At 47.1% G+C, this 57,671-nt stretch carries 54 protein-coding genes and 1 tRNA gene (2 of these 55 cut by a window edge); 25 read left to right on the forward strand and 30 right to left on the reverse strand.

From position 1 onward, the window contains the following. The 4 genes from amrA to ARB69_RS05155 form a co-directional block, all read right to left on the reverse strand. Positions 1-110, reverse strand: the 5' portion of a protein-coding gene (gene amrA, locus ARB69_RS05140) for an AmmeMemoRadiSam system protein A (protein ID WP_055151600.1). 1,276 nt of this gene lie to the left of the window's left edge; the window shows 110 of its 1,386 coding nt (coding positions 1-110); the start codon lies at positions 108-110; its stop codon lies off the left edge, out of view. A gap of 95 nt (positions 111-205) precedes the next feature. After that, complete coding sequence (locus ARB69_RS05145) at positions 206-1,516, reverse strand: amidohydrolase (RefSeq protein ID WP_050639431.1); 1,311 nt, start codon at positions 1,514-1,516, stop codon at positions 206-208. Between the two features lie 210 nt (positions 1,517-1,726). Beyond that, positions 1,727-1,906 (reverse strand): hypothetical protein, encoded by a 180-nt coding sequence (locus ARB69_RS05150; protein ID WP_055151603.1) that lies wholly within the window; start codon positions 1,904-1,906, stop codon positions 1,727-1,729. 75 nt (positions 1,907-1,981) lie between these two features. Beyond that, positions 1,982-3,868 (reverse strand): AAA family ATPase, encoded by a 1,887-nt coding sequence (locus tag ARB69_RS05155; RefSeq protein WP_055151606.1) that lies wholly within the window; start codon positions 3,866-3,868, stop codon positions 1,982-1,984. 75 nt (positions 3,869-3,943) lie between these two features. On the opposite strand from ARB69_RS05155, the gene ARB69_RS28230 reads away from it, so the two are divergent. The 7 genes from ARB69_RS28230 (at position 3,944) to ARB69_RS05185 (ending at position 10,068) form a co-directional block, all read left to right on the forward strand. Beyond that, a complete protein-coding gene (locus ARB69_RS28230; RefSeq protein WP_334291933.1) occupies positions 3,944-4,132 on the forward strand; it encodes a Fic family protein in 189 nt (62 codons plus the stop codon). A gap of 392 nt (positions 4,133-4,524) precedes the next feature. Further along, a complete protein-coding gene (locus ARB69_RS05160) occupies positions 4,525-6,189 on the forward strand; it encodes a propanediol/glycerol family dehydratase large subunit (RefSeq protein WP_050639428.1) in 1,665 nt (554 codons plus the stop codon). A gap of 11 nt (positions 6,190-6,200) precedes the next feature. Next, positions 6,201-6,872, forward strand: coding sequence for a propanediol/glycerol family dehydratase medium subunit (locus ARB69_RS05165; protein WP_050639427.1), 672 nt, complete (start codon positions 6,201-6,203; stop codon positions 6,870-6,872). After that, positions 6,873-7,265, forward strand: a complete 393-nt coding sequence (locus ARB69_RS05170) for a diol dehydratase small subunit (RefSeq protein ID WP_025654177.1) — start codon at positions 6,873-6,875, stop codon at positions 7,263-7,265. Continuing rightward, positions 7,262-9,079 carry a diol dehydratase reactivase subunit alpha gene (locus tag ARB69_RS05175; protein ID WP_055151611.1) on the forward strand — a complete coding sequence of 606 codons (1,818 nt, stop codon included), beginning with the start codon at positions 7,262-7,264 and terminating at the stop codon, positions 9,077-9,079. The genes ARB69_RS05170 and ARB69_RS05175 overlap by 4 nt, the downstream gene beginning before the upstream one ends. After that, entirely contained in the window at positions 9,076-9,405 is a 330-nt protein-coding gene (locus tag ARB69_RS05180; RefSeq protein WP_055151614.1) for a glycerol dehydratase reactivase beta/small subunit family protein, read from the forward strand. Before ARB69_RS05175 ends, ARB69_RS05180 begins: the two co-directional genes overlap by 4 nt. A 96-nt stretch (positions 9,406-9,501) precedes the next feature. After that, positions 9,502-10,068 (forward strand): cob(I)yrinic acid a,c-diamide adenosyltransferase, encoded by a 567-nt coding sequence (locus ARB69_RS05185; RefSeq protein WP_055151617.1) that lies wholly within the window; start codon positions 9,502-9,504, stop codon positions 10,066-10,068. Between the two features lie 112 nt (positions 10,069-10,180). Here the strand turns inward: ARB69_RS05185 and ARB69_RS05190 are convergent, their stop codons facing one another. Continuing rightward, positions 10,181-11,308 (reverse strand): PD-(D/E)XK nuclease family transposase, encoded by a 1,128-nt coding sequence (locus tag ARB69_RS05190; protein ID WP_055151620.1) that lies wholly within the window; start codon positions 11,306-11,308, stop codon positions 10,181-10,183. Positions 11,309-11,732: 424 nt separating this feature from the next. Between ARB69_RS05190 and ARB69_RS05195 the strand changes: the two genes are divergently transcribed. Further along, complete coding sequence (locus ARB69_RS05195) at positions 11,733-12,611, forward strand: LysR family transcriptional regulator (RefSeq protein WP_055151622.1); 879 nt, start codon at positions 11,733-11,735, stop codon at positions 12,609-12,611. A gap of 225 nt (positions 12,612-12,836) precedes the next feature. Here the strand turns inward: ARB69_RS05195 and ARB69_RS05200 are convergent, their stop codons facing one another. Continuing rightward, positions 12,837-13,841 carry a carbon-nitrogen hydrolase family protein gene (locus ARB69_RS05200; protein WP_055151625.1) on the reverse strand — a complete coding sequence of 335 codons (1,005 nt, stop codon included), beginning with the start codon at positions 13,839-13,841 and terminating at the stop codon, positions 12,837-12,839. Between the two features lie 349 nt (positions 13,842-14,190). On the opposite strand from ARB69_RS05200, the gene ARB69_RS05205 reads away from it, so the two are divergent. Further along, complete coding sequence (locus tag ARB69_RS05205; protein WP_055151628.1) at positions 14,191-15,189, forward strand: hypothetical protein; 999 nt, start codon at positions 14,191-14,193, stop codon at positions 15,187-15,189. Positions 15,190-15,362: 173 nt separating this feature from the next. Here ARB69_RS05205 and ARB69_RS05210 read toward each other — a convergent pair whose 3' ends face one another. Beyond that, positions 15,363-17,375, reverse strand: coding sequence for a hypothetical protein (locus tag ARB69_RS05210; protein WP_055151631.1), 2,013 nt, complete (start codon positions 17,373-17,375; stop codon positions 15,363-15,365). Positions 17,376-17,555: 180 nt separating this feature from the next. Between ARB69_RS05210 and ARB69_RS05215 the strand changes: the two genes are divergently transcribed. Both ARB69_RS05215 and ARB69_RS05220 read left to right on the forward strand, forming a co-directional pair. Continuing rightward, positions 17,556-18,227, forward strand: coding sequence for a response regulator transcription factor (locus tag ARB69_RS05215; RefSeq protein WP_055151634.1), 672 nt, complete (start codon positions 17,556-17,558; stop codon positions 18,225-18,227). 3 nt (positions 18,228-18,230) lie between these two features. Continuing rightward, on the forward strand, positions 18,231-20,261 hold the full coding sequence (locus tag ARB69_RS05220) for a sensor histidine kinase (RefSeq protein WP_055151637.1): 2,031 nt from the start codon (positions 18,231-18,233) through the stop codon (positions 20,259-20,261). 137 nt (positions 20,262-20,398) lie between these two features. Here ARB69_RS05220 and pcp read toward each other — a convergent pair whose 3' ends face one another. The 6 genes from pcp to ARB69_RS05250 form a co-directional block, all read right to left on the reverse strand. Further along, positions 20,399-21,043 carry a pyroglutamyl-peptidase I gene (gene pcp, locus ARB69_RS05225; protein ID WP_050639416.1) on the reverse strand — a complete coding sequence of 215 codons (645 nt, stop codon included), beginning with the start codon at positions 21,041-21,043 and terminating at the stop codon, positions 20,399-20,401. A gap of 25 nt (positions 21,044-21,068) precedes the next feature. Continuing rightward, complete coding sequence (locus tag ARB69_RS05230; RefSeq protein ID WP_242857537.1) at positions 21,069-22,064, reverse strand: peptidase; 996 nt, start codon at positions 22,062-22,064, stop codon at positions 21,069-21,071. Positions 22,065-22,126: 62 nt separating this feature from the next. Continuing rightward, a complete protein-coding gene (locus ARB69_RS05235; protein ID WP_055151639.1) occupies positions 22,127-23,074 on the reverse strand; it encodes a DUF979 domain-containing protein in 948 nt (315 codons plus the stop codon). Between the two features lie 15 nt (positions 23,075-23,089). Then, complete coding sequence (locus ARB69_RS05240; RefSeq protein WP_055151643.1) at positions 23,090-23,770, reverse strand: DUF969 domain-containing protein; 681 nt, start codon at positions 23,768-23,770, stop codon at positions 23,090-23,092. 364 nt (positions 23,771-24,134) lie between these two features. Next, a complete protein-coding gene (locus ARB69_RS05245; RefSeq protein ID WP_055151646.1) occupies positions 24,135-24,728 on the reverse strand; it encodes a VanZ family protein in 594 nt (197 codons plus the stop codon). Positions 24,729-24,864: 136 nt separating this feature from the next. Next, on the reverse strand, positions 24,865-25,698 hold the full coding sequence (locus ARB69_RS05250; protein WP_055151649.1) for a MerR family transcriptional regulator: 834 nt from the start codon (positions 25,696-25,698) through the stop codon (positions 24,865-24,867). A gap of 138 nt (positions 25,699-25,836) precedes the next feature. On the opposite strand from ARB69_RS05250, the gene ARB69_RS05255 reads away from it, so the two are divergent. After that, positions 25,837-27,201: an MATE family efflux transporter gene (locus ARB69_RS05255; RefSeq protein ID WP_050639411.1), complete on the forward strand. Its 1,365-nt coding sequence runs from the start codon at positions 25,837-25,839 to the stop codon at positions 27,199-27,201. 27 nt (positions 27,202-27,228) lie between these two features. On the opposite strand, the gene ARB69_RS05260 is transcribed toward ARB69_RS05255, so the two are convergent. From ARB69_RS05260 to ARB69_RS05275, 4 genes are all read right to left on the reverse strand, one after another. After that, a complete protein-coding gene (locus tag ARB69_RS05260; RefSeq protein ID WP_055151652.1) occupies positions 27,229-27,462 on the reverse strand; it encodes a diguanylate cyclase domain-containing protein in 234 nt (77 codons plus the stop codon). 49 nt (positions 27,463-27,511) lie between these two features. Further along, positions 27,512-27,910, reverse strand: coding sequence for a hypothetical protein (locus ARB69_RS05265; RefSeq protein ID WP_055151655.1), 399 nt, complete (start codon positions 27,908-27,910; stop codon positions 27,512-27,514). 199 nt (positions 27,911-28,109) lie between these two features. Then, positions 28,110-30,263: a ferrous iron transport protein B gene (feoB, locus tag ARB69_RS05270; RefSeq protein WP_207643111.1), complete on the reverse strand. Its 2,154-nt coding sequence runs from the start codon at positions 30,261-30,263 to the stop codon at positions 28,110-28,112. A gap of 1 nt (position 30,264) precedes the next feature. Next, positions 30,265-30,510, reverse strand: a complete 246-nt coding sequence (locus tag ARB69_RS05275; RefSeq protein ID WP_055151662.1) for a FeoA family protein — start codon at positions 30,508-30,510, stop codon at positions 30,265-30,267. A 147-nt stretch (positions 30,511-30,657) separates the two neighbouring features. Between ARB69_RS05275 and ARB69_RS05280 the strand changes: the two genes are divergently transcribed. Beyond that, the gene (locus ARB69_RS05280; protein ID WP_082202781.1) at positions 30,658-31,098 is read left to right on the forward strand and encodes a metal-dependent transcriptional regulator; all 441 of its coding nucleotides are present in this window, start codon (positions 30,658-30,660) and stop codon (positions 31,096-31,098) included. On the opposite strand, the gene ARB69_RS05285 is transcribed toward ARB69_RS05280, so the two are convergent. The 7 genes from ARB69_RS05285 to ARB69_RS05315 form a co-directional block, all read right to left on the reverse strand. Next, entirely contained in the window at positions 31,050-32,099 is a 1,050-nt protein-coding gene (locus ARB69_RS05285; RefSeq protein ID WP_050639405.1) for an aromatic acid exporter family protein, read from the reverse strand. The genes ARB69_RS05280 and ARB69_RS05285 overlap by 49 nt on opposite strands. Before the next feature lie 160 nt (positions 32,100-32,259). Beyond that, positions 32,260-33,504, reverse strand: coding sequence for a sensor histidine kinase (locus tag ARB69_RS05290; RefSeq protein WP_055151665.1), 1,245 nt, complete (start codon positions 33,502-33,504; stop codon positions 32,260-32,262). Beyond that, positions 33,501-34,175, reverse strand: coding sequence for a response regulator transcription factor (locus tag ARB69_RS05295; protein ID WP_055151668.1), 675 nt, complete (start codon positions 34,173-34,175; stop codon positions 33,501-33,503). Before ARB69_RS05295 ends, ARB69_RS05290 begins: the two co-directional genes overlap by 4 nt. A gap of 207 nt (positions 34,176-34,382) precedes the next feature. Further along, positions 34,383-34,973, reverse strand: coding sequence for an HD domain-containing protein (locus ARB69_RS05300; RefSeq protein WP_050639402.1), 591 nt, complete (start codon positions 34,971-34,973; stop codon positions 34,383-34,385). Positions 34,974-35,002: 29 nt separating this feature from the next. Continuing rightward, positions 35,003-35,992: a diguanylate cyclase domain-containing protein gene (locus ARB69_RS05305; RefSeq protein WP_050639401.1), complete on the reverse strand. Its 990-nt coding sequence runs from the start codon at positions 35,990-35,992 to the stop codon at positions 35,003-35,005. 122 nt (positions 35,993-36,114) lie between these two features. Then, positions 36,115-37,470 carry a family 43 glycosylhydrolase gene (locus ARB69_RS05310; RefSeq protein ID WP_055151671.1) on the reverse strand — a complete coding sequence of 452 codons (1,356 nt, stop codon included), beginning with the start codon at positions 37,468-37,470 and terminating at the stop codon, positions 36,115-36,117. A 142-nt stretch (positions 37,471-37,612) separates the two neighbouring features. After that, entirely contained in the window at positions 37,613-38,140 is a 528-nt protein-coding gene (locus ARB69_RS05315; RefSeq protein WP_055151674.1) for a hypothetical protein, read from the reverse strand. 193 nt (positions 38,141-38,333) lie between these two features. Here ARB69_RS05315 and ARB69_RS05320 point away from each other — a divergent pair, with 193 nt between their 5' ends. From ARB69_RS05320 to ARB69_RS05330, 3 genes are all read left to right on the forward strand, one after another. After that, positions 38,334-38,636: a helix-turn-helix domain-containing protein gene (locus tag ARB69_RS05320; RefSeq protein WP_050639398.1), complete on the forward strand. Its 303-nt coding sequence runs from the start codon at positions 38,334-38,336 to the stop codon at positions 38,634-38,636. Positions 38,637-38,823: 187 nt separating this feature from the next. Next, the gene (locus ARB69_RS05325) at positions 38,824-39,654 is read left to right on the forward strand and encodes a MerR family transcriptional regulator (protein WP_055151677.1); all 831 of its coding nucleotides are present in this window, start codon (positions 38,824-38,826) and stop codon (positions 39,652-39,654) included. Between the two features lie 151 nt (positions 39,655-39,805). Further along, a complete protein-coding gene (locus ARB69_RS05330; RefSeq protein WP_050639396.1) occupies positions 39,806-40,282 on the forward strand; it encodes an SAM-dependent methyltransferase in 477 nt (158 codons plus the stop codon). A gap of 128 nt (positions 40,283-40,410) precedes the next feature. Here ARB69_RS05330 and ARB69_RS05335 read toward each other — a convergent pair whose 3' ends face one another. The 5 genes from ARB69_RS05335 to trmB all read right to left on the reverse strand — a co-directional run bounded on the left by ARB69_RS05335 (position 40,411) and on the right by trmB (position 47,686). Next, positions 40,411-44,517, reverse strand: a complete 4,107-nt coding sequence (locus tag ARB69_RS05335) for a LamG-like jellyroll fold domain-containing protein (RefSeq protein ID WP_055151680.1) — start codon at positions 44,515-44,517, stop codon at positions 40,411-40,413. A 146-nt stretch (positions 44,518-44,663) separates the two neighbouring features. Next, a complete protein-coding gene (locus ARB69_RS05340) occupies positions 44,664-45,857 on the reverse strand; it encodes a YibE/F family protein (protein WP_050639394.1) in 1,194 nt (397 codons plus the stop codon). A gap of 203 nt (positions 45,858-46,060) precedes the next feature. Continuing rightward, positions 46,061-46,133: transfer RNA gene (locus ARB69_RS05345), tRNA-Lys, on the reverse strand. 297 nt (positions 46,134-46,430) lie between these two features. Continuing rightward, positions 46,431-46,742, reverse strand: coding sequence for a thioredoxin family protein (locus tag ARB69_RS05350; RefSeq protein ID WP_050639392.1), 312 nt, complete (start codon positions 46,740-46,742; stop codon positions 46,431-46,433). Between the two features lie 293 nt (positions 46,743-47,035). Next, positions 47,036-47,686, reverse strand: a complete 651-nt coding sequence (gene trmB / locus ARB69_RS05360) for a tRNA (guanosine(46)-N7)-methyltransferase TrmB (protein WP_050639391.1) — start codon at positions 47,684-47,686, stop codon at positions 47,036-47,038. A 342-nt stretch (positions 47,687-48,028) separates the two neighbouring features. On the opposite strand from trmB, the gene ARB69_RS05365 reads away from it, so the two are divergent. From ARB69_RS05365 to ARB69_RS05405, 9 genes are all read left to right on the forward strand, one after another. Then, positions 48,029-48,340: a hypothetical protein gene (locus tag ARB69_RS05365; protein WP_050639390.1), complete on the forward strand. Its 312-nt coding sequence runs from the start codon at positions 48,029-48,031 to the stop codon at positions 48,338-48,340. Positions 48,341-48,343: 3 nt separating this feature from the next. Continuing rightward, positions 48,344-49,390, forward strand: coding sequence for a V0D/AC39 family V-type ATPase subunit (locus ARB69_RS05370; protein ID WP_050639389.1), 1,047 nt, complete (start codon positions 48,344-48,346; stop codon positions 49,388-49,390). After that, positions 49,387-51,333: a V-type ATP synthase subunit I gene (locus tag ARB69_RS05375; protein WP_050639388.1), complete on the forward strand. Its 1,947-nt coding sequence runs from the start codon at positions 49,387-49,389 to the stop codon at positions 51,331-51,333. The genes ARB69_RS05370 and ARB69_RS05375 overlap by 4 nt, the downstream gene beginning before the upstream one ends. Positions 51,334-51,347: 14 nt before the next feature. After that, positions 51,348-51,779, forward strand: a complete 432-nt coding sequence (locus tag ARB69_RS05380; protein ID WP_050639387.1) for an ATP synthase subunit C — start codon at positions 51,348-51,350, stop codon at positions 51,777-51,779. 1 nt (position 51,780) lies between these two features. Then, on the forward strand, positions 51,781-52,089 hold the full coding sequence (locus ARB69_RS05385; protein WP_025654113.1) for a V-type ATP synthase subunit F: 309 nt from the start codon (positions 51,781-51,783) through the stop codon (positions 52,087-52,089). 49 nt (positions 52,090-52,138) lie between these two features. Beyond that, positions 52,139-52,726: a V-type ATP synthase subunit E gene (locus tag ARB69_RS05390; protein ID WP_242843802.1), complete on the forward strand. Its 588-nt coding sequence runs from the start codon at positions 52,139-52,141 to the stop codon at positions 52,724-52,726. After that, complete coding sequence (locus ARB69_RS05395; RefSeq protein WP_050639386.1) at positions 52,719-54,485, forward strand: V-type ATP synthase subunit A; 1,767 nt, start codon at positions 52,719-52,721, stop codon at positions 54,483-54,485. Before ARB69_RS05390 ends, ARB69_RS05395 begins: the two co-directional genes overlap by 8 nt. Positions 54,486-54,501: 16 nt before the next feature. Beyond that, complete coding sequence (locus tag ARB69_RS05400) at positions 54,502-55,869, forward strand: V-type ATP synthase subunit B (RefSeq protein ID WP_055151686.1); 1,368 nt, start codon at positions 54,502-54,504, stop codon at positions 55,867-55,869. A 68-nt stretch (positions 55,870-55,937) separates the two neighbouring features. Next, a complete protein-coding gene (locus ARB69_RS05405; RefSeq protein WP_025654109.1) occupies positions 55,938-56,564 on the forward strand; it encodes a V-type ATP synthase subunit D in 627 nt (208 codons plus the stop codon). Between the two features lie 116 nt (positions 56,565-56,680). On the opposite strand, the gene ARB69_RS05410 is transcribed toward ARB69_RS05405, so the two are convergent. Continuing rightward, on the reverse strand, positions 56,681-57,671 hold the 3' end of the coding sequence (locus tag ARB69_RS05410) for a glycosyl hydrolase family 95 catalytic domain-containing protein (protein WP_055151690.1). Its footprint extends 4,130 nt past the window's final position; only the last 991 of its 5,121 coding nucleotides appear in the window; its start codon lies off the right edge, out of view — the gene reads right to left on this strand; it ends in the stop codon at positions 56,681-56,683.

Raw genomic sequence — 57,671 nt, forward strand, 5'->3', positions numbered from 1 at the left:
ACCTTCTCATATGCATCCACCGTGCTTTGAATCTTATGCTCCTCACCTCTGCCGATGTCCGGTACGATCAGCGGCGGATGCGGAACCATAAATGCCGCCATAATTCCCATAGCGCTCCCTCCTTCTGATTTGTCGAAACAGTTCAGGCGGGCCTGAACCGTTTCCATTTGTCTGCTTTCTCTTTTTTCCGTTACGATATTCCTATTTATTCCCCGGCCTTATCATCCGAAAAATCCCTCCATACCTGTTCCAGCCGCCCGGGTTCTCTCATCAGCATCCAGCCGCCAAGCGCCATGCACTCTGCCACGTACAGCATCCCTTTCTGCCCGATACTCATCCCCGCCTGGGCCGTTGTGGTCCAATGGTGAAGCGGCGTACCTTTACACATCACCGCCGCACTGAGCATCACCGTGGGCACGGTGTGGCTCACATCCGATACGTCAGTTCCGATGTTCAGAAGTACCGGTTCCTCCTCCAGAGGCTCCAGCTCTGTAAAATAAACGCCGTCGTTTTTTAGTCCTGCCGCTTCGCTTATGTTACGGGCAAACTCCAGCTCTTCCTCCGTATGCTCCGGAAGGGGAATCTGTTCCATGGCCTCGTAAAACAGTTCTGCCAGCGCCCGGTTCACCTTCATCTCCCTGTTGGAGGTCACAAGCTCAATCTCGACTCTCGTCCCTGTCATCAGAGCCGCCCCGCGTGCGCAGTCATCCACCCTGCGGGAAGCATCCTCCGTCCGGTCCCTGCGGCCGGAACGGATAAAATAATTGGTGGATGCATAGTCAGGCACAATATTTGCCGGACCGTCAGTATTTGTGTAAGTATAATGCATCCGCACATCATCCGCCACATGCTCCCTCAGATAATTGACCCCCACATTCATCAGCTCCGCGGCGTCCAGGGCAGAGCGCCCCAGTTCGGGATGTTTGGCGGCATGGGCTGCCGTACCGTAAAACGCATAGTTCTTCACGTCCTGGGCCTGCCAGATATCGTAGCTTACCCGGTTTCTGTCAAAAGGGTGCCATGTGACAGCAGCGGACAGATCGTCAAAGACACCCGCCTCATTCATTTTGATTTTCCCGATGACAATCTCTTCTGCAGGGCAGCCGTATACCCGGATCGTCCCTTCCACGCCCGCAGCTTCCATCTGCGCCTTCAGTGCACAGGCTGCTGCCGCACAGGCCGTTCCCAGAAGATTATGCCCGCATCCATGCCCCGGACCGCCGTCGGTGCGGCACTCCGAAACCGGTTCCTGTCCAAGCCCCGGCAGGGCATCGTACTCCGCCAGATATCCGATGACCGGCTTATTGCTACCCCACTGTGCTATAAAAGCGGTTTCAAATCCTGCGATCTTCCACTGAATGGAAAATCCCTGTTTTTCCAGAAAAGCGGCCAGCCGCCCTGAAGAATAGACCTCCTGCCCGGACAGTTCCGGATGGCGGAAAATATCATCCGCTGTCTGTATCATTTCCTCTTTATTCTGTTCAAACCATACTTCCCATGCTTCTGCGCTTTTCATTCTGCCTCCCTTGAGTGTGTCATAAAACTGCTTGCTGCAAGATGTTGTCCCAGTTTACGTGGTATTTACTCGTAACAGTTCAGGCAAGCCCGAACTGTTACGCATCCAGCCCATTTAAATTCGCCTGCGGCGAGGGGCTGGATGCCTGCAGCCACTATGTTTTCGTACGATCTGCGCAGTAAATGCGCAGACCTCTTTGAACTGTTACATTTACTCCGCAATGCTGTACTGCAGATATTCGTACAGCAGCCGGCTCCCTTCCCGAATCTCCGGCGGGAGAAGTGCCCTGGCCACCATCTTTGGCTCCGCCGCCGGGTCTGTCTCGTCAATTCTTCTAAGCATTGCATAATCTCCGTCGATTTTCTCTACGATATAAAAACATGTCAGCATCGTTTCCTCCTCCTGTTGTACGTTTCCCTTTGAGTATATTTGAGCTACTGCAGGAACTTAACGTGATTTTTTGTTTCAAACACGGTTCGCCCCCACAGGGCCCTGTAAATTTTTCTTTCTGCTCTCAAAATAGATAAACCGGTCAATGGCGTCCAGGATATCCCGGAAGTCCTCTCTTGGGGCCAGCTCGATATATCTGGTCAGCAGCTCCTGTTCCTGCTCCCGGTATCTACCGTAAAAAATGTCATACAGATTGTGGCCCCGCATGTATACACGGATTTCTTCCATATGGTTTTTCACATCATCCACACAGGCTATCTCTCTTCCCAGTACCTCCGTGAGTTTCCTCCCGCTCCGGATTCTGTAGAGATATTCTTTCCATTTTTCCAGAAATATCTCATAGAATGCCTCTTCTGATTCTATGACGCCAAGTTTTGCCATGATCTTTGGATTCAGAAAATAATTTTCAAATGAATAGTAGTGCAGAATCAGTACATTCCGCGGGGTAACCCGGGGGAGCTTATCCGCGTCCTCCGTATTTCTCTCTTCATAGTAGCGGCAGAGCTGCCGTTTCAGCTTTTCCGGATCCTGGCCGTCCCCGTCCCGGATCATCAGAAACTGATCTTTCAGATAGATTTGGTTCATATACTTCAGGTTCGCATAGGTCTTGATGTTCGTACAGCTGTTCGTTGTGATAATGGCGATTCTGGAGAGATTTCCTTCCTCGTCGTATGTCTCTGAATAATATTTTTTAATCAGCAGGGGCAGCCGGCTTTTGTCCTGTTTGCCCTCCACGATAAATACAAAGTTCACATTCATCAGGTCATTGGCCGTATAGCCCAGATCGTCCAGTATTGCGCTGATATCGGTCTTCTCCCTGATTGCTGAACAGCCGTCTTCCCCCAGCACTATCTGCCGAATCTGCCTGCTGCTGAAGTTCGGAAGCAGATTCGGGGAGTGGGTGGAGAACATCACCTGATTTTTCCGGGACAGTCTGTACAGGATCTCACCCGATACCTTTTGCAGCTTCGGATGCAGGAAAATCTCCGGCTCCTCCACCATCACAATGCTGGGAACCCGGTCCGCCCCTTCCGCATAAGTTTCCAGAAGAGACAGCATATAGACGCTGCGCATGCCCTTCCCCATCTGCGATACCGGCCGGTTCGCTCTCTTCTCCCTGCCCCGGATCTCTGCGGTCACCAGAAGCATCCTTTCTACGTCCCTGTTCATAGAATAGATAATCTCATCCTGCCCGCCGTTTTTCCGGAAGTTCTCATTCACCTTCCCCGCGAAATCATTCAGATTCAGCTGATAAAGTTTGTAATCCAGCAGCTTTGCCGCCTCAAAGGCATCCAGCTCTTCCGGTTTTTTCTGGTTAATCAGACCGATGCACGCAAAACAGTGGCTGCAGAGCTTTGCCTGGTCGAAAATGCAGCAGCCCGACCGCATTCTTTTCAAAAGCGCATCCTCCTGCAGCATCAGCAGGTCCCCCTGAAGCTGATTCAGGTCTCTCTGTGTGTCCATGTAATATATCTGTGGAAATACTTCCTTTATATATGGGTTGTTCTTTTTTACGCCGTCACTGTAGCGGATACGCCCGTCTTTATTGGCCACAAACTCAAAGGTCAGGATGCCCTTATCATCGAAGGAAGGCAGCTTCCTCCTAAAATCCGCCTCCCATGCTCCGAAGCGCCTGTACTGGCTGACCACCCCATTTTTCTGCAGGCGGATCAGATCTTCTTCCAGAAATTCCAGAGAGACAAACACTTCGATATTCGAGTTGTTCTCCTGAAAATCTTCCGGCTGGATCCGGTAGGAGCCTCCCACCGCGCGGACAGCATCCAGCACGGCTGTCTTCCCGGTATTATTCTGCCCCACCAGAATCAGGGCATTGTCAATATTCTCGATGTACATGTTGCGGATGGATTTAAAATTTCTGATCCGCAGACTGGTAATCCGCATTTCAGGCACCTCCCTTCCACAATTTATTATATATATGCTACTAATATGTGCTTAAGTTTTCTGCAATTTATATGATTGTATTTTAGCACATTCATTCCTATAAATCTACTTACCTTCTTAGGGCCTGCGCATTCAACGGGATCGATTCAGCAGAAAGCTGCACGCCTCGGCTTTGACCTTGTAAAAAATCACGCTTTCGTTGATGGAAATAAACGAATTGGCGCACATGCCATGCTCGTGTTCCTTGCCCTCAACCGAATTTAGCTGGAGTACACGCAGGGAGAGCTGTCCGATACGATTTTGAAAATTGCTTCAAGCGAACTATCCTTTGAAGGATTATTAAAATGGATACTGGATCACCAGCTTTAATAAAATAGCCACTCGTAAGAGTGGCTATTTTTATGCCCTTGGACACGCTCTGGACATGAAGCCTTGCATAGCACTCCCTGCTCAAAGTAACGAAGTTACTCCCGTCATGAGTTCCACCTACTAAATATCATAACTTAGCCATCTCCTTGTTGATTCTTGTGGTTTTCATTGTTTTTTTGTGGCTTTTCATGGATTTTTCTCAATATTTCATTGCTAATTCCCTGTGATTGTTGTATAATAAAGGCACTGTAGACTATCTGGAATCTAATTCCTTAGGAGAAGAGAAAATGAAGAGATCAAAACGTATTGAAACACTGGACCGCCGTCCGGTTAATATGGACGGTTATATTAACGAATGGCCGGAGATGGGTTTTGCAGCGATGAACAGCCCGTATGATCCCAAGCCTTCCATTAAGATTGAAAATGGCAGAATTATAGAACTGGACGGAAAGAAAAGAGAAGATTTCGATTTTATAGACCAGTTTATTGCGGATTATGCCATCAGCATCCAGAGAGCCGAGATGTCTATGACTATCCCGTCCCTGGATATCGCCAGAATGATTGTGGACATCCATGTATCCAGAAAAGAGATTCTGGAGATTGTAAGCGGCATCACCCCCGCCAAGATGGTCGAGGTGCTGAACTGCCTCAACGTTGTAGAGCTGATGATGGGTATGCAGAAGATGCGCGCGCGCAGAACTCCCGGCAATCAGGCCCATATTACCAATCTGAAGGACGACCCGGTTCAGATCGCAGCGGACGCCGCAGAAGGAGCCCTGAGAGGATTTGCAGAGGAAGAGACCACCATGGGTGTTGCCAGATATGCACCCTTAAGCGCTATGGCGCTCCTGATCGGATCCCAGGCCGGACGCCCCGGTGTTCTGACGCAGTGCTCCGCCGAGGAAGCCACCGAACTGGAACTTGGTATCAGAGGACTGACTACATATGCGGAGACACTTTCTGTGTATGGGACAGAAAAAGTATTTATTGACGGGGACGACACTCCTTACTCCAAAGCATTTTTGAACTCGGCATACGCTTCCCGCGGTCTGAAAGTACGCTTTACTTCCGGCTCCGGCTCCGAGGTGCTGATGGGTAACAGTGAGAAAAAATCCATGTTGTATCTGGAATGCCGCTGTCTTTACGCCACAAAAGGTGCTGGCAGTCAGGGGATCCAGAATGGTTCTGTCAGCTGTATCGGGGTACCCGGAGCTGTTCCGGGAGGAATCCGGGAGGTGATGAGCGAGAACCTGGTTGCTGCACTGCTGGGCCTGGAATGTGCATCTTCCAATGACCAGAGCTTTTCCAATTCGGATATGCGCAGAACCGCAAGAACTATGCTCCAGTTCCTGCCGGGAACCGATTTTATATTTTCCGGCTATGCAGCAGAGCCCAACTACGACAATATGTTTGCGGGTTCTAACTTTGATGCAGAGGATTTTGATGACTATAACGTTTTGCAGAGAGATATGCAGGTTGACGGCGGACTCCGCCCGGTCACGGAGGAAGAAGTCATCCAGGTCAGACGCAAAGCCGGAAAGGCCGTACAGGCCGTGTTCAAACAGCTGGGGCTTACGCCTGTCTCCGACGAACAGGTGGAGGCGGTCACCTATGCCCACGGAAGTAAAGACACGCTCCCCCGGGACGTAACGGCAGACCTGATGTCCGCCGAGGACGTACTCAAGCGCGGCATTACCGGCGTAGATGTGGTAAAGGCCCTTGCAGAATCCGGCTATCGGGATCTTGCGGAGAGCGTCCTGAATATGCTGAAACAGCGCGTTGCGGGCGACTATATGCAGACCGCTGCGATCCTGGACAGAGATTTCCATGTGCTCTCCGGCGTTAATACACCGAATGACTACATGGGCCCCGGTACAGGCTACCGTGTCGAGGGCAAACGCTGGGAGGAAATCAAAAAGATTCCTCATATTATCAATCCGCAGGATATATAGGAGGAAAGAGCATGCAGATGAATGAAGATTTAGTAAAACAGATAACAGATGCTGTCCTCGCTGAGATAAAGCAGAAAAAGGACGCCGCGCCTGCACCGGCTGCCGTGCCCTCTATGGCAGGACGCGAAAGAATCAATGAAATAAAGACATCCTATGCGTCTTACCCAAGGGCCGCAAAGGGGTCAGACCCCAAGGAAGTCGTCATCGGGGTCGGCGCTGCATTTCAAAAAGAAATTTTGAAGACGATCTGCGGCATCCCGCTGGACGATGTATTGAAGAACGTGAAGGCAGGGATTGAAGAGGAAGGCATGGTGCCAAGGGTAGTAAAGATCCTGGACACCTCGGATGTATGTTTCATGGCCCTGGAGGCCGCAAAACTGTCCGGCTCCGGCATTGGCATCGGTATCCAGTCAAAAGGAACCACCGTCATCCACCAGAAGGATTTGTACCCGCTCTCCAATCTGGAGCTTTTCCCCCAGGCGCCTCTGATGGATCTGGACACTTACAGAAAGATCGGTAAAAATGCCGCCAAATATGTAAAAGGGGAACAGGTTGTTCCCATCCCCTGCACCAACGATCCAATGTCCCGTCCTAAATACCAGGTCAAGGCTGCCCTGATGCACATAGCCGAGACGGAACAGCTGGACCCTGAAGTCGGAATAATCGAATGGGAGGTAAAGTAGATGCAATACCCATTAGGAGAACACGAAAAAGAAAAGATTACATCCAGGACCGGTAAAAAGCTGACTGATATTACGCTGGATGAAGTGATGAAAAACCGCGTTTCCGCCGATGACATCAAGATATCAAAAGAGGTGCTAAAAGCACAGGGACAGGTTGCTCGGGAGGCCGGCAATGATCCCATGGAAAAGAATTTTGAGCGCGCAGCCGAACTGGTCGATGTACCGGATGATGTGATTTTGAAAATGTATGATAAGCTGCGCCCCAACCGTTCTACAAAGTTAGAACTGGTTCTGATGGCACAGGAGCTTCTTGAAAAATATAACGCAAGAAACTGTGCGCGCCTCGTTATGGAGGCCGCAGAAGTTTATGAGAAAAGAGGGATTCTGCTTTGAGTTATATCGCTGGAGTTGACATTGGGAATTCTACAACTGAAGTCTGCGTCGGGGAAAGTGCGTCCGACGGCACAATTCACTTTCTGACGAGCGCCTCCTGCCCGACCACCGGGACGAAGGGAACTGTCGCGAATACCCATGCCATCAAAGCGGCTTTAAAGCAGGCCATGGGCAGGATCGGAAGGGAGATCGGCGACATTTCTTTGATCCGGCTGAACGAGGCAGCGCCCGTGATCGGTGATACTGCGATGGAGACTTTGACAGAGACCATCATAACGGATTCCTCCATGATCGGGCATAATCCTTCCACTCCTGCTGGGGCCGGACAGGCAGTGGGGGAGATTCTCCTGATTGAGAACCTGTCCCGTGGTATCCCCGGTACACAATATATAGTCGCGGCTCCCCAATCCTTTTCTTATGAGGAGGTTGCCGCAATTCTGAATCAGGCGGCCGATACGCTCGATATTGTGGGAGTGATCCTGCAGGCAGACGAAGCTGTTCTGGTAGAGAACCGGCTGCGCAAAAAGCTGCCGATCATTGATGAAGTTGCACGTATCGACAAACTCCCGGACAAGGTTATGGCTGCAATCGAGGTGGCACTTCCCGGACAGACTGTTCGGATGCTGTCCAATCCCTATGGTATTGCCACTCTTCTGAAGCTGAATGCAGAGGAAACCCGCACTGTCACACCGATCGCCAAGAGCCTGATCGGAAAGCGCAGTGCAGTGGTACTGAAGACTCCGGGCGGAAATGTGCGTGAAAATGTACTCCCTGCCGGAGAGATTTATCTGGATGGGGAGCACAGCACCTCCGTGAATCTGGATGAAGGAGCAGCGAAGATCATGCAGGCGGTGTCTGAGGCAGGCAGTATCCGTGATATCAGCGGACAGCCGGACACCAATGTGGGGAATATGTTTGCCCGTATCAGGCAGGGCATGGGGAATTTAGATCATACCCCCGAAGCGGATATCCATATTACGGATGTACTGGCAGTTGACACTCTGGCCCCGGTTCTGATCTCCGGCGCCCTGGCAGGGGAGACCTGCCTGGAAAAAGCGGTTGGCATCGCCGCCATGGTAAAGACACGCCGCCTTCCTATGAAGGAAATCGCCGAAAAACTGAAACTGGAACTCGGAACAGATGTAAAAGTAGCCGGCGTGGAAGCGGTGATGGCAGGCCTCGGAGCTCTTACAACCCCTGGCACTCAGCTGCCCCTGGCTATTCTGGATATGGGCGGAGGTTCTACCGATGCCGCAGTCATTTCCAGGGAGGGACAGGTTACCATGACCCACCAGGCAGGAGCCGGGGAACTTGTTTCCATGCTGATCGAGACCGAGCTGGGCCTGGGCGACAGGCATATGGCGGAACAGATTAAAAAATACCCTCTTGCCAAGGTGGAAAGCCTGTTCCACATGCGGATGGAAAACGGGCAGATGACCTTTGTGGAGGATTCCATTGACCCCCGCTTCTATGGACGGGTTATCCTGCTGGCAGAAGATGGATTTATCCGCATAGAGCAGGATATTCCGATGGAAAAGATTGTTCAGGTCCGCCGCGATGCTAAAAAGAAAGTTTTTGTCACAAATGCGTTCCGCGCTCTGAAAAAAGTAACTCCGAACCATGATTTAAAGAATATTTCTAATGTAGTACTGGTCGGAGGTTCTGCCGAAGACTTTGAGATCCCTGAAATGCTGATGGAAGAATTCGCCGGTTACCGTATCGTATGCGGCCGGGGAAATATCCGCGGCACAGAAGGACCACGCAATGCCGTAGCCACCGGATTGGTACTTTCGTATGCAGGAGAAGAAAAATGATAATAAAAAGACCTTCTATTTTCATATATGTTAATAACCCGGATGCCGTCTTTCTCAGGGATGTTTGTGCCGGTATTGAAGAAGAAGGGGTATTTTATGAAATAAAGGAAATGGAAACCGCTTTGCCTGACGAACTGGCATGGAATGCTGCCAATGATTCCATGCTTGGCTCCGGAGTCGGAATCTCGGGAAAAGGGATTGCCATGCAGATGCGGGGCCTTCCAAAAGGCCGCAATACCGAGAGTTACCAGAATCCCACCCCAATGCAGTGCAGGAAACTGGGGGCAAACAGCGCCCGCGCCGTCAAAAAGCTGGCTTTCAAATAGGCTGCAGCTTTAGACGCTGTGCCGGATTGCATCAATATGGTAACAGTTCAAGCCTGTCTGAACTGTCACTCTATATGAATAAAAGAGGAGAAAACCATGAAAATTTATACCAAAAACGGAGATACCGGAAAGACTTCTCTTATGAATGGAATCAGTGTCTCCAAATCAGATGACCGTATAGAACTGCTGGGGACAATCGATGAATTGAGCAGCCATATCGGTCTGGCCAAAGTCATTGCCAGCCAGCCTCTGCAAGATCGCCTTTCACAGATTCAGAAAGCGCTGATTCAAATGATGGCTGGAATTGCAGATCCGCGTAATCTGAATTACCGTTTTACAAAAGAAGAGACATTTATGCTGGAAGAAGAGATTGACCGGCTGGAGGGTCTGTTTCCACGCGCTAAGGAATTCGTACTTTATGGGGGATGTGAGCTGTCCGCGAGGCTGGATGTTGCCAGAGCGGTTGCCAGAAGGGCAGAACGCCGTTTCCGCAAAGTAGCCCAGAACTACGGCGCAGACAGCAAGGCTATGCAGTATATCAACCGGCTTTCAGATTACCTGTACATTACCGCGCGGTATGCGGACTATAAAGCCTCTGCTGAACCCGATGAAGGGCTCCGTCAGGAAGTCGTTAAAAATGTTATGAAAAGCCTTGCGAAATAGCAGGGCTTTTTAATTGTAGATTCGTATAATTTCCTGTCCCGTCCCCATAAAAATCGTTATTATAAAGAATAACGGATTGAGTAACGCAAGATTCCCAATCCGTATAAAATACCTACTTCTGATTCCTCATCAAAGTTTCAAGCATATTTTTCAGTTCTTCAATTTGTTTTCTCTGTGTTTCATTTTCTTTCTTCTGTTCTTCATACGCACTCTGCTGCTCTTCCCGTACTTTTCTCTGTTCTTCGTATGCATTTCTCTGCTCTTCGTATGCATTTCTCTGCTCTTCGTATGCTTTCCGGAGATCAGCTAATTCCATTGCCAGAACTTCATTCTCCTTGTTTAAGGTATCCAGTTGTTCCTGCTGCTCTTCGATCATATATTGGACTGTATTTCTATCCAGTTCCAGTAATTCTTCTGAAAACATATTCATCACTCCTTCAACATTACGGCATATTTCGTAGATTTTCCCATACAATTCCCTAAAATCCGGATATTTTTCAATGATCTCCATAATCCGTTCCGGCCGGTCATCACTCAAAAAGCTAAGCCATGCATCCAGTTTCGTTTCTATAGCTTTATTTTGCTTGGTTTCCTTAAAAATGTCAAGTGGAATTAAAACATACTCCTGGAGCATATTCATCTTTAGTCCCGTGTTAAATACCTGCTTCGCCCGGTGAATATAAGTGTGTTTTATCTCATGAAATTCAGAAGTACTTTTTTCGAAGAAAATTATGGTATAGACCGTTTTAATATCTTGATATGTAAACTTCTTTTTCTTCTGGCTTCTCACTCTTTTATATTGCCTGAGGAGCAAATCTGCAGAATAACATGCACCCCGCTGCCCTGGAAATGCATACCCTATTTTCTGTATCTCAATATTGGCGAGGCTGCCATCCTCCAATTCCACAACAATGTCCATGATCAGCAACGTGTTTTCATCTGCAATTCTTGCCGACTCATTCGGCAGTAACTGATGGATCTTTACCTTCTGTTCGAGCAGTAAGGATAGCAGTTCTTCCAAGCGTTCCGCATGTAATTCAGGGTTCATAATCTCCTTAAAAAAAGAGTCGTACGTCATTTTAACCCCTCTGGCTCCCGTGCAGAAATCCAGAAACTCTTCCTGAAGTTCCTCCCCCCACTGATCAAACTGATAAGCTGACACAGGATTGATTCGTATATCGTTCATCACCTCCTCCCGTGTTCTGATCTGTGGAAAATAATCTTTTAGCCCTTTCTTCATAGGCAATCCCCTTTCTTATTATGTTGTATTCATTCACGGAATCTGTCTCGAATATGAAACGCCGGGATGAGATATCGAACGGCCAGATTTGGCTGAAATGCCTGCCGTTTTGATGTTTTTAGAATAGCACGTTTATGCATGCGGTTCAAATTAAAATAAAATAAGAATATTAAAATCCTGTAAAATATGTAACAGTTTAGACAGGCTGAAATTAAGTCCGAAAACTTTAGGCTTATCGACGGGCGGGAATACTTAATGACAGGAATCGCTAATACTGCAGCTCGTTGCTAGTGTCAAAGTACTGTTACACCATTGCAGACCATATATCTTTCCATATTGACTTTTCGATACATTCAAAGTACAATAATTTCCAAAGTTAAGGTATTTCACCTAAAAAATACGTATTTTTTAAGGAGAGCCCTTTATGGATACAAAAGATATGAAAATATTTAGGTGTGTATACGAGGCAGCCAGTATTAGTCAGGCAGCGCAGATCGTATACATGACACCGCAGGGAGTCAGTAAAATTATTCAAAAGCTGGAAAACGAACTTGGCCTTACTCTATTTAAACGGACTTCCAAAGGAGTCGTACCGACACGCTATGCAGATCAATTATATAGCAAATCTTCCACTATCCTTGATATGTTTTACTCTATCTCCACAGATATTCAAAGTGATACCGCACTTGCCAGGGTGAGCGCTGCCTTTTCTTATGGTGTTATGGCCTATTTTGGTTTCAACCTTATAGAACAATTCCAAAAGAGCTATCCGTCTATACGTCTGGATTATATAGAAGACACCGATCATAAGATTGAATCAATGATAGCGCAGAATCAAATAGATCTTGCTGTTATAGGAATGCCTATGAAAATAGACCAATATGATTGCCAATATCTATTTTCATGCAGGCATGTCGCCGTTATTAACAAGGATCATCCATACGCAGATAAAGATTTCATATCCTATCGGGACCTAAATGGACAGGACCTTGCACTTATTGGGCGGCAATTTAACCCATACCACCACAATATGCAGCGCTTTCTGCAAAAACAGATTCAACCATACTCCGTCACCGAGACCAGTGAAATATCTTACACCCACTTTTTTGCATCACAAAATAAAGGCATTGGCCTCTCGGTTGATTTTGCGGCAAGAGAACATCCTTATGAGAATACAGTGATCGTTCCCTTTGAGGATTCCTCTTTCACCTGGGATGTCTGCATCATTTTTAATAAAACTACTATTCCCACAGAGGCTTGTCAGAAATTCTGCCATTTTATTCAGAATTTCACATCACACTAGAAAGATAAAAGTAAATTAATCCACTTCAACTCCACCCTGGATTCTTATGAAGGGCTTGCATCTTTAGCGCACCACCGCGATGCCGATTTTCGGCTATTTGCTTAACCTTAGCATGAACATCCAAAAAAAGTTTATCAGCACTAAAAAATTTCAGAGGAATTTTCCAGATTAGAAAAAGGCAGGATATCTCTGCTCTGAAGATATCCTGCCCTGATTATCACTATCTTAATTTAATTCATCAAACTGAATTTCGTTATAAGGTATCACCTTCTGTTCCGCATCCCCCACAATATTTACCGCCTTATGTACAGATTTATCGAGGGTCATACGCAGATAACCCGGTGTGGAATACGTCCCTGCGGTATCTATGATATAACGTCCTGATATATAAGCGCCCAGATCAATATCCGCATAGCATATTCCTTCCTCATCCGGCTCCAGGTGCGTCCCGATGTCGGTACCGTTTGGAGCAATAATCTTGGTCATACCGTATCCCAGCTTCATCGTTGCTCTGTGTGCATCTGTCTCACAGATGCGATCCGCCTGATCCTCAGTCCAGATCATAGACGCAAGCAAATAAAAAACCTGATTGGTAACCGCATAATAAGTCGCTGCCGCATGTGTCTGTTCGGTTGCAAACATATTATTCGGATCCCACATGGCAATGGGCCAGGAACCACAATGAATCTGTTCGTGCTGACCGCCCATAGCCGCTACATTCAAAGGAATAAAATGCTCCCAGCACTGCAGCCCGCCCATATTTCCATACTCCGTGTGAAATACCGGCATCAGGCTTCCATCCCCGTCGCCCCAGATTGTTTTTTCCTGGCTGGTAGCCTTATTCTTACGATGCTTTCCGATCAAGTCCCCATTCGGATTAAACCAAAGCTGAGTCAGATACAAAGAGCCGCCTTCCCGTTCCGTAACGGAAACGCAAACATACATCTTATTTCTCTTGGCCGCCTCACTAATCTCCTGAACGCTCTTTCCGGGAATTTCCACCGCATTATTATAAAACTCAACAAAATACTTCATCCCATAATCCGGCCCGTCCATCCAAACCCAATAGGGATATCCGGGAATCCACGCTTCCGGAAAATTAATAAGTTTTGCCCCGTTTTTACCTGCCTCGTCAATAAAATCACATGTCTTCCTTACCGTTGCCTCCAGATCCAGCAAAATCGGCGCTGCTTGTACCGCTGCTGCCTTAAACTTAGGATACTCTTTCATTTTCTCTCCTCCTTGTCATGCACAGTTGCATTTTTATAGTGTAAGTTTAGCATACAAAAAAACAAAAGAAAATCAATTTTCAGTTATCGGGCTTAAATAAATAATTGAGGGAAACTTTTACTATTTATTAGTTACTTGGACTCCCCAATCCTATTATTTCCATTTACCATATAATCGTATATAATAGAAGTAGTTTAACGTAAGATGCAAGTATAAAATAAGTGGCGCAAATTAAAAAACTATATTGATTGTATCACTTTTCTTGCATAGACAGATCAATTATTACGCCTGACGGCTTCATATATATGTATTCTATCTTAAATACAAAGGAAAAGGGGGAATTACGCAAATGGGATTTACATTTCGTAAAAGTAAAGAAAACGCTCCTGATGAAAAAATGGATTCTTACAGAGGGCGCAAAACCAAAACTGATAGAATGAAAGGTGTGCATAACAAGGGAAAATCTAAAGGAAAACGGACTCCAGTCATTAGCCTTCCTGGAAGCAGGGTATCTAAGAGAAAGACCTCTTCCGCAAAAGATTCCAGTAAAAAAATCCATAATAACCGTTTTATTAAGAAAAAAGAAAGTCTGCTCCCTGAAGAGCCAAAGAAAAAGAAAGGGAAGGGATGTTTAACAGTATTTATTGTATTATTTGTACTCGGTGGAATTTGCACTCTGTTTACAAGGGATAATAAATTAGAAACTATTGTTCTCTCAGCAGATGAAAATAATCGGTACGATATAAACACAGCAATTCCCGTAGATGTTAAGACCACTCCCTCCAATGCTGATCTGAAAGACATTGAATGCGAAACTTCTGGTGGGGAACTAAAAAAGGATGGCGATAACCTACTATTTACTACTGAAAAATCTGGAAGTTACACTATGTACGTACTATGTGGTGATATAAAAAGCAATACCATAACTATTAATGTAGAGGACAAGGCTGCACTTGCAGAAAAAGAAGCTCAAGAAAAAGCTGAGACGGAGGCTGCTAAGAGGGCCGAAGAGGAAGCCGCTAAGAAAGCTGAAGAGGAGGCTGCTAAAAAGGCTAAGGAAGAAGCCGCTAAGAAAGCCGAAGAAGAAGCTGCTAAAAAGGCCGAGGAGGAACGAAAAGCAGCAGAGGCTGCCGCCCAAAAAGCTGAGGAGGAACGGATAGCAGCGGAAGCTGCCGCTCAAGAATCTTCGCAGGCAAATCAAGTCCCGCAAGAACAAATGGTATGGATTCCACAAAGCGGAAGTAAATATCACAACAATCCATCATGCAGTGGCATGAATAATCCACAGCAGGTAACATTATCTGAAGCAGAAAGCATGGGATTTGCGCCGTGCAAGAAATGCTATTAAACTCATAAAATGGCTTTTTAAACACTATACAGGTGCAGGGAAGCTTGTAGTATGCTCCTCCACTGTTTCAATATACTACAAACTCTCTGCACCTGGGTAAATCTATCTTTATTCCCCCCTATAAGAGGGGGGCCTCTTCCGGGCTGAATTTAAAGTCCGGTAATAAATCTCAATTACTTCTTTTTAAATACCTTCTTTCCATACCAATATCCCGCCGCCGCAATTCCAATAACCACCAGAACAACAGCTATCCCTATAGGATACTGTTTTTTCACTGCCTTTTTTCCGGCTTCTGCAAGCTCAGCATTCTGCACATCGAGCGGTTTTTCATCCGGTTCCGCATCAATGTGCTGAACCGCCTCCTCTGAAGCAGGATTGACTGGTTTATTTGAACGATTCCCCTCATTCTCCGGTTTACCAATACCGTCAACACCCCGGCCCAAAACTGAATTACCTTCCTGCCTGTTTACTCCGGAACTCACATAAGGTGCTCTGTCATAGGTTTCTTCTTTGTTGCCTGTCGTTCCAGGCTGTCTGCCTGCTTCTTCCTGGTTGTCCCCCTCTCCCCAATGTGGCTCTCCCTGTCCATCAGACGGTGGTTTCACGGAGGGTGTCCCGCCTGCCTCTCCGTTCTCCGCATCCGGATCTTCAAGGTCGGGAACGGGAGGTTGTACATTCGGACGTTCTATGTCCGGGACGGTATCCGGATCATTCGCATCCGGCAGATCAGGTTCTGCATCCTGGCCGCCGCGGTCGCCGCCCTGCTCCTCCCCTGCATCATCTGGAATTCCTGTGCTGGCGCCGTCTCCTACTTTCCACACGGCGCTGGTTCCGCTGAACATGCTTTCCCCCACTGTAACAAATCTTATGTATAGTCCTTTCTGCGCCTCCGGCAAAGATACAGAGAACAAAAAGAGTCCGTTTTCCGGAACAGGTTCCCCCTCTATAATCATGTTCGGCCTGTTCGGCAGGTAAGTCAAAAAGTTCCTGCCATCCGTGCTATATTCTATTTTAAGAAACTTTGCACCATACGGATAGGGAAGCAGCAGTTTCGTTTTGGTATCTTCAATTTCTGAAGCAATCAGGAACATCTTTTCCGGGGGTAAACAGATCACTGTAACTTCCGGAACTACTCCGTCCGGATTGGTAACCGTATATGATAAGCTCTGCGTGTCAAAACTGCCCTTTATAATACAATAACCAGGCTCATCCAGAACGCTGTCCTGCACCTCCCAGATGACAGGAATGGAAAGTTCTGTCTCCTGGTCTGATCCATTCTCCTGTACATACATATCCAGCGCCGCTGGCAGCTGCCAATCCGCACTGGAATCCCCGGCTTCCACATAAACTGGTATTTTGGCTTTTGCAGCAAGTACCTTATAAGTGGTGTCCTCTTCCAGCTTTGGCACTAATATAGAATTTTCACAGTAAATTTTTCCGCTTTCGGCATAAGCACTGTACGCCTCTCCTGTTGGTTCAGACACAGCCGCCGTCACCTCACTGTCCCGAACGACCAATTCCATCGTATCAAAATTTTGTTTAATTCCATATGCTGTTATCCCGGCTGTCACCCGGATCCCACAGTTCTCAACTGTCAGCATTCCGGAGCTATTGATTCCCACGGCTTTATCAAGCCCTTCCAGTACGATATCCAGGTTTGAGAGCACACCATCCTGTATAACTCCATACACAATTCCGGTTACATCTCTCGCATTTTCAGAATTGCAGAGTGTAAACTGCCCCCGCCGTGAGGGTCCAGCAAGTTTTCCACCCTGCACCTGTAAGATTAACCCTTCGGTTCCTGCATACTCTATCTTCCCCTGTTCCAGTGTAAGTGTTTCATTTCTTACCATAATCACACAGTACTCAGATCCTGTAATCTTCAGGTTCGGGTTGTTTATCACAAGGCTGCTCTCAGCCAGGATCAAATGGTTCCCACAGTCAATCGTTACCTTTCCCTGGCCGTCCCACATAAGAGGGGACTCTTCACTCCCTTTCGTCAGCTTCAGGTCACCCGATAACTGATACACCGCCCCGTCGTTATTCTTATTCTCTTCATACCACTGCAAAAAAGCCTCTTCATCCTCCAGTTTAGGCGGTCCCCACGCCTTACAGGCAGATGTGTTTACGAAGAGTAACCCCAACATAACCATTAGGAAAAAAGGGATCTTCCATCTTTTTTTCACTTGCCCTTCTCCTCCCATATCATCTTTTGTTATACATTTCATTTTATCATATTATATTTAACAATAAAATAACAATAAATAACAACAATTAACAACAATTTTTGGAAATGTACGATTTTATTTGCAAACAGCTTCTGCCCCATTTAAAATGGAACTAACTATTATGAGAGTTGGTGTAATATGGACAGACTTCTTTTTGTGGATGATGATATTGATATTTTAACTTTAAACCATTCCTACTTTACAGAGCAGGGATATGCCGTTGACCAGGCAGGCAGCGCGAAAGACGCCTTACTGCTGATCAACAGGAATACCTACGACTGTATTATACTGGATATCCAAATGGAAGGGCAGGACGGCTTTGCCCTGTGCCGTGTGCTTCGGGAAATGAGCAATATTCCGATTATATTTCTTACAGTATTGACTGATGAGGCCTCTTTGGAGAAAGGATTCTTAAGCGGAGGGGATGATTATATTGTAAAACCTTACCGTATGAAGGAGCTGGAGCTTCGTATCAGAGCGAGGATCCATCCCCGGGTACATAACAGCGGTCCCGGAAGTCCGCAGGAGGATTACCGTCTCTATATCTGTCCCGATGAGAAGCAGGCTTACATCGGCACCAATTCTCTAGACCTGACCCTCAGCGAATTCCAGATACTCCAATTTCTAAACCAGAACAAAGGCATCCCTTACCGGCAGGACGAGATCTACGAGGCTTTGTGGGGAGAGCGTTATAATACCCATAGTATACAGGTCATGATTATGAGGATCCGCAGAAAAATCAAAGCGCTTTCACCTGAAAAAGAATACATCCGCACACAGTGGGGAAAGGGATATGTTTTTACGGAATAAGACATGAATCATAAAAAGTTTTACCAAAAAATTAAGGCAGCCTTCCTGATGCCGCAGGCGGAGGCCCTGTCCCAGGTCCACAGCGGAAAGAAGGCTCTTGCGGCATCACTGCTGGTTCTTTTTATCTCCCTTGCCGGAATCGGAGCGCTCTTTTCTCTCACATTCCGCTGGGATAATAAATATACCTACACAGGAAATACCCTGCATGTTCTTGCGGAAGGCTGGGAGTTCTATCCTGATCTCAGCCTGGACGAGAACTGGAATGACAATGATGCGGTTTTTAACAGCCCTAAAGTCATCACCATTGGTCAATATGGAAATTTTAAATCTTTCCATCCCGATGCATCGCCCTTCGGTACCGCCGTTTATCGAAAACAGCTGTACCTTGAGCCGGCAGCAGAAGGATGGCTTTTAGAACTGCCGGAAATATATTCTGCAAGTAAAATATATGTGAACGGAGAGCTCTTGCTTTCCTATGGCAGTTTGTCCGAAAACCACTATCGTGTCCATGTACAGAACGCCCTGGTTTCCCTGCCTTCCGGCAGCGTAGAAATTGTGATACAGGCCTCCAATTACTCTCATTACTACAGTGGAGTCGTCTATCCGCCTGTTTTAGGCCAGACCGATACGGTAACAAGCCTTGTAATCGGCAGGCTTATATTTTTTGCGTTCCTTTGCTTTTTTACACTGGGCTGTGCAGCCGTTTCCTTTACCGTATGGTTCCGCAGGCAGACAGATACCCTGTACGCAGCTTATGGGGTTTTATGCCTCTGTTTTTCCGTACACATTTGTTATCCGCTCATACACTGGCTGGGTATTCATCTGGGCAGGCTTTCTTATGTTATTGAGGATACTGCCTATTTTGGTATTCTCGTATGTATGACCGTACTGACTTACCGCCTGGCCGGCTCTGTATGGAACCGGAAGGTTTACATTGCCTGTTATACATTTTCCATAGCTATGGCTGCTTTTCCAATGCTGGCTTTTTACATACTTTTCCCTCTGTTTCCGCAGTTCATCGCCGTGTACAGCCAGATCATCGCTTTATCCAAGCTTGTAATGAGTACCTACTTGATTCTGGCCGCGTTTCTGGGTACACTGCAGCAGCCGCAGCATGTCTGGCTTTTGAGTGGCAATGCAGTATTCGGATTTGGTATTTTGGTGGATTATCTCACCGCCGGCCGCTATGAACCGGTGCGTTTCGGATGGCAGACGGAATATTGCGGTTTTGTTATGGTGGCCTTATTCACCGTGCTCATCTCTGACTATAACCGCAGAGCGCTGATCCAGCGCCAGTATCTGACGGAACATCTGCAGGATGAGGTGGAGAGAAAAACGGCTTACCTGACCGCTATGATGGAGGAACGCAAGCAGTTTCTCTCTGCTGTAGCCCATGACCTGAAAGCACCCGTAGCGGCAATCAATACCTATATAGATTACATGAAAAGCAGCGGGATTGGGTTAGACGAAGAACTGCAGCATTATCTGGATGTGATCGACCATAAATCCTCACAGATCCAGAATAATGTACAGAGCCTTCAGTTATTTCATACGGAAACTTCTCACAAGGGTTCGGCCGAACATCTGGACTGCAGTGAATTTCTCCGGTATGTATACACGGAAACCCTGCCTTACGCCGATGCAAACGGGATCTACTACCATCTGGAACTGCCTCCTCAGACATGCACGATATACTGCCACAGAGAAAATCTGTTCCGGGCTTTTGAGAATCTGGTTATGAATGCCACCGAGCATACGCCTATGGAGGGATCTATGACGCTCTCTGCCGCGTATACGAAGGATTCCGCAGAGATTACGTTCAAAGACAGCGGAGTAGGAATTAACCCGGATCACCTTCCCAAGATCTTCAATTATGAATTCAGTACGAAAAGAAATCCCGGACTGCGCGGGCTTGGGCTTTATTTTACAAAGATCAGCATAGAAGAATATGGAGGTACTATAACCGTTGAATCACAGCCTGGGGAGGGTACCGCATTTCATATCAGCTTTCCGCTGTCTGAGGTTCGCCTATAAACATAGCCAAAGTGTGCAAGCCTATCTCAACTCCTAAAGCCCTCATGAGTAAGGGGTAAGAAGTTGAGATAGGCTTGCACACTTTGTCCGAAACCGCCTTCTCCCAATACTTCACAATGCTTTTTACTTTTATGCGTTTAATGCGTCTCCCCCATAATCGTCCTGACATCTTCCCGGTTCTCCACCACGGCTTCCACCGCCCCCTCAATGGCCCGTGCAATCGTCTCAGCCGACATGCTCGGCGTCCCGTCCGGCAGGTCAGTTACCTGCTCGGGCAAAAATGGCACGTGTATAAATCCGCCCCTGATCTCCGGATATTTCTTATCTATCATATACAGCAGGCGGTACATGACGTCATTGCATACATAGGTTCCCGCTGTATAAGATATTTTTGCCGGTATCCCTCTCTCCCGGATGCGCTCCACCATTGCCTTTACCGGAACCGTTGCAAAATACGCATTCTCCCCGTCTTCACAGACCGGCTCGTCAAAAGGCTGCTGCCCGTCATTATCCGGGATTCTGGCTTCGATCAGATTAATGGCCACCTTCTCTACCGAGATTCCGGAACGTCCTCCGGCTTGTCCGATACAGATGACGGCATCGGGCCTGTGCCTGCGGATTCCTTCCTCCAGTATTTCACCTTCCCGGTAAAAAACTGTTGGGATTTCCATCTTAATTACTTCTGCACTCCCAATGATATCCGGCAGTAGTTTTACCGCTTCATAGGCCGGATTGATGCTTGCCCCTCCGAAAGGGTCAAATCCTGTAATTAATACTCTCATATCTTTCCTCCTGCTATTTGGAATTTTATAGGATATGCGGTTCCGGTATAATGATCTTTCCCCGTTCTATGATCATCCGGTTATCCGCATAGATATCCGGTTTATGCGCCACCAGGTCAAAATGCCCGTTCGCCTCATGTAGCCCGCCCAGGGCAATGTTCCGCCCCACACCGATGTGAAATGTTCCATAGGCAGACTCATCTTCAATATAACATTTTCCCCTGCACTTTGCATAGGAATTCAGGCCAATTCCCAATTCCGACGCCACATAAATTCCGGGGTCTTTAAAATCCTCCATATATGCTTTCAGCTTCTTTCCGCTGGCATTCATTTCCATCTCCTGAATGCGCCCCTCTTTTATACTGATCTTAAATGGCTCTTCCACTCTTCCGATATACCCCAGCGAGCCATCCGGTATCAGGACCCCTTCGGTCTTTGTCTCTTCAATCGGAACGTACACCTCAATGCTGGCGGATGAGAATCCTTTGCCGTCCCGCACCACTCCATTAAAAAACCCCGCGGTTCTGTTTCTCTTATACAACTTAAGGTCTGTCCCCCTCTTTGTCTTCACCTGGATCACAGAGGAGGAATTCAGATATTTCATGATAATGCCTGCCATCATTTTGCTCTTCTTTGTGTCCATGCCCATAAAACGGTATGAGAGCATTGATTTTTCATTATTGGTCGCCAGAGGCAGGGACAGAAACTTGCTTCCCCTGTTTATCGCCCTTTTAGCCGCCTTTGTGGTAACAAGAGAATAGTCTGTGGCTCCGATTACGGCCCGGTAACCATCAAATACCTTTTCGTGGCGGTCAAAAAATACGCCTACATGCTTCCCTCGTCTTTCCACCACCATCAGATCTACAGACTTTGCCCGTTTGTGGGCGCAGTACCTCAGCGCTTTTGCCTCTTCCAGATGATTTTCGCTTGTCACAATCATGAGTTTTTCCCATGGTTTCAGGCGCAGCCAGTCTTTTATAACAATCATAGCGCCCCGTTCTATTTTCCGGTAATCCTGCATAACCGTTTCCTTCCTCTATATCATTTCAATGCTCTTAGAGCCTGCACTTCTTATTTTTACCCTTATTTCATGAAAATCATATAGAAAACCTGAAATACAAATATGAGTGCCGCAGGCAGCAGCTGGCATTTGATTACGCCAAAACGGTCTTTCATGTCCAGCATCGCCACGGGTACCACATTAAAATTTGCGGCCATGGGTGTACAGAGTGTTCCGCAGAATCCGCATGACAATGCCAGTATTCCTATGACGGCAGGATCTGCACCATATTGCAGGACGAACGGCGCGCCGATTCCAACTGTCATCACGGTAATGGCTGCAAAGGCATTTCCCATAATCATGGTAAACAATGCCATCCCGGCTGCAAATACTATAATTCCCGCATTTACATTGCCCATGGGAATCAATCCGCCGACGAGACCGGCTATCACACCCCCTACGCCTGCCTCGGTAAAAACCGCGCCCAGGCTTGCAAGGAGCATCGGCAGCATACTTAAAGGCCCTACCGTTGAGAGGAGGCGCTCAGAATCCCGCAAAAAAACCGCAGGCCGGTTCTCCCTGGAAAGCAGCATGAGTATCATAACCGACGCCACAATGCCCGCACCCACTCCTACGATTGCGCCAAGATCGGGGAGGAAGATGGCAAAAAGAATGGCAAAGACACCGATGGACAGAGCCGGGATAAAGATTTTCATTCCGATGGTCCGGTACTTTTCATTGGTATATTCCTCTGTCAGTGGTTGGATTTTTCCAATCTTTACTTTTTTCAGGATGGCCGGTATGGTCATCAGGATAATCAGAGCTCCGTTTATAGCCGGCGGGATCCAGCGCCCAAACGCCAGCACCGCTCCAAGAGCGCACCAGAACAACCCGGTTCCAAACCGGGAGGGATTCTCCTTATCCAAGGCATTTTTGATTCCGGTATAGAAAGTAATCAGGCCCATAATTATATAGATGATTTCCAGGAGTTTTGTGCCCAGTGTCACGTCCTGGCTGGTAAAAAATGTCATGATGCGCCTTCCTCCTTACTTTTTATCCCCATAATATTTTTTGTACAATTTCCTGTCTTTCAGAAAATAGTAGACAATCCCCGTTATGATTGCAAAGATTCCGACCGGTATTTCTACCTTTGCCAAATCAAGCAGGGAAACCTGGTATCCCAGGGTTTCCAGTGTGGACTGCACCAGCAGGGCGCCCGAACCCCCGACAAACAGCACCTGGCAGAAAAACCATGCAATATTCTCCATGCCGGAGGCCATTCCCTTTAACTGCTCTACGTGCTCTTCTGCCGGTTCCTTTCCCTGTGCTTCCACTGCACCGATTGCCATGGGCATCACGATTGGCCTTACGAACCCGGCAACCCCGCCGAAGCTGACATTAAACGCGGCAAATATCCCCCGCATGATCCCGTAAGCTCCAATGACCGCCCCGGCAGATGCATTCTTAATCCTGCCGATCAGACTGGCAGCCGCGGGCTTCAGACCGTTGCGCTCTAAAGTTCCGGTTACCAGCATAATTAGAATGAAAATTGCCATATTCCGGTTCGCAGTAAAACTGGTTCCTAACGTCTCCAAAAGCCCGGTTACTCCCAGGTTTCCTACTAAAGCTGTGACAATTGCAGCAATTAATATAATCAGTATCGAATCCAGTCTTAACGCAAATCCAATGATAACAATTAATATTCCTGACAGTTTTATCAGTTCCATATATAGCCTCCTTTGGCATACAGACAACGCATACGCCCCGATTTCAGTTGTATCAAGCGCAGGAGTGTACCTGGTCATTCGCGGGCCTGTTAAGAACGATGCTCCGACAGGCATAATAAATGGTCTGACACACTCAGGCGCTTTATCATTATATTTTGGGTCTATTGGTTAATTTTTACTCGGGTTTCCGTAATTATTTTTAATCTGTCTGCCGGACTTGTGCACAGAAATTTCCTATATCACATTAGGGTGCCATAAGATTCATTTAAAAGAATCTTTTGACACCCTAATTCTATAAGATAAAAATAAGCCTCAAAAACCAGTGGATTTTTGAGACTTACACTTCCTCATTATAAAATTGTTTCTAATACTCTCTACGGTTGCCGCGCCTTCTGTACCGCTGCTCCTCTTCACGCGCTCTCTGCCGTTCTCTTTTCCGTTCCCATCGGCGGCGCTCCCGCTCCATCGTCCGCACAGGAGCCAATATCGTCCAGCAGCAGATGCGCACTGCCATGATTCCAAAGAACACTCCGATGCTGTCGATTCCCACGTCCTTCACGGACGGACCTCTCCCGTCCACAAAGGACTGATGATACTCATCCCCGCAGGCAAAGCCTACACAGATCAGCCCAGCTACCAGCATAAGGCCAAAGCCCCGCAGGCCGTATACATAAAACGGCAGTGATACCGCAACTGCCAGTATAAAGTATTCTGTCATATGCGCAATCTTCCTCACCGGATATTCGATCTCGTATGCTTTCTCATCGATCTCCCATTCCTCCATATTCTTCTGCAGGACTTCATTCCCGATTTCCACAATCTTATGGCTCACGGAATAACTCAGATTGCCCGAATCCGTTCCGCTCTGCGCTGAAAAACTGAAGATCACATACATCATGATCAGTGCCGGTAAAAACGACAGCGGTTTTAATATCAATAAAATGCACCTTTTTAACATTACAAATCACATCCTTATATATGTAGTAAAAAGTATTTTACTATCATACGCTGATATGGGAATAAAATCAACCTCTTGTGAGCGACTTTCATATTACCTGGATACCTAAAGGTAACCGTTCATGACTCTGCAGAGGTTACCGGCAGCCTCCGCCTGCACCGTCGATTCTGCAGGACACTCTTGTGACATATTCCTCCTCCGTCTTTTGTGTAAGTCCATCCAGCTGATAATCCTCATAACAGCCTCCGCATAACGTAAGGCCCGCCGACTCTGCATATGCCAGCATTCTTTCGTAAGCCTCATTAAGCGTCTGCCAGTGCCCTACATGATAAGCCGCCAGATACGTGCCCGCAGGCCTTTTTACACACCCGGCGCCGGGGATATTGCGCTCTGTAACCACGTATGCTTTTTCATAGCTGTTGTATAACCCTTCTTTAATACAATCTAACGGCTGCATATAACCAATTCCCCTTACGCCTTTGATGCCAAACGAATCACACATGTCGAGAAGCCTCCCGGTCTCCATGGCCCAGATCTTTTCATCTGCAGTATCCACCCTGACAGACACTTCATAAACTGCAGGCATCTCCAATAATTCCACCGCTTCTGTATCGATCGTTTCCGTTTCCTTAATCAGCTTCCGTTTCCCGATAATCCATTCTTTTGTCCTTTTTAGCCTTTTTTCCTTCTGCTCCACAATTTGCTGCTCTTTGTCCAGCAGTTCAAGCAGCGTCCCCGGGGATCTTCTGTCCAGGTATTCCCGAATCTCACTCAGTGGCATATCCAGATCCTTTAATGTGTAAATCACATCAAATACCTCAATCTGCGCCATCGAATAATACCGGTACCCATTTTCACCCTTTTTCTCGGGCCGGAAAAGGCCGATCTCATCATAATGGAAGAGTGTATGCTTAGTAACTCCCACGATCTTGGCAAACTCCCCCGCCGTTAATATCCTGCTATTCTCCATGTGATTCCCCTCCCGCACGCATTTACAGTTGTTTGTTTAAAAATTTTAATATAATTTTAATTTCAGCTTGACTATCGTGTTACCCTATACTTTATCATAACATATGCTGAAAAAAATTCATAGAAAGGATGATTTATAATGTCATTATCAATTGCTAAAGATTTCCGCTTTTTTTCGCTGCTCAGATTTGCTCTTCCGACTATGATTATGATGGTTTTTACCTCTTTATATACAATAGTTGACGGGATTTTCATTTCCCGATTTGTGGGGAGCAACGCACTGTCCTCTGCAAATATTGTCTTTCCGGTTATTAACCTGATTATAGCAGTAGGTGTCATGTTTGCCAGCGGCGGAAGCGCCCTCATTGCAAAAAAGTTAGGGGAGCACAAAGAAAAAGAGGCCAACCAGGACCTCTCATTAATTATTGCAACTTCTTTATTCTTAAGTGTGGTTATTCTGGCCGCAGGCACCCTTTTTCTGGAGCCTGTGGTACGGCTTCTCGGTTCAACAGATATTCTGGTTGCAGACTGTAAAGGCTATCTCGGGATGCTGCTGTTTTTTGCTCCGGCCTGTATCCTGCAGCTGCTCTTCCAGACCTTCTTTGTCACCGCAGGCAGGCCTCATCTTGGACTGATTCTGACCATTATGGGGGGTATCGTCAACATGATACTGGATTATGTGTTTATGGGGCCTCTGCAGATGGGAATCCAGGGAGCTGCACTGGCAACCGGCCTTGGGCAGGTCATCCCCGCTTTAGCCGGGCTGGTATACTTTTTTTCCGGAAAGAACACACTGCGCATTGTAAAACCGCACTTCAGCCTCTCAACACTGCTGAAGAGCTGCGCGAACGGTTCCTCTGAAATGGTCACGAATGTATCCACCGCAGTAGTTACCTTCCTGTTTAATATCGTAATGCTGCGTCTGCTGGGTGAAGCGGGGGTTGCCGCGATCACGATCGTGCTCTACGGACAGTTCCTTTTTAACGCGCTGTATTTCGGCTTTTCCATGGGAGTGGCGCCGGTGATCAGCTACAATTACGGGAGAAATAATATTTCTCTCCTGCAGAGAATCTTCAAAATATGTACCGGTTTTGTTGCCATATCCTCGCTGATTGCAACTGCAGTAGCGCTGGTATTATCCCCCTATATCGTGGAAATATTTACGCCTGCCGGTTCGCCGACCTATGAGATTGCTAAAACAGGATTTTTTCTGTTCTCATTTAACTTTATATTTGCAGGCATGAATATCTTCGCATCCGCCATGTTCACCGCATTTTCAGATGGACCGGTATCCGCGGCTATTTCCTTTGCCCGCACCTTTATCTTCATTGTAGCAAGTATCCTGCTGCTGCCCGAATTGCTGGGAGTTACCGGCGTATGGCTCTCTGTGCCTGCAGCGGAATGCGTTACACTTCTGCTTTCCTTCTTTTTCTTCTATACAAAGAGAAACAAATATCACTATATTGGAAAGAAGGAAGTACACGAATTTATAAAGGGTTTTTAACCAGTGAGGCAGCGAGGGCTTTGTGCCTTACTCTGCCTCTTTGCAATACACGGTATACCGGTTGCGCCCATTTTTCTTCGATTCATACAGAGCGGCATCCGCATTCTTATAAAACATCTCAAAGTCCGCCCCCTGCAGTACAGCCACGCCTATGCTGGCTGTAATCTGCCAGCGGTCATTTCCAACATGATGCAGCCGGCAGAGATCTCGGGACAGCTCCGCAGCCTTTTCCACCGCCCATTCCTTCCCGATATGCCTCATGAATCTGCCTTTCAGCTACAATCTGAAGAGCCTGGTCGTATGGTTTCCCTTAGGAGCTCCCATTTTTTCGAAATACTGCGCCGTTGCCTGGTTGGCCGGCCTGTTCTTGGTACCGCCTGATGGTCTCTATGTATTCCTTATTCGCAAGATGTTCCGCCTCTGTCGCAAGAAACTCCTTCAGCAGGCTGTCATTTGCCATGGTCAGAGAAATATTGACCGGCTTAGTAAATGCAGAATTCATCTGGTAGTATATCCCTTCCGACGTCAAAGTAGAAACCTGCTCGATATTCTCAAGGGAGGCACTATAATTGGCTCGGTAACTCAGTACCGCTGTCATCAGAAACCCTGCAATAATTACGACGCATATGAGTAAGTTCGTGCGCAGTAATATATTCTTTTTCATGCCGTTTCCGGATTTTTCTGCATTTGCCTGCGTATCTTGTGCCACTTCATTTTCCCTCCGCCATGTTTTCTTACTATTATACACTTAAATCTGTTCAAACAAAAGTGTTTGGAAGGGGGATAATTCTTTTTTGGGAACGCCGGAAAACCGGAACGGCTTGGGCGCCCGTAGGCGGCTGGAGGCTATTTCTTCATTTTACGCCCCAGCCGTAGACGAGCTGTTTTTCTTTCTTTTAAATACCTCCTTACAAAAAGCAGCCTCCGATTTGTGCCACTACAAAACATATGAGTATCCCTGCACAAGTCGGTATTGCCAGTGCCGCCAGCGTCCACTTCCAGCTTCCCGTTTCTTTTTTAATAGTCAGCAGTGTTGTGGAACAGGGCCAGTGCATAAGGGAAAAGAGCATGGTGCAGACTGCCGTGAGCCAGGTCCAGCCATGACTCACAAACAATGTTTTCATTTCTGCCAGGCTGTCAAATTCCACAAGGCTGCCCTGTGCCATATAGGCCATAATTATGATGGGCACAACAATCTCATTTGCCGGGAGCCCCAGGATAAAGGCGATCAGTATCACACCGTCCATTCCCAGCATTCTGGCAAACGGGTCCAGCATAGACGCACAATAATTCAAAAGGCTCGTATCTCCCACCATTATATTGGCCGCAGCCCAGATAAACAGCCCGGCAGGTGCGGCCACTACTACCGCACGGCCCAGCACAAACAGGGTTCTGTCAAAGATGGATCTGACAATCACTTTGCCCACCTGCGGCCTGCGGTAAGGCGGCAGTTCCAGCGTAAAGGACGAGGGCACGCCTTTTAGCACTGTTTTTGATAAAATCCAGGACACAAGAAATGTCATGGCTACACCAAGCAGGATAAACATAGTGATTAAAAACGCCGATAATAATGATGCACCTGCGCCTCCGGAAATCCCGGCAAAAAACATGGTTATAATTGCAATTAGTGTAGGAAAACGCCCATTGCAGGGCACAAAGCTGTTGGTTAATATTGCAATCATCCGCTCCCTGGGCGAGTCTATGATCCTGCATCCCACCACCCCTGCGGCATTACATCCGAATCCCATACACATAGTCAGTGCCTGTTTTCCACATGCACAGCATTTTTTGAAGGGTTTATCCAGATTATATGCAATTCTGGGCAGATAACCGGCGTCCTCCAACAGCGTAAACAGCGGAAAGAATATTGCCATTGGCGGAAGCATCACAGAGATAACCCATGCCAGCACTCTGTAAACCCCCAGGACCAGTATCCCATGCAGCCAGGCGGGCGCGCCTATAAGTCCAAACAGTTCCGTCAGTCTGTCCTGGATCCAGAACAGCCCCTTTGCCAGCATTTCAGAGGGATAGTTTGCTCCTGTTATGGTCAGCCACAGCACTGCCATCAGCAGCGCTGCCATCAGCGGATACCCCGCCCGCCTGCTGGTTAGAATACTGTCAATTTTCCGGTCCCGGCTGTCCGCATGTTCTTTTGTAAACGTCACAGCCTTTTCGCTGATTCGTTCCGCAATATACATGACCGATGATACAATCTCTTCCTCCAGCCGTTTCTTATCCATATTTTGATTGTACAGTAATTTTTGTGCCTCCGGAATCGCTTCCTTCAGGCAGCGTTCCTGACAGATGTTTCTATGCAGGTATCTGCGGATGCCTTCATCCAGCGCCTTGTCATAATCCAGCAGCCGCAGGGACAGCCATCTGCTGTTCAGACATCCATTGCAGGAGGATGCCGAGGGCATCTGTATTCCCTCCAGCACCGCATCCACCGCAGGCTCAAGCAGAGAAATCGCCTTTTCCAGCGTCCGGCAGTATGGAATAACATATCCTTCTGCAGCATTGCATCCCACAGAAGAAGCCTGAAGCTCCTGCCTGACGTTTTCGGCCTCCCGCATCATATGATCCATAGTCTCCAGCAGCTGATCTCTGCCCTTCCCCTCCCTTGCCACCATGCCGATGACCGGTACGCCCAGTTCCCGGGAAAGGGTATCCAGATTGACGTAAATTCCCTTCTTTTCTGCCTCATCCAGAAGGTTTACACAGACAATCACCTTTCTGGTGATTTCCAGAATCTGCAGGACGAGATTCAGATTCCGCTCCAGGCAGACAGCATCGCAGACCACAATAACCGCATCTGCGTCCCCAAAACAGATGAAATCCCGGGCAGCCTCTTCCTCAGCCGAATGGGCCAGCAGCGAGTACGTCCCCGGAATATCTACCATTTTATAAGAATATTCCTTAGTCTCACAATATCCCGAAGCGTTGGTAACCGTCTTTCCCGGCCAGTTTCCCGTATGCTGGTGCAGATTCGTCAGGTTGTTAAATACCGTGCTCTTCCCCACATTCGGATTGCCCGCTATGGCAATCACTTTTTCGCGCCCCATATCAGGCGCCTTCCAAAGTATGAACCAGGATATCCCCGCAGTCTTCCGAACGGATCGCAATCACCGCACCGCGGATTAAAAATGCCCCGGGATCCCCTCCGGGGCTCTTTCCCACACATTCAACCTTTGTTCCTCTGACCAGACCGATATCCAAAAGACGTCTGTGGATACTTCCATCTGACCTCAGCTCTCTGACAACCGCCTTCTCCCCCGGCTGTATATCGTTTAAACAGATCTCCTTTTTCATAAGCGCCACCGCCTTGTCATAGAATTTAGGATAAGGAAACTTTCTTTCCTGATTCTATAATATTAATTTTTCGGGATTCTGTGACACATTGGGGAATATATTTCGGATAGATATTAACTTTTTTATCTTAATAGGAGAAATGATATCATGGACAATAGAAATGATTTTTATACCCAAAAAGGATATGAACTGCATAACACAGACGATCTGACCGCATCTATGGAGGATTATCTGGAGATGATCTGCCGGATGCTAAAGGGACAGGATATCGTAAGAATCCAGGCACTGTCTGAGAATCTGCATGTAAAACCCTCCTCCGCATCGAAGATGGTTAACGCACTGAAGGAGAGGGGGTACATCTCTTTCCAGAAATACGGCTACCTGACCGCAACGCCCAAGGGGCTGGAGGTTGGGGAGTACCTGCTTTACCGGCACGATATACTGCACGAATTTCTGTGCCTGCTGAATCATTCAGAGAATGAACTCGAACAGGTGGAAAAAATTGAACATTATATTAACCGGGAAACGGTAGCAAATCTTCACCTGCTTTTGGAGCGTCTGAAATCCTCTACCTCTTTTTTCCAGTAAACGGCAAACTGCGTCTCGTCAATCCGCTCCACAAAATGCTGCTTATACTGCAGAAACTCTTCCAGATCCATTAGGATATGATAGAGCACCGCCCGGTTCTCAAACTCCTCTCTGCTGCCGGGGAGTTCCTGTGCCTTCATCTCCTCAGACAGCGCCGCCAGGCGTGCCAGCTGCTTTTCCGGCCGGTTCATCTCCTTGACAAAGTGTTTTAAATAGGAAATATAATCTGCCACAATAAAGGACTGCTTTGGAAGCGCCTTCAGCTTTTCCATCTCCTGATGCAGATGTTGAAGTGCCCCACACTGTTTTTCCCTCATTTCAAAATAGGCGCTGTAATAACTGGTATGGGCTCTGAAGGTGTTGTTTTGATACACATATGCCTGCTCTATAAAGTTCTCCAGTTTCCGTTCTAAAAGTTCCAGCTTCTCCCAAACAGTCTCCCTTCTGTCCCGGCTATATAAAAATGCAGCCAGTTCTCCCAGTATATCGGAAAATTCCTGCTCTGTATAACGCATATTTTCTATAATTCTGTTCCTCTGCCCTCCATTATTCTGAAACAGATTAACAAGGATGGCTATCGTGATCCCTAACAATACAATCAGAAATTCATTTGCAATAAAAGCAATCGAAAAGTTGCGTGTAGCCAAAAAGTGTGTGCCTATGACCGCATTTACGGATGCAGTTATCCTCCAGCCTACCCATTCGCTTATCAATACCAGTAAAAATATGAAGATTCCAAATGCAGCGCCGTCGCTTTTGATATGACTGAATACTAACCATGCCAGGACTGCCGCCAGAATAAAAGTCAGGATACGGGCAGCTGAGAGCCTGAGCGTTTCCCACTTTGTAGTCAGTATCGTAAGCAGCGTTACCATCCCCGCCGATGCGGCAAATTCCAGATGCAAAAGGGAAGCTGCATACATGGCGGCGCCGCTTCCCACTGCAATTCTTACTGCTTCTATCAGGACTGCACCTGTTTCTTTCTTCTTTCCCGGTTTCATAGAGTCTCCCCTTTAACGATTCCAACTTAGCATATGCTCAGTAATATGCAGAGCTTTTACTCTATAGCATAACCTTTTTTTAATCTTTTATCTCCTGTATTTTAAGACAATTTACAGGCGCAGATAAAGGAGCGGGCGGGGTACCTGGTTTATATCTCCTTTACTTAGAGTTCTTCAGTTCTACTGTGAATATAATCTGGTTTTCTTCATAGGATGCCGTAATGCTTCCTTTTTGTGATTCTGCTATAGCGCGGGCTGCAGATAGGCCAATGCCGTAACCCCCGCTCTTTTGTGTTCTGGCGCTGTCGCCTCGGTAAAAGCGGTCAAAGAGTTTTTCTGGATCGACTTCCGGGAGCATATCACACGTATTTTTTATACTTAATGTAATAACGCCTTCTTTTCTTTCTAAGTAAATTATAATATTTCCTTGCTTAGACGTGTATTTTACCGCATTGTCCAGCAGTATCGTAATGAGCCTTGACATACTATCTCTGTTCCCGTGCATGATGATGTTGGGCTGAATATTTTCTTCTATTATGATTTCTTTGAGAGCGGCCGGCTCATAAAAAGCCGGCAGGATCTCTTCCAGCAGACTGCTCAGTAAGATATCTGACGAAGGCAGCTTTACTGCGCCCTCATCCATTTTTGCAAGGGCCAGCAGATTCTGCATAAGTCCGTTGAGACGTACCGTCTGTTCCCGGATATTGCGGCTCCATTTATTTTCCCCATTGTGCAGCTCCATGGCGTCTGTATTTGCCATGATTATAGCCAGAGGGGTCTTGATCTCATGTCCGGCATCTGTTACAAACTGTTTTTGTTTTTCTATATTTTCCGCGATGGGCAGTATCGCTTTTTTTGATAGCAGAATGACGAAAAGCAGCATAAGGCTCCAGCACAGGATGCCGATAAATATTGAAATCCCTAAGACCATGAGTATGTTGCGGGTCTGTGAGGATGTATCCAGAAAAATGACGACACTGCCTTTTCCGTCATGGGTCTGCGCTATTTTATAACGAAATTGTTTCGCCCTGCCCTCTGAGCTCCCGCTTTTCCTTACCTTCTCTGCCATTTTTTCGGCCTCTGTTTCTGTCACGGAAGCGATTTTACTGACATCAGTCTGCACAGCCTCACCGTCCGAATTATAACGGATCAGAAAATAACGGGCCGACATGGCGGTATCCTCATCGATCGGCTGCTCCAAAAAGCCCGGCCTGACTCCGCCGGGTAATTCTGGCTGCAGCGAGGGGGCACCCCCATTGTAGACCAGCATCCCCAGCATCCGTTCCATCTGCTGGCCGGAAATCAGGCCATATATTCCATTGATCGCTCCAAGCAGAACTAAAATCAAAACAGTAATTGCCAGCATAGCGGTGGTTATGAATTTTTTCTGAAGTGTTTTCGTCATCTCTTAACCTCCAGAGTATATCCGATGTTTCGTTTTGCTTTTATTTCCACGTTAGCATTCATGGACGACAGCCTTTTCCTCAGATATGATATATATACCCAGACCGTCCCCAGTTCGGCTTCTGTTTCATATCCCCACACCTTCACGAGCAGTTCCTCCGACGAAAGATACATCCCCTGGTTCAGCATTAGAGTTTCCATCAGCCGGTATTCCAGTTTTGTCAGCACAAATGTCTGTCCATTCCCGCTTAGCTCATAGCTCTGCTGGTTCAGCGCGATATTTCCGCATTCTATGATATCCGGGGTAAATTCCTCCCTCCGCCGCAGCATAGCACGGATCCGGGCCAGAAGTTCCCCCATGGCAAAAGGCTTGGGGAGATAATCATCCGCCCCCAGATCCAGTCCCTGTATGCGGTCCTCCACCTCCGCCTTCGCGGTCAGCAGCAGAATCGGCGTGCGGCATCTCTCCCTGCGCAAAAGGCTCAGAACCTCGAGCCCACTCATTTTCGGCATCATAATATCCAGAATAATCCCGTCATACTGCGCTGCACGGGCATACTCAAGGGCCGCCTCCCCGTCATACACTGCGTCCACAATATATTTATGATAGGTCAAAATATCCACAACCGCCTCCGACATACTTACTTCATCCTCAGCAAATAATAATTTCATCATCATCACCTCAGTAACAGTTTACCATAGCTACCTTAATAAAGGCTTAGAAATTTAGCTCAGCCCATATAAATGCGGAACGATTCAGGTCTCCCTGATCCGTTCCGCATTTATATGGGCTGAGCGCCCCACACTCACAGCAGTCTCACCACCATATACTGCAGGGCCTCCTCCATAGATTCCGTTTGCAATGCCCGCAATACGTTTTTATGCACTGTAATTCTCCATCTCTTTGTTGATGCTTTCCTCGCAGGAACGCATAGCAAGAATTGTCTTTTCGAACAGGTCGTTCAATTCCCAGCCAAGCCGCTCTGCCCCCTGTCGTATCACATCTCGCGAACATCCCGCCGCAAATCTTTTGTCTTTAAACTTCTTTTTTATGCTGGATACTTCCATGTCCATTACACTCTTGGATGGCCGCATCAGCGCTGCGGCCCCGATCAGGCCTGTCAGTTCATCTGCCGCAAACATAACCTTTTCCATCTCATGCTGGGGCTCTATCTCGCTGCAGATTCCATATCCGTGTGAACAGATTGAGTGAATCATATCTTCGCCCACGCCGCCCTCTTTCAGAAGCTCCGGCGCTTTCTGGCAGTGTTCCTCCGGATAGCGTTCAAAATCGATATCATGAAGCAGGCCGGTTATAGCCCAGTAATCCGCATCATCTCCATAGCCAAGCTCGCCGGCATACCATCGCATAACCCCCTCCACAGTCAGTGCGTGCTGAATATGAAATGGCTCCTTATTATATTTTTTTAGCAGCTCGAATGCCTCTTCTCTGCTGATATTACTTACCATAATTTTACCACCTTTCTTCACAGTAATTTTTATTTATTCAAATGCCACTGGAAAGTTCTTTTTCCTGAGGCCTTTGATTCGTATAGCGCAGCATCTGCTTTATGGTAAAGGCTTTCAAAATCTTCCCCCTCTATTTCCGCCCTGGCAATCCCTATAGAACAGCTCTGATCCAATCCTATGCCTGAAAAGACATGCCCAATTGATTCTATAAGATACCCCGCCAAGCGGTCACCCTCCTCGAAACTTCTGTCTCCGGGCAGAAAGACCATGAACTCGTCTCCGCCAATCCGTCCCGCTATATCGGATGCCTGAGCGGCTCCCCTGGCCAGAATGCTTGAAACCTTCTTCAGCAGCTCGTCCCCCACAAGATGGCCTTTCTCATCATTCACCCGCTTGAATTCATCCAGGTCAATCATTAACATGAGCCCGCCCGTCTTATCAGCGGTCAGTATTCTGTTAATATGCTTTTCCGTATATTTACGGTTATAAAGCCCTGTTAAAGAATCCAGCTGGATACTCTTCTCCAGAATCTGACTGCGCCGCAGCGCTTCCTCTGCTATGTTTGCAAACGTCTTCGGATAATATTCCCCCTCATTCTGGTATACATATGGAACCGAATGATGCAGACTTCCCACCTCCAGGCTCCCGTCCGGCCGCCTATGTACCTCCGCCGTAATTCTCGTGTCCATATTGATGATAACCTGTTTGCCCTCTATATTATTCTCACAGGCTTCAAACTCCCCATAAACAACGCAGCAGTCATCCGTAAACTGTTTTGCCTTAAACCATTCATTTTTTATAATAAAATCAATATCTTTTGCCTCTTCCTGATCCTTCTCCAGGCCAGCCTTAAGCGATTCCAGATTGGTATAAAATTCATGCTTCCCGGTACCGATCACCAGAATATCCGGGGAAAGATACTGGTACATCTCTTCAATTTCAGCTACTCCCCTGGACACATAGCATTCCATCAACTCCTGTATCAGAACGCAGGCTTCTTGGCATAATGTATCACTCATATTCTTTCCTCCTGTAATTCTTATGACAATCATAGCACATAGATATTAGCATTGTCGATAGTTTTAACGCAAAGGGGTCAGACCCCTCTGCAGGGGGGTCTGACCCCTTTACCCTTATTTGTCTAATTTATAACAATCTCTCTTATTTCTAACCCTTCTGTTTCCATGAATCGCAGTACAAGCTCATATTCTCCCGCAGGCATATTAATATCCCTGTTTAGCTGTACTCCGTCCGTTATTTTCACAGTACCTGCAGAATGCCCATTCATAAGTACTTCTATCTGGCCGCTTCCCGACGCAAGTATCCGTATACTGCGAAATTCAACCTGGCTATGTACATAACGGAATATGGCTTCATCTCCATGGCATATATGTGTCAGTTTTTCTTCATATGCTGCCCCCCTGTTTTCTTCCGCACCGATATATACGCTCCCTTTAAGCCCACAGGCCTGATACCCCATTATTTTCTCTCCCGGGCCAAAAGGTTTCCCGGGACCCTGAGAGGTCATCTTCACCTCATCGATTGTCCCGTCCGGATTGATGAAAATCGGCTCAATACATAACCTCCTGTACTGACGGCATCCCCGGCTGCTGCGATGGTAAAACACGTACCACTGTCCATTTACGCATTCTATCGAACCGTGGTTATTCCAGCTTTCCGGATCGCAGCCAGCATTATCAATGATAATTCCCCGATATTCAAACGGGCCCAGCGGTGAACTGCCGGTGGCATATCCAAGGGCTGTCGGCCTCCCTCTCTGCATATCAGCGTATACATAATAATAAGTATCATTCATCTTACGCATAGAAGACCCTTCATGGAAAAAATGCTTTTCCTCTGTCACAAGATTATCCACAATATTATCCGGGTCAAAAGATATCATATCTTCATTCAGCCTGACTCCATGGGAGAACAGCTGTCCCCAATAGTAATAGGCCTTCCCGTCATCATCTATAAAAACAGCGGGATCTATCCCTCCGCAAGGCAGCTGTACAGGATTCGTGAACGGGCCTTGCGGGCACTCAGAAACGGCCACCCCTTCCCTGTCATCCGATGTACAAAAATAGAGATAATACCTTCCATCCTTATAAATGCAGTCCGGAGCATATAAAAATACGGCCTCTTCATCAGCCGTCTCATCCCCCTCTTCCTGAATGTCATTACTTCCCGCAGCTTCCTCCAGAATCTTCTTCATGAACGGAGTCGGATGTTCCCGGTCAATCCCCGGATATTTAGGGGCATTCCCATCATGAATCCACGTTACCGCTTCTGCGGTAAATGCCTCATCGTGAATCACCCATTTTTCCATATCTGCAGTAGACACAACATAATACCTGTCACTACAATATTCATTCGCTGTCTCATCATAGCTTCCATAGATATAAAGCCTTCCATCCGTCATAACATGGCCCTCACCGTCCGGAATGTGGATATCCGGCGGCAGAATGGGGTTTCTGGTATTTTTATACTCTCTCATGACAGTCATTCCTCCCAAAGGGATCTTCTCAAAGGGGTCTGACCCCTTTGCAGTAAAATAGAAATATGTTAAAAGTGTCCCTTTTTTTCTATATTCATTTTTCTAAGCATTTCTAAGGATATGAAGCGAAAACCGAGAAAGGTTACCTGGTTCTCTGGTTAAGGTAATCCCTGGGGGTTATGCCGCAGGCCGCACCAAACTTTTTCATTTTACTCAGGTTTTTAGTAAACATTCTATATAAATCGGGCTCATAATAATTCATTAGCATGATATTATGTTCATTTTCAAGCAACTCCAGTATCAGCTCTGTTTTTTGAGAATCGCCGGATACGTAAATAGTATCTTCCTCCGATTCACAGACGCTCCTGATCTGCCCCTCGGCAGCCGTAAAATCGTCCCTGGAACTGAATTCACATACATAGGTAAGAAGACTGCTGTTTTCTTTATATCTTATATCCAAATATTTATCAAGATGTTTGAAACGATTTCTCAGATTTCCCGTCCATTTTTGCTCGCCGTAAATCTGCAGCAGAAAGTTTCGCAGGCCAAGTCTGGTCAATTTGGTCTCTACTTTTTCCCGGACTGTACCACAGTCTTCCAGTATTTTATGAATCTCTCTTCTTTTTTCTTCAGAATCTAAAACAGGCCAGATACTTACCACGAATACCATTATTTTTACTCTGCCTTTCATCTTTTGATAGGTTTATAGATTACTTTTTACTGCGGAAAAAACCGATATAGAATCTTTCCCTGTTTCAACATAAAATTATAACTTAATCTTCCATTCTTTGTCAACTATATCAATACTTAATCCACCTATTAAATACATATACTATAGTACACTACAAATGGGAGGTGTTGGTATGGTAGAATTTGGAAACACGCTTAAGACTTTACGCCTGCAGAATAATTTTACTCAGGCACAGTTAGCTCAGAGGCTTGGCGTAACTAAATCCGTCATTAGTGCCTATGAGACCGGACTGCGCATGCCTTCCTATGATGTCTTAATTTCTATATCACAAATCTTTAAAGTTACTACTGATTATCTGCTGGGACTAGAAAAAAAGCAGGAACTCGATCTGTCCGGTTTGACAGAAGACGAGGTCCAGGCTCTGACAGAATTAATAAAAGCAATGAAACGTAGATCTGGAGACTTTGGTAAGTAGAATGGGGGATGGTAGAAGGTCCGTTTGTCCAAATTGGGGTGCGGGTAAGGACAGTGCAATTGCCCGATAATAGGTAAGCGAAGCAAAGCTGATATGATATACAGCTCCATGAATATTGGATATTGAAGTATTGTTAAATATTCCATATAATGAAAAATATAATTGGAACTGTGATTGGAGCGGCAATATGTTTCGTATTGGTGAGTTTTCAAGGTTAACTCAGGTTTCTGTCCGGATGCTGCGGTATTATGATAAGATGGGGCTTTTGGCCCCCGCTGAGATTGATTCCTGGTCGGGGTACCGGATGTATTCGGCTGCACAAATACCTGTTTTGAATAAGATTGTTTATCTGCGGGACAGCGGATTTCAGGTTGCGGAGATTGCTGATATCCTTAAGAACGGGAATGATGACACTGTTGTGGAGCAGCTGGATCGTAAATATCTGGAAATTATGGGAAATATTGAAGCTGAACAGGCAAAGTTAAAGAGGATTGAGATTGCAAAGAATCAGTTTCTTTCCGGAAAGGATGAACTGCATTATCAGATAGCTGTCAAATCCATTCCAGCTTACCACGTCCTGTCTCTGAGGCGGGTGATTCCCGATTATTATGCGGAAGGCGGATTGTGGGAAGAACTATCCGCCTTTGCAGTGCTGAACCGAATTGATCTGTCCGGTGAAACATTTTCAATATACCACGACGAGGAATACAAAGAAGAAAATGTAGACGTAGAACTATGTGCTGTTCTAAAAAAAGTTGTGGATTTAACCGGCCAGACTGTGGGCGGCTTCTCATTGCGCCCAGCCGAACCGGTTCCCGCCATGGCCTGCACCATGGTGTATGGAGAATTCTCTAATATCGCGGGCGCTTACCTCGCCTTTGCACAATGGCTGCAGAAAAACAGCCGTTACAAAATGTCCGGACCAAACCGGCAGATCGTACACCGGCGTCCATGGAATGAGGAATGCCCGCAATCCTATTTAACAGAAATTCAAATACCTTTGAAGAAGATTACTTGAAACGTCTTGTAAGTTAAAATTACAGGACGTTTTTTCTTGACTCTCACACGGTGTCAGGGATTACCTTATGCTTACAAACCAGTTCCCCGCATCAGGCAGGCCCACCGGGGATCCTTTCGTACGGGGAAAAAGAATAAATGGAGGAAACAGCATGAAAACATATGAAGTAAACCCGATTGGAACCATCTACAACGGCGAAAGCGGAACCTTCCTGCAGCTCGCGCCAAAATTCATTCCTGCACTGCAGGCGCTGGACGGATTCAGCCACATTAATGTCTTGTGGTGGTTCAGTGATTTTGACACAGCAGAATTCCGTTCTGAGCTGGAAACAGAAGAGCCCTACAAGAATTCACCGGAGGTCATGGGCGTCTTTGCCACAAGGTCACCGGTGCGCCCGAACCCGATTGCCTTATCCACAGCAGAGATGATCCGCATCGATTACCTGAAAGGCATCATTCAGATTGCCTATATTGATGCAAATGACAACACACCCCTCCTGGACATCAAGCCTTACACGCCCAGCCTGGACAGGGTGAAAAACCCCGGGGTTCCGGCCTGGTGCAGCCATTGGCCGATGAGCCTGGAAGAGTCTGCAGACTTTGCATGGGAGAATGAATTTAACTTTTAACAACGCTTTTCTATTCCAGAACTGTTCGATCGATCCATATTGATAAGAACCATAAGAAGCACCCGGAAATCATTTCCCGGGTGCTTTACATCAGCCTTTATAAATCTTAACCAGCTGTAAATCTGCTTTTATCTCTGTTTTTTTCTCAGTACAACTGCGCTTGCAGCTCCAGCCAGTCCTGCCATTGCCAGAACCGCCAGTAAGAGAAAGGAAGAGTTGTCACCTGTTTTTACGGCCTTCACAGCAGAAGAATTGGTTCCGGAAGCCTGCTGCACCGGTTTATTGCTGCCTCCCTGGCTGCTGTTGCCGTTATTCTGGCTCCCTCCATTCTGGTTATTATTACTGCCGCTCTGACTGTTGTTTCCTCCGTTCTGGCCTTGATCTCCGCCGTTTTGGTTCCCATTATTTCCTCCGTTATTGCCGGAGTTATCCTCAATCTTAACGAGTTTTTCCATAGATTCTTCCAGCGTTTTTACTGCCTGGTCCACAACCGCCTGATCTGACACATTCAAATCCTCATTTACCGCCTTTGCATCTTCGAAAGCTTTTTTAAACGCTTTCAGGCTTTCCTTTGTATACTCTGCTTCTTTGACCAGAGAAGCCTTTGAAAGCGCGATAACCAATTCTGTCTTATCAGCGCGGTTCTTTACCTGGCCTAATAAAGTATCAAGCGTGCCCAGAACCTGAAGCATTTCCTCTTCATTGCCCTCCCCTGCATCTGCCAGCACTTTCGCTGCATCTCTTGCTTCCTGAAGGCCTTTCAGGCTGTCGGGTGTATAACTCTCTGTGTTTGCCAGGACCACATCTGCTTTTGCAATGGATGCATTTAACTTTGCCAGCAATTCAACCGGCTTTTCTGTCAGTTCCATAACAGCAGCCCCCAGGTTTTCGATCGCTGCATCTACTTTTTCTGCATCCACTATTTCTCCAGATGATTTCTCCGGCTCCGGGTTCAGACCGTCTGCTTCCGGGATAACCGCCGGATCACTGATTTCCTGATCCAAATCACATGCCACTGCCTCTTCAAGTTTATCCAGCAGCCCTTGTGCTTCCAGGCATGCTGTCTCAAAGACAGACCATGAGCTTACTGTGTATGCAGCCTGATTCAATACTTCCGCTGCCTGTACCGCCAGTTTAAGCCCTTCTGCGTTTACAGTATCCGGATTCAGGCCGCCCATGGCTCTTATGACGCCAATCGCTTTCGCAGCTTTCACATGTGTTTTGGCATTGCTGTCTTCCAGCAGCCCTCTCAGTTCCTCAACTGCCGTGTGGAATGCTTCCAGAGCCTCTTTCGATGCATCCGCGGTGTCTGCCGCTTCCGCCGCCTGAAGAACCAGCTCCATATATTTCTGTATTTCAGCAGCCGAAAGAGCATCTTTTGCTGACAGCAGTTCTGCATATGCCGCATCCACTGCCTCCTGATCAGCGGTATCGCTGTTTATAATCTCCAGAGCTTTGGTGCGGGCTTCATCCAGAGTTTTATAACTCTCCGCGGTGTACCCTTCACCTGTAATCCCCTTGACTGCCTCATAAAGTTCATTCAGCTGGGTTTTATCCACCTGTGGTTTTTCCTGCTTTTTCTCCAGTCCGTCAATGGCATCGTTCAGTTCCTTTGTCACCGCGTCAATTTCTTCCTGTCCTGTAGCACTTGTAACTTCCATTGCCTTCTGAAGCGCCGCCATCATTCTGCCAATACTCTCTTCCGTATAGGTGGCAAGTTCTTCATTGCTGATGGATGCAGCCCTGATGATTGCCTCGTCCAGTTTACTGCGGTCCCCGGCCTTCACTTCAATTGAAAAACTCTTCGTCTCCGTATTTCCCGCAGGGTCGGCCGCAGTGAAACTCAGCTGATAGGTTCCCGCCTTCTCCGGCCTGAACGTTGTTTCCTCTGTCTCGCTGCCATCTCCGCCCAGCTTTAAGATCTCATTACCATCCGGATCTTTCACAACCGCTGTCAATACTGCAATTGTGCTGTTATCAGCCGCCTGGGCCGCGGGAACCGTATAGTCCACATTCAGTGTCCCCTCCGAAGCAGGCGCCGCTGCAAGCCGGATCTCTGGTTTGCTTTTGTCAATCACCGGCAGTTCCCTATTGGCAAGCATAGACACCTGTTTTGCTGTAAGGGCTTTACTGTACAGACGTGCCGTAGAAATTGCACCAACCATCGGAGACTGTACGCTTCCGTTCGAACCGCTGTCACCTCCGATAACAAAATACTGTGAGCTTGCCGGAGGTGTTTTCACTTCACCCGATGCTTCCCTGGATGCAATCTTCTGTCCGTTCAGATACAGTGTCACCTTACTTCCGTCATAGGTAATGACACCGTGATTCCATTCGCCATATTTCAGAGCGCCTGTGGCAATGGGCCGCTTATAGGAACCGCCGATATGCACCCATGCCTCCAGACTTGCGGATTCCTCATCATAAGCCGGAATTTCAAAGCCAATGCCCGCGGATTCCATATTACCAAACAAATCCACATAACCGCCGGAGAATTTATCAACCTTAAAGGTGGATTCGATTGTAAAATCATCATTTGTTTTGTCATACTGCTCCGCTGACCAGTCTGTCAGAAAAGCTTCTTCTGTATTGCCGGTAAACGATGCCGCATATTTCCCAAGACCTTCATCCATGGTGATGTTGCTTCCATCGCTGCCGTAAAATGTGTTCCCGGATTCCGAATGATCCGCAATTGAGCCGTCAGAAAAGTCTACATCCAGTAGGTCTGCTTTCGGCACACCGCTTACCATATCATCAAGTCCCGGTTCTGTTGAAGATTCACCGGTCGTTTTAAACGTCTGCGTCAAATAGTCTTCACTCATTTTCTGGTATGCATCGATGGCATAAATACGCACCTCGTAGGATGTTCCTCCCTCCAGATCCGGGGCCACCTGCGTAATCTGTTCCGGCATCGGCTGCAGATAGTAATTGGACCATGTTTTAAAAGTCTTCACAACCGTCTGTGTATCGGTATTAATAAATTCATATTTGTAGGAATGCACCAGATCCCCCACATTATTTTCCGGCACTTTTGCCTGGTCAAATGTCAGCCTTGCCGAGTCATCCTTAATCTCACTCACCGTAAGCGCAGCACCTTCCTCAAAATATGGCGCCTTTGCAGATTCTGCTCTTTCATCCGTATAAGGCAGTGTCTCATTTACATCAAATGTCCATGTCTGCGGAATCCATTTGTCCGCAAGAAAGTCATAATTTTTAATGGTCACCCTGCTTCCGCTTGCCTCAACTACAAGCCCCTGTGCAATCTGGCTTGCATTTGGCGGAACAGAACCATAGATCATACCGGTCTCCATTTCCATATAAGAGAGCGTAACCGTGTTAACCGCGGTATAACCGCCATCCTGCCAGATACTGGTAGGCATATTGTTCGGACTGTGTATATGCCCGGAAAATGTGACCGCATGCGGATGTGATTTGAACACCTCGTCCAGCCCGCTTCCGTACCATTCTGTAGACACATAAAAAGTGTTCTTAATCGGATGATGGAAGAATACAAATATCGGCTTGTCCGGTGTATCCGCTTCTGCCGCTGTAAGCTGTTCCTCCAGCCATTCCACCGCATAGGAATAATTGCCGCCCCCCTGAGTCGTTCCCTTTCCGGTTTCCGGATCCAGCTGTCCGCTTCCCGGGCTGAGTGTAATAAAATGATATCCGTTAACAACCTGATGGTTATTGGGCTTGTTACCGGTCGTCTTAGTAAAATAATCCGCGCTGTTGTTCTCGTGGTTTCCCATACTTGCGATTAGCGGAATAGAAAGATTCTCATTAATAATGCTTCCCCAAGCGTCATATTCGCTGGCAGAACCACTATCTGTCAGATCTCCCGCCACTACCATGCGATCCAGTCCTGCTTGGCTGAAAAAGGAAGCGGCCTTTGCAAGCCTGCTCTTTTCTGTTGCCTTATCCTGCCGCACATGGGTATCGGAAACTACTCCAAAGCTGACATCAGCAGCTCCGTCAACGGTCCTCGCCGTATCCCCCTCCGATGAGAGAAACCCATTCGCTTCCATTGGCTGGGTATCTGTTTCCCCTGTTGACCGCTGGGACGCTGCCTGATCCCGTGCCCCCGTATCTGCCGCTGTATCTGCAAGTGTATTTCCTGCCATATTTCCTGCCGTATTCCCCGCAGCATTTGCTGTAAGAAGCCCGGGAGCCGACATGATACTCGCCGCTGCAATCGCCATAGCCAGCAGCTTCTTCATCATTTTCCCTTTCATTTCTCTGTTTTCTCCTTCTGATATGTTTTTAGTCTGAACTCCTTATCAACAATAAAGAGTAGATATCAGAGGAGCATCATTATGCAGTTAAGCCCTTGTTAATCTTTTAAATAATAAATTAAAATTTTTGTATATTTATTTAACATTTACTTCGTCCGTTTATAGAGGACAGATGCAGCCGCTGAAGTAACCGGCACCGTCAAAATGACCGCGATTGTCCCGGAGAGCCCCTGCCCAAGTTCAATTGCCAGAAAATCAGAACTGACCAGCTGATGGTACTTAATCCCATACCCGGTCAGCACAAGCAGTGTGCTGAGTCCGCTTCCCGTAAAAGCCAGAATCAGCGTATTACTCATAGTTCCGATCATGTCCTTCCCAATATTAACTCCGGACCGGAACAGCTCCCTTCTGCTGAGCTGCGGGTTCGCACTCTGCACTTCAAATATTGCCGAAGCAATTGACATCCCCACGTCCATCACAGCCCCCAGAGAAGCAATCAGTACACCTGCAAACAGGACCTCTGCAATCTGCAAGTGCGTATTTTGGGATATCAGAACCATGAATTCTGTCTCATCCGTATTGTATCCGGACACATGCAGCACAGCCGCGAACAGAGCAAATATAACCCCCACCAAAACCACTCCCAGCGCGGTCCCGCAGATTGCCGCCAATGTTTTCTTGCTGGCCCCGTTCAGCAGAAGCAATGCGGCGGTTGTGGTAATAACCACAGCTGCAGCCGAAGCCATAACAGGAGAATACCCAAGATAAATGACCGGAATCATCCACATCACAATCACGAACAGCGTAAACGTCAGCCCCAGGATCGCCCGCAGCCCTTTTCTGCCCCCGATCAGCATCATAAAAAACGCGAACACAAGTAGAATTCCATAGACAGCCGGGGAGCGGTAATAATTATAGATCACAAAATATGGTTCCGTATCCTCCGGTTCATCCTGCGAAACAATAACCCGGGTTCCCACTTCCACATAGATATTGTTGGAGGCGGTCAGATAATTATCTGTCTCCACAATCCTGCCCTTATACTTACCGCTTAGAATCCGAATATTTGCATACTGCAGACCAAGATACCGCCCGCTGTCCGTCTCATCCACCGTCAGCCCGTCATTCTTCACCTCTGTAACAATTCCTTTTTCATACGTTATGTTTGTATTGTTGTAATGCTGGTACTTATCCTGTATCCCTCTGTTCCATATCAGCACAGATATCATAAAACCTAATATAAACAGGATCGTAATACATTCCGCACGATGCTGTTTTAACCAGCTGCCCGCACCTTTATTTATTAACTTTTTGTCCGCTTCCCGTTTTAGCTTTGCCATAACCCCGTTCCTTTCCCAGTCCGTTAAGAATTTTATCCTTCTTATAATAGAGGAGAAACGTTAAAGCCATATGAAATGCGGATTAAAAAAGGGATAAGCGGTAAATCTGCCGCCTGTCCCTATATTTTCCATCATCCAGAACCTCAATACAAAAAAACCACCGTCCCCGAGACTCCAACTTCTCAAAAACAGTGATTTCCAACTGCGCGATCAGGGGTTCGAACCCTGGACACCCTGATTAAGAGTCAGGTGCTCTACCAACTGAGCTAATCGCGCTTATCTATTGTGTTTGCAGTACCTTTAACAGGTGACGCAAGTAGTATTATATATGAACAGATAAAAAAATGCAAGTACTTTTTTTAATTTTTTCAATTATTCAACAAATTTTTTAGCATATTTCTCACTTCCCGCCAGTCCATGAGCCGTTCTTGTCCGGGGCCCAGTCAGCAGATACAGTCTCTCCTTCCGCCCGGATACACCAACTTAACGACAGGGATGCCTTGAAGCTGCAGCGGCATATATAGCCCCGGCACCTTCCCGGCATCCCTGTCATAAAGCGTCCCCCTCAATTCCCTACATCCCGATCATCTCTTCCAGTACTTCCTTTGCCAGTACTCCGCTTGCCGCCGATACCGGCTCTCCATTCCTGAATACAACAAATGTCGGAACAATTTCAACCTCAAATTCCGCCGCCAGGGTCTCGCTTTCGTCAATCTCGATCTGACATACTTTGACCCTGCCGTCGTATAATTCGGCGATCTCATCCACAACATCTTCCATCATGGCGCATTTTCCGCACCAAACAGCAAAAAACTCGACTAATACAGGCGTTTCCGACCTCAGAACCTCCTGTGGGTAATTTTTCGCAGTCACTCTGATTTTCATTGTCAGCACCTACATTCCTTTGCAATTTATTTACCACGGCACTTGCTGCCGTTATTCAAAATATCACATACTTCGTCAAATGATCGCTTCAGACACATTAACTTACGGTTCAGGTCCGGCCTGCAATACATTTTGCGACAAATAAAATCCTTCCATCCTTTTCCCCGCATATCCACTCCTGACTGCCCGTGTAAGGCTTACATCTCCTCACAGTTATAATATGTACGATCCGCCGAAACGTGAAAGAAGACACAGCTTTTTCTGAAAACTGCGCCTTCCCGGGTTTCACTTTTCTATTTTCTTACCGCAATCAGCTTATTGATGGGATTTCCCCTGGCAGAGAATTTTTCCTCATACTCGGTCATTACATTTCCTTCGTTCATGATCTCGTGATGATGCAGGTCGTATGTATAATGTTCCAGAGTCCATGACGAACTCCTCACCTGTTCCAGGGAAAAGTTAAACAGTTCCGTATTGTCTGTCTTGAACTCCAGTGTCCCGCCGGGCACAAGAATCTGTTCATAGCGTTCCAGAAACTCATGGGATGTCAGACGCCGTTTTTCATGCCTGGCTTTTGGCCAGGGATCAGAAAAATTCAGATAAATCCGCTCCACCTCACCGTGTGCAAAAACCTCGGCCACATCCCGCGCATCCATGCACACAAAACGGATGTTTTTCAGCATCTTGAACTCCTCCGTGTCAAACTTTTCTACGGCCCGGAGCAGAACGCTTGTATATCTTTCAATTCCTACAAAGTTTACATCCGGATGAAGAGATGCCATCGTTAAGAGATAACGGCCTTTCCCCATACCGATCTCAATATGGATGGGTTTTGAATTGCCAAAAACCTGCCGCCAACAGCCTTTCTGTGCCTCCGGGCGTTTAATCACAGCCGGATGGTTCTGTATCGTTCCCTCGGCACGTGGTACATTCCTTAACCTCATAATAGATTGCTCCTTTTTATTTCGTCTTTTTCCCTTACTTCTCTCAAACCAGGTTTTTTATTTTCTTTTATGGTAAGTATAATACAGTACAGCCAAAAATCAATCCTCTTTTTGTAAAAAATATAATATCACGCTGACAGGTTAAGGTCAAAGCACATTTGATGTAACCGTTCATCGTTTGATGCCGTTGTTACTGTTCACAGGCAAACCTGTAAACAGTAATGAACAGTCAACATTTTATTACATTTTTTAGACAAATTATGACATTAACCGAACTTGCATTTTTTGAAAAAAGGTGTATTATAATAACAACTACAATCCACGAATCACAGGAGGCAGACTATGGACTCTATTGTAAAGAAATTATCTGAAATAGAAGCTGCTGCCGCGGCTGTCGTAGAACACGCAGAAGCGCAGAAAGCAGTCCTGGATGATGAATTCCGGGGGATGCGCCGCAGGTTTGATGATGATCTGGAGGCACAGACGCAGGCCAGAATCAAAAAAATACGGGATGAGCTGGAACGCAATACGGCAGAACTTCTTGCCTGCCAGAGCAGCGCCAATACGGATTCTATCGAGGCTTTGCAGAAAGAATATGAAGAAAAGCACACACTTTATGCCCAGATGATTCTAAAACGGATTACAGAGGTATAGCCTATGGGAAATTTACTAGTATACAGCGGTATCGTGACCAAGATCCGCGCCATGGAGGCCAGGCTGTTAAAGCCGGAGCAGTTTGAAGAGATCGCCAGCCTTCACAGTGTGCCGGAAGTCTGTACCTATTTAAAAGAGAATTCCGCTTACGCGGATATCCTGAAGGAGCTTGACGAAGAGCATCTTCACCGCGGAGATATTGAAAAGGTTCTGATCCGCTCTTTATATCGGGACTATTCAAAGATCTACCGATTCTCCACCATAGAACAAAGAAAGTTTTTAAAATTATATCTAAAGCGATATGAAATCGATCTGATTAACTACTGTTTCCGAATTGTGATTAACCATTATACTGAACCATTTGACCTGAGTTATAAACAATCTTTTTTTGACCGGTATTCACAAATTTCTATAGAAAAGCTGATCACCTCAAGAACAACAGATGAACTCGTAGAGAATTTAAAGGGTACGGAATATTATGAGCCCCTTCATAAACTGCGTGACTCGCAGTCCGTCACCTTATTTGACTACGACCTGGCCCTCGACTTATATTATTTTACGACATTATGGAAGGACAGAAAAAGAGTGCTGAAGAAAAAAGAACTTGAAATCTTCACCAGGGACTGCGGTTCGAAAATAGACCTTCTAAATCTGCAGTGGATCTACAGGGCTAAAAAATATTATGAGATGACGGCTGCCGATATATATTCCCTTTTAATCCCGATCCACTACAAAATCTCCACAGAGCTTATCAAGGAACTTGCTGAAGCCTCTAATATAGAAGAGTTTTATGCGGCAGTCCGCAGGACTTCGTATACACGGCATTATGATTTTGAGCAGAATCTGACGATCGAACAGATGTATTCTGACTGCCTTTATCACCTGTATACTGTGGACAGAAGGCGCAACCCTTATTCTATTGCCACTGTTAATACGTATTTATTCCTGAAAGAAGAAGAGCTTAAAAAGCTGACAACCGCCCTGGAATGTATCCGTTACGGCCTTTCCCCCGGCGAAACGTTAGCGTACGTTGGAGGTAGAACTCAATGATAGTGAAAATGAAATTTGTCAATATTTCCGGTCCAAGAGATGATATTGACCGTATAACCGACCTCTATCTGTCCAGATATGAGATTCAGCTGGAATCCGCACTTTCAGAGCTTAAAACAGTCGATAATCTAAAGCCTTTTGTAGAGATCAACCCTTACCGGGATGCCCTGAACAAGGCCATACAATTTACCGGATATCTTCAGAATGCGGACGAGGTCGAACCAGATGAGTCTCTCAGCCTGCAAGAGATGTTCAAAGTTGTACGCATGGCAAACAGTGACTATATGGAAATGCAGGATAAGAAGGAGAATCTGAAAAGCAGGATTGAGGAACTCCGCAAAAGGCAACAAATCGTTGCTCCATTTAAACCGCTGGACTGCGAACTGGATGAAATACTGCATTATAAATATATCGCCTACCGTTTCGGCCGGATTCCCGCAGAGTACTATCACAAGATGGAAAAGTACCTGCTGGATGACCTGGACGCAATCTTTGTCGAGGGAGAACGGGATGAAAGCCATGTGTATGGCGCCTACTTTGTATCACCCGGAGAAGCCCAGAAAGTTGACGCGGTTTTCCGCTCTCTGCATTTTGAGAAGATGGAACTGCCCGGGGATTTGCAGGGAACCCCCATGGACGAATACCGCATGCTGGTACGGGAAATCTACGACTCCGGGCAGGAGATTGAAGCACTGGACAGGAAAACAGGAGAGATGCTTTCCGCACGCGCTCCTCAGCTGATCGCAGCCAAGAACCGGCTGGAAGAGCTGGCCAATAACTTCGATGTACGGAAAATGGCTGCCCGCATGGAAGATCATAAACAAGATTATTATATCCTGTGCGGCTGGATGGCCGACGACGATGTGGAGATGTTCCTGGAAGAAACCAGATACGACGACAAGATTTTTGTTGTTGTGGAGGACGACCACAGCACTTATTTCGGAGAGCCGCCCACCAAGCTGAAAAATCCCAAAATATTCAAGCCTTTTGAGATGTTTATCCGGATGTACGGACTTCCTTCCCATAATGAGATGGACCCCACCATTATCGTCGGCCTGACCTATTCTCTCATATTTGGCATCATGTTCGGCGATGTGGGACAAGGACTTCTGCTTTTCATTGGAGGCAGTTTGATTTATCACTTTAGAAAGGCGCCTTTAGCCGGTATTATCGCAACGGCCGGCATCTTCTCTACTATTTTTGGATTCATGTTCGGCAGTATCTTCGGATTTGAAGACATCATCCAGCCATTATGGCTGCGGCCGATTGACCATATGACAACGCTTCCGTTTATCGGTAAACTGAATACCGTTTTTATTGTTTCGGTGGCCTTCGGCATGGGGATCATACTGGCGGCCATGATCCTGCATATTGTCAATGCCATACGGTCCCATGACCTGGAAAATATCTGGTTTGACGCGAACGGCCTTGCCGGATTTGTATTTTATCTTTCCGTTGTAATCACGATCGTCCTGTTTATGACAGGGCATAAGACTCCGGGCGCCATTTTTATGGCTGTCATGTTCGGTATTCCGCTGCTGTTGATTTTATTTAAGGAGCCTATTACAAGAAAAATCCAGAAGCGGGCGGATGCAATGGAAGAAAGTGCAGGAATGTTTCTGATTCAGGGATTTTTTGAATTGTTCGAGACCCTTCTCAGCTACTTTTCCAATACGCTCTCCTTTGTCCGCATCGGCGCCTTCGCCGTCAGCCATGCCGCGATTATGGAGGTTGTCCTGATCCTGGCAGGAGCAGAAAACGGATCGCCCAACTGGGTGGTCATCGTTCTGGGCAACTTGTTTGTATGCGGCTTTGAGGGACTCATTGTCGGGATTCAGGTACTGCGTTTGGAATACTACGAGATGTTCAGCCGTTTTTACAAGGGAAGCGGAAGAGCTTTTGATCCTTATACGAATAAATCAAATAAAACCAAAAAGAAGTAGGGAGGACTATCACTATGACATTAGCAACAAAAATCGTTTTTATCGCAGCTTTAATTTTAAGTATCATCATCCCATTTGGCTATTACTTAATCGGACAGAAGAACAAAAAGCGTTTTAAAAGGACGATTGGCGTAAATGCATTCTTTTTCTTTGGTGCGTTTGCCATCGCATCCATCATGATGCTTGGCGGAGAAGTGAATGCGGCTGAGACAACTGCCGCTGCGGCTTCTACGGCGACAGGACTTGGCTATCTCGCAGCCGCTCTGGTTACCGGTTTATCCTGTATCGGCGGAGGTATTGCCGTAGCAAGCGCTGCAAGTGCAGCCCTCGGTGCAATCAGCGAAGACTCCAGCGTGCTTGGTAAGTCCCTTATTTTCGTAGGTCTTGCAGAAGGTGTATGTCTTTACGGATTAATCATCTCCTTCATGATCCTCGGTAAACTTTGATATGAAGATGTTTCTAATCAGTGATAATGTCGATACCTATACAGGAATGCGCCTTGCAGGCGTGGACGGAGTAGTCGTCCACGAGCGCGGGGAACTCCAGGAGGCCTTGCAGAAGGTCCTTAAGGATGAGACAGTGGGGATCGTTCTGCTGACGGAAAAGTTTGGAAGAGAGTTTCCGGACATGATCGATGAATTCCGTCTGGAAAGGAAGATGCCCCTGCTGATTGAAATTCCTGACAGGCACGGAACCGGCCGTAAAAAAGACTTTATTACATCCTATATTACCGAGGCCATTGGGCTGAAACTGTAGATCAACTTAAAACAAGCAGAGATATGAATTATAGAAGGAGGTACCCCTCTTGACTTTGGAAGAAAAAATCGCACACCTGCGGTCCGCCTCTATGAAAGAAGCAAGGGCTGAGGGAAACGCTATCATAGATTCCTACCGTGAAGCGCTGGAGCAGGTATTTGAAGATCATAAAAAAGAGGCGCTTGGCCAGTCCGAGACCCGCATCAAGGCTGAAACCGTCAATGCCAGACAGCAGCTGAACCAGGCCATGGCCAGATCACAGCTGGAACTAAAGCGCATGCTGGGAAAGGTCCAGCAGGATCTGAAAGATAAGATCTTTGCTGAGACAGTTGCTTTAGTTCACGATTATATGAAGACAGAAGCTTACGAAGATTACCTGATCCAATGTATCCGCAATGCCGTTCATTTTGCCGCAGGGGAAGCTATGGTTATCTATATCAACCCTTCCGACGAGGCCCGGCGCTCCGATCTGGAGGATGCTCTGGGCACCCGGCTTACGGTAAGTGCGGAGGATTTTATGGGCGGAATACGGGCAGTCATCAGAGGCCGTAATATTCTGATCGACAATTCATTTAAGACGGCTCTTCGGAATGAGTATGATAAGTTTGTCTTTTTAGGAGGTGACGGCATTGCTTAACACTGGAACTATATATGGAATTAACGGACCCGTCATTTATCTGAAAGGCAATACCGGTTTCCGCATGTCGGAAATGGTATACGTGGGCAGGGAAAAGCTGGTCGGAGAGGTCATCTCTCTGGACAAGGACCTGACCACCGTGCAGGTCTATGAGGAGACATCTGGACTCTGCCCGGGGGAAGAGGTGATCGCAAGCGGCAGTGCGGTTTCCGTCACTCTGGCTCCCGGGATATTAAACAATATATTCGACGGAATTGAGCGCCCCCTGGAGAAGATTGCTGAGAACAGCGGCGCATTTATCACCCGCGGTGTGAGCGTGGATTCGCTGGACCGCAGCAAAAAATGGCCGGCCCGCATCGTCGTCTCTAAGGGGGATTACCTCCATGCCGGAGATATTATAGCGGAGGTCCCGGAAACCCATGCCATCTTGCATAAATGCATGGTTCCCCCCAATATGGAAGGAACCGTAACCGATACCGCAGAAGACGGCGAGTACACGATCGATGAACCCCTGGTGACTCTGGAGCTATCCGATGGAACACTCAGGAAACTGACCATGACACAGCACTGGCCGATCCGCACGGCCCGTCCCACCCATCACCGATTTCCTGCATCCACGCCCCTGATCACGGGCCAGCGTATTATCGATACCATGTTTCCGATCGCCAAGGGCGGCACCGCTGCCGTTCCCGGCGGTTTCGGTACAGGCAAGACGATGACGCAGCATCAGATTGCAAAATGGTCCGACGCAGATATTATCATCTACATCGGCTGCGGGGAGCGCGGCAACGAGATGACCCAGGTCCTGGAAGAATTCGGGGAACTGACCGACCCCAGGACCGGCAATCCGCTGATGGACAGAACCACGCTGATTGCAAATACCTCCAACATGCCTGTTGCTGCCCGTGAGGCCAGTATATATACCGGGCTGACACTGGCGGAATATTACCGGGATATGGGCTACGATGTGGCAATCATGGCAGACTCCACCTCCCGCTGGGCAGAGGCTCTCAGAGAGCTCTCCGGCCGTCTGGAAGAGATGCCTGCAGAGGAAGGATTCCCTGCGTATCTTGCATCCAGGCTTTCCGCCTTCTATGAGCGGGCGGGCATGATGCACAATTTAAATGGAACCGACGGGTCTGTAACCATCATCGGTGCGGTCTCCCCACAGGGCGGTGATTTCTCCGAGCCGGTCACACAGAATACCAAAAGGTTTGTCCGCTGTTTCTGGGGTCTGGATAAGAGCCTGGCCTATGCACGACATTTTCCGGCTATCCACTGGCTGACCAGCTACAGCGAATATCTCGGGGATCTGGCTCCCTGGTATCAGGATCATGTCTCTCCAAAGTTTGTAGACTACCGTAACCGCCTGATGGCTCTCCTGAACCAGGAGAGCAGCCTTCTGGAGATTGTCAAACTGATCGGAAGCGATGTGCTGCCCGATGACCAGAAACTGGTTCTGGAAATCGCCCGCGTGATCCGGCTTGGTTTTCTGCAGCAGAATGCATTTCACAAGGATGATACCTGCGTATCCATGGAGAAACAATTCTTGATGATGGACATTATTTTATATCTTTATAAACAATCCCGTTCGCTCGTAACCATGGGGCATCCAATGTCTGTATTGAAGTCAGAGAATATTTTCGATAAAATCATTGCAATTAAATATGATGTACCTAACGACCAGCTGGAAATGTTCGCACAGTACAGACGTGATATCGATGCTTTCTATCAGCGTGTGCTGGAGAAAAATGCTTAAAAGGGGGAATAATCTCATGTCAATAGAATATTTGGGACTCAGCAGTATCAATGGCCCTCTGATAGCACTGGAGGGCGTTCAGGACGCCTTTTTTGATGAAATTGTAGAATTTGTTGTAGACGGCTCAGAACGCAAAATCGGACGTATTGTGGAGATATATGAGGACATGGCAGTCATTCAGGTTTTCGAGGGTTCCGAAAATATGTCCCTCAAGAATACACATACCCGCCTTACCGGGCACCCCATGGAAATTGCCCTGTCCCCGGATATGCTGGGACGCACCTTCAACGGTATCGGGCAGCCCGTAGATGACCTGGGGCCCATTGTATCCACATTAAAGCGGGATGTAAACGGCCTCCCACTGAATCCGGTCATGCGGGAATACCCGAGAAACTATATCCACACCGGAATCTCCGCAATTGACGGCCTGACCACACTGATCCGCGGACAGAAGCTCCCGATCTTCTCGGGAAACGGGCTCCCCCACGACCAGCTGGCGGCCCAGATTGTAAAACAGGCTTCTCTGGGGGATGATACCGATGAACAATTTGCCATCGTATTTGCCGCCATGGGCGTCAAACACGACGTAGCCGACTTCTTCCGCCGTACCTTTGAAGAAAGCGGCGTTGCTGACCACGTAGCCATGTTTCTGAACCTCGCAAACGATCCGGTTGTGGAGCGTCTGATCACGCCAAAAGTTGCGCTCACCGCCGCCGAATACCTGGCGTTCGAGCAGAACATGCATATCCTGGTCATCCTGACCGATATGACCTCCTTTGCCGAGGCCATGCGTGAAGTCTCCTCCTCCAAAGGGGAGATCCCCAGCCGTAAAGGGTTCCCCGGATACCTCTACAGCGAACTTGCCACCATCTACGAGCGCGCCGGCATCGTACAGGGCGTAAACGGCTCCGTAACCCAGCTCCCGATTCTGACCATGCCAAATGATGACATCACTCATCCCATCCCCGACCTGACAGGATATATCACGGAAGGCCAGATCGTACTGGAGAGAGAGCTGCACGGCCAGTCCATCTATCCGCCCATCAACATCCTGCCCTCCCTGTCCCGTCTGATGAAAGACGGCATCGGCGAGGGCTACACCAGAGAAGACCACCAGGATCTGGCGAACCAGCTCTTCTCCGCCTACGCCAAAGTAGGAGACGCCAGAAACCTGGCTTCCGTCATCGGCGAGGATGAGCTGTCGCCGACCGATAAAAAGTATCTGGAGTTCGGAAAAGCATTTGAAGAGCGGTACATCGGTCAGGGACCGAACGAGAACCGCAGCATGGAAGAGACACTCAACCTTGGCTGGGAATTGCTCAGACTGCTGCCAAGAGAAGAACTGGACCGTATCGACACGAAGATTCTCGACAAATACTATTAGGGGTCTGACCCCAATGAGCTCCATATTCAGAATATTCTGACTAATCAAGTGTTAAAAGGAGGAACTGCATGGATCCACGTACCTTCCCCACCAAAGGAAATCTCATGCTGGCAAAGAATTCTCTGGCTCTTGCAAGACAGGGATACGACCTGATGGATAAAAAAAGGAATATCCTTATCCGTGAACTGATGAATCTGATTGATGAGGCCCGAGGTATACAAGATGAGATCGACACCACGTTCACTTATGCATACCAGTGTCTGCAGAGAGCCAATATTGAGCATGGGATCAGCATGGTATCGCAGCTTGCCTATACTGTGCCTATTGAGAACTCCATCACAATACAAACCCGCAGTATTATGGGAACTGAGATCCCCCATGTAAAATATGTACCTGGAAATAATGCTCCTACGTATTCTTTCAGTACAACCAAAGAATCCATCGACCTGGCTACCGAGGCCTTCCGCAAGGTTAAAGACCTGACCGTAAAGCTTTCTATGGTAGAAAATGCGGCCTACCGCCTAGCGGCTAATATTAAGAAGACTCAGAAACGGGCAAATGCGCTGCAGAATATCACGATTCCTATGTATTCTAAGCTTGTATATAGTATTACGAATGCACTGGAAGAGAAGGAGCGTGAGGATTTCACCCGGCTGAAGGTTATCAAGCGGATGAAACAGAAAAAAGGAGCCTGACTGTTGTCAGCGCTCCTTTTTTGTAACTGCATATAAACTTTATCTAATTAGGCATTCCTCCGGTGCTTCTTTTTAATGCGCCTGCGGAACATGTGTTAGTAAGTCCCCTGCGTATTCTATTTTCCGCTTCTCCTGCGCTTCATTATAAGCACTGCCAGAATAGCAATTACACAAACTCCGCATACGGCAAATCCCCAAATAACATTGGTCTGGTCACCTGTTTTCGGTGTCACTTTGTCAGAAGAGGCTGCACCTGGTTTTGAGGTACTTCCTGGCTTAGAGTTGTTCCCCGGTTTGGATGGATCCCCTGGTTTAGATGTGTCTCCTGGTTTGGATGTACCGCCCGGATTGTCCGTATCTCCGGCCTTTGATACGGCAAATTCACTATCCGCCCTTCCATCTTCAAACAGAATTGCCACCGTATGCTTTCCGGGTTCCAAGCCGTTCATAAATTCAGGCTTTAAAGTTACAGTTGAACCTTTATGATCCACGGTCAGATACTTTTCTTCTACAGGTTTTCCGTCTACTTCAGTGCCGGTATACTTATCGAAAGGAGCATCTACCTTAACCGTCAGTCCGTCTTTATCTCCTGTCTGCCATGATTTATCTGTCTCACCGCTTACAATCCCGTATACTTTTTCTTCTGCATTAATCCGGACAATATTACTTACCGTTCCGTTTACTTCACAGTAATAATAGGTTGTCCCAATCTCTGCAGTCACTTCCAGCCGGCTGTCATTCTCACCAATTAACGCTGCACCGTTTGTTGAACTTACAGTATTCTTATACCATTTATAACCCGGGTCAGTAATATTTTCTGCAGCTGCCGTAAGAATCACCTTATCACCTGCAGTTATGGTCTCTTCGCCTTCTACAGTTACCGTTACCTTTGGGCTGGCAGTATAAATAGAGGCTTCTATCTTAGCATCTTTTATTTCCACATAATCTTCTGCCTTATCTGCATCTTCACCTTTTGAAAGGGTAACAGTAAAGCTGTAAGTTCCGTCAGTACCTTCCGGATCTTCCATAGTTCCTTCGCTTGCCGGAATTACTTCCCCCATCTCCAGTACGGTTTCTACGTCATCTGGTATAATAGCATCCAATTGA

Origin of the sequence: Faecalicatena contorta (genome assembly GCF_001404335.1) — a bacterium.
Lineage (GTDB): Bacteria > Bacillota > Clostridia > Lachnospirales > Lachnospiraceae > Faecalicatena > Faecalicatena contortus_B.

Excerpts from the sequence above, each read along its gene's own strand:
- ARB69_RS05285 (WP_050639405.1), bottom strand. The coding sequence starts at position 32,099 with ATGAAACCGGGAAAGAAGAAAGAAACAGGTGCAGTCCTGATAGAAGCA.
- ARB69_RS05405 (WP_025654109.1), top strand. The coding sequence starts at position 55,938 with ATGGATCCACGTACCTTCCCCACCAAAGGAAATCTCATGCTGGCAAAG.
- ARB69_RS05180 (WP_055151614.1), top strand. The coding sequence starts at position 9,076 with ATGATAATAAAAAGACCTTCTATTTTCATATATGTTAATAACCCGGAT.
- ARB69_RS05255 (WP_050639411.1), top strand. The coding sequence starts at position 25,837 with ATGTCATTATCAATTGCTAAAGATTTCCGCTTTTTTTCGCTGCTCAGA.
- ARB69_RS05150 (WP_055151603.1), bottom strand. The coding sequence starts at position 1,906 with ATGCTGACATGTTTTTATATCGTAGAGAAAATCGACGGAGATTATGCA.
- ARB69_RS05260 (WP_055151652.1), bottom strand. The coding sequence starts at position 27,462 with ATGAGGCATATCGGGAAGGAATGGGCGGTGGAAAAGGCTGCGGAGCTG.
- ARB69_RS05305 (WP_050639401.1), bottom strand. The coding sequence starts at position 35,992 with ATGAGTGATACATTATGCCAAGAAGCCTGCGTTCTGATACAGGAGTTG.
- ARB69_RS05275 (WP_055151662.1), bottom strand. The coding sequence starts at position 30,510 with ATGAAAAAGGAGATCTGTTTAAACGATATACAGCCGGGGGAGAAGGCG.
- ARB69_RS05320 (WP_050639398.1), top strand. The coding sequence starts at position 38,334 with ATGGTAGAATTTGGAAACACGCTTAAGACTTTACGCCTGCAGAATAAT.
- ARB69_RS05220 (WP_055151637.1), top strand. The coding sequence starts at position 18,231 with ATGAATCATAAAAAGTTTTACCAAAAAATTAAGGCAGCCTTCCTGATG.
- ARB69_RS05290 (WP_055151665.1), bottom strand. The coding sequence starts at position 33,504 with ATGACGAAAACACTTCAGAAAAAATTCATAACCACCGCTATGCTGGCA.
- ARB69_RS05170 (WP_025654177.1), top strand. The coding sequence starts at position 6,873 with ATGCAATACCCATTAGGAGAACACGAAAAAGAAAAGATTACATCCAGG.
- ARB69_RS05245 (WP_055151646.1), bottom strand. The coding sequence starts at position 24,728 with ATGTTAAAAAGGTGCATTTTATTGATATTAAAACCGCTGTCGTTTTTA.
- ARB69_RS05325 (WP_055151677.1), top strand. The coding sequence starts at position 38,824 with ATGTTTCGTATTGGTGAGTTTTCAAGGTTAACTCAGGTTTCTGTCCGG.
- ARB69_RS05215 (WP_055151634.1), top strand. The coding sequence starts at position 17,556 with ATGGACAGACTTCTTTTTGTGGATGATGATATTGATATTTTAACTTTA.
- ARB69_RS05335 (WP_055151680.1), bottom strand. The coding sequence starts at position 44,517 with ATGAAAGGGAAAATGATGAAGAAGCTGCTGGCTATGGCGATTGCAGCG.
- ARB69_RS05160 (WP_050639428.1), top strand. The coding sequence starts at position 4,525 with ATGAAGAGATCAAAACGTATTGAAACACTGGACCGCCGTCCGGTTAAT.
- ARB69_RS05375 (WP_050639388.1), top strand. The coding sequence starts at position 49,387 with ATGATAGTGAAAATGAAATTTGTCAATATTTCCGGTCCAAGAGATGAT.
- ARB69_RS05195 (WP_055151622.1), top strand. The coding sequence starts at position 11,733 with ATGGATACAAAAGATATGAAAATATTTAGGTGTGTATACGAGGCAGCC.
- feoB (WP_207643111.1), bottom strand. The coding sequence starts at position 30,263 with ATGGGGCGCGAAAAAGTGATTGCCATAGCGGGCAATCCGAATGTGGGG.
- ARB69_RS05350 (WP_050639392.1), bottom strand. The coding sequence starts at position 46,742 with ATGAAAATCAGAGTGACTGCGAAAAATTACCCACAGGAGGTTCTGAGG.
- ARB69_RS05300 (WP_050639402.1), bottom strand. The coding sequence starts at position 34,973 with ATGGTAAGTAATATCAGCAGAGAAGAGGCATTCGAGCTGCTAAAAAAA.
- ARB69_RS05340 (WP_050639394.1), bottom strand. The coding sequence starts at position 45,857 with ATGGCAAAGCTAAAACGGGAAGCGGACAAAAAGTTAATAAATAAAGGT.
- ARB69_RS05365 (WP_050639390.1), top strand. The coding sequence starts at position 48,029 with ATGGACTCTATTGTAAAGAAATTATCTGAAATAGAAGCTGCTGCCGCG.
- ARB69_RS05330 (WP_050639396.1), top strand. The coding sequence starts at position 39,806 with ATGAAAACATATGAAGTAAACCCGATTGGAACCATCTACAACGGCGAA.
- ARB69_RS05230 (WP_242857537.1), bottom strand. The coding sequence starts at position 22,064 with ATGCAGGATTACCGGAAAATAGAACGGGGCGCTATGATTGTTATAAAA.
- ARB69_RS05145 (WP_050639431.1), bottom strand. The coding sequence starts at position 1,516 with ATGAAAAGCGCAGAAGCATGGGAAGTATGGTTTGAACAGAATAAAGAG.
- ARB69_RS05240 (WP_055151643.1), bottom strand. The coding sequence starts at position 23,770 with ATGGAACTGATAAAACTGTCAGGAATATTAATTGTTATCATTGGATTT.
- ARB69_RS05370 (WP_050639389.1), top strand. The coding sequence starts at position 48,344 with ATGGGAAATTTACTAGTATACAGCGGTATCGTGACCAAGATCCGCGCC.
- ARB69_RS05165 (WP_050639427.1), top strand. The coding sequence starts at position 6,201 with ATGCAGATGAATGAAGATTTAGTAAAACAGATAACAGATGCTGTCCTC.
- ARB69_RS05200 (WP_055151625.1), bottom strand. The coding sequence starts at position 13,841 with ATGAAAGAGTATCCTAAGTTTAAGGCAGCAGCGGTACAAGCAGCGCCG.
- ARB69_RS05185 (WP_055151617.1), top strand. The coding sequence starts at position 9,502 with ATGAAAATTTATACCAAAAACGGAGATACCGGAAAGACTTCTCTTATG.
- ARB69_RS05280 (WP_082202781.1), top strand. The coding sequence starts at position 30,658 with ATGGACAATAGAAATGATTTTTATACCCAAAAAGGATATGAACTGCAT.
- ARB69_RS05315 (WP_055151674.1), bottom strand. The coding sequence starts at position 38,140 with ATGGTATTCGTGGTAAGTATCTGGCCTGTTTTAGATTCTGAAGAAAAA.
- ARB69_RS05235 (WP_055151639.1), bottom strand. The coding sequence starts at position 23,074 with ATGACATTTTTTACCAGCCAGGACGTGACACTGGGCACAAAACTCCTG.
- ARB69_RS05250 (WP_055151649.1), bottom strand. The coding sequence starts at position 25,698 with ATGGAGAATAGCAGGATATTAACGGCGGGGGAGTTTGCCAAGATCGTG.
- ARB69_RS05400 (WP_055151686.1), top strand. The coding sequence starts at position 54,502 with ATGTCAATAGAATATTTGGGACTCAGCAGTATCAATGGCCCTCTGATA.
- pcp (WP_050639416.1), bottom strand. The coding sequence starts at position 21,043 with ATGAGAGTATTAATTACAGGATTTGACCCTTTCGGAGGGGCAAGCATC.
- ARB69_RS05385 (WP_025654113.1), top strand. The coding sequence starts at position 51,781 with ATGAAGATGTTTCTAATCAGTGATAATGTCGATACCTATACAGGAATG.
- ARB69_RS05205 (WP_055151628.1), top strand. The coding sequence starts at position 14,191 with ATGGGATTTACATTTCGTAAAAGTAAAGAAAACGCTCCTGATGAAAAA.
- ARB69_RS05295 (WP_055151668.1), bottom strand. The coding sequence starts at position 34,175 with ATGAAATTATTATTTGCTGAGGATGAAGTAAGTATGTCGGAGGCGGTT.
- trmB (WP_050639391.1), bottom strand. The coding sequence starts at position 47,686 with ATGAGGTTAAGGAATGTACCACGTGCCGAGGGAACGATACAGAACCAT.
- ARB69_RS05380 (WP_050639387.1), top strand. The coding sequence starts at position 51,348 with ATGACATTAGCAACAAAAATCGTTTTTATCGCAGCTTTAATTTTAAGT.
- ARB69_RS05190 (WP_055151620.1), bottom strand. The coding sequence starts at position 11,308 with ATGAAGAAAGGGCTAAAAGATTATTTTCCACAGATCAGAACACGGGAG.
- ARB69_RS05310 (WP_055151671.1), bottom strand. The coding sequence starts at position 37,470 with ATGAGAGAGTATAAAAATACCAGAAACCCCATTCTGCCGCCGGATATC.
- ARB69_RS05155 (WP_055151606.1), bottom strand. The coding sequence starts at position 3,868 with ATGCGGATTACCAGTCTGCGGATCAGAAATTTTAAATCCATCCGCAAC.